The following is a 41,919-nucleotide window of genomic DNA, read 5'->3' as shown; positions in this document are numbered from 1 at the left end:
CGCGGGTGCTACAGGGGTGTTGTCCGGGGCGCTCTCGCTGTGGACGGCGCGGCGCAGGGCCTCCTCCAGGTCGCGGGCGGTGGGGCCCACGGTGGTGAGCATCTGGTTGGCGGCGCGGGCGTGGCGGTTCTCCGACTCCGCGGCGAGCTTGAGCTGGGCCAGGCCCTCGGACACGAGGCGGCGGGCGTCCTCCAGCTTCTGGCGCGCCTGGTAGAAGGCCACGTCGGTGAGCATGGACTGGAGGCTGCGGCGCTGCTCCTCGGTGATGCCGGAGAGCTTCTCCGCGCGGCGCAGATAATAGAGGCCGCGCTCCACCTTGGCGGGCTCGCCGGACGCGATGCGCGGGCGGGCCAGGGTCTCCAGGAGGGGGAAGAGGGCGCGGTCCAGGTCGTCGCGGTCGGTGAACTTCTGCTGCGTCAGCAGGGTGACGTCCTGGCCCTCCAGGGGGAGGGGGGCGTAGGCGTCCGCGAGGCGCGGGTCCCCGGGGCGGTAGGCGGCGGCGCCGGTGGGCAGGGCGCGGCCCTTCATCACCACCAGCTCGCCGTTCTCCTGCAGGACGGTGAAGGTGCGGGCGTTGAGCTGGCCCAGGAGGAAGACGACGCCGCCACCCAGGCCCAGGATGACGAGGAAGACGACGAGCCGGGTGAAGGTGCGGCGGGCCCGGTAGCCGAATCCCTGCGGTGAATGGGTGGTCATGTCGCCTGCTCTCCGGTCGGACGGGCTTGGGCCCGTGGGGGTCGAAACCTGAAATTGGGTCTTCTGGGACTCCAACGCTACGATTACCGCCCTGTCGGGATCATCATTTGCAATCCACCTTTCGTCGCATGGGGCCCAGCGAGCTGCTGCCCCGCTACATCTTCGCGGAGAGCCTGTTCGCGCGCCGGCGCGTGCTCGAGGTCGACGCCGTGGCGTCCACGGGCGGCGAGAGCGCGCGCTTCCTGGTGGAGCGGGGCGCGCGCACCGTGGTGGCGTGCGACGCGGACGTGTCCGCGGTGGAGGCGGCGCAGAAGGCCCATGCGCACCCGCAGCTGCGCTTCCGCGCCAACGTCTATGACGACCTGGAGGCGGGAAGCTTCGACCTGGTGCTGGTGACGGACCTGGCGCCCTACGTGCGCGCGCCGGAGCTGTTGGCGGAGCTGGCGCGGCTGGTGGCCCGGCAGGGCTTCCTGGTGGGCGGCCTGCGCAACATCGCGGGGCTGGCGCTGCCTCAGTTGCTGGAGCCGGAAGAGACGGTGCCGCCCACGTACGGGCAGCTGCTGGACGCGCTGACGGCGCACTTCCCCCATGTAGAGGTGGCCACGCAGTCGCCGGTGCTGGGCTACCAGCTGGCGTTCGAGCGGGGCGACGGGTTGCAGGTGGACGGCTCGCTCGTGCGGCACAGCGAGGCGGCGTACTTCGTGGTGATGGCGGGCCTGGAGCCGACGCGGGTGGTGGACCCCACGTGGGTGCAGCTGCCGCCGGAGCCGCTGGCCTTCACGCGCGGCAAGCTGGACGAGGTCGCGGCCCGGGCGAAGACGTGGGAGGAGCGGGCAGGGCGGCTGAAGGAAGCGGTGTCGAAGCTTCGCGCGGAGATTGGAGACCGCGAGGCGGAGGTCGTGTCGCTCAAGCCGGCGCTGGAGGGCGCCCGGCAGGACATGGCGCGGCTGACCGCGCAGCTGGAGCAGGCTCGGGGCACGGTGGAGTCCGCGCGCGAGCGGGACGACCTGAGCAGCCGGCTGCGGCGCCGTGAGCTGGAGTTGCAGGTCGCGACGGAGCGGATCGCCGATGCGGACCGGCGGCTGACGGCGCAGCGCCTGGAGGTGGAGGCGGCGCAGCGTGCGCAGGCGGACGCGGGCGTGCAGGCGCTTGCCGCGCAGGAGACTCTGCGGCTGGAGCGGGCGCGGCGCGAGGAGACGGCGGCGACGCTGGATGAGTCTCGCGAGCGGCTGACGCAGGCGTACACGGAGCTGCGCGACCTGCAGGATGAGCTGGGCTCGCTGCGCATCGACCGGGAGCGGGACCGGCTGGCGGCGGAGCGCGCGCAGGACGGCGCGGAGGACAAGCGCCGGCAGGCGGAGGCGGCTCGCGAGCGGGAGCTGCGCATCGCGGAGCAGTATTCGACGGCGCTCGCGGCGGTGGAGCACCTGAAGGCGGAGCTGGCGCGCGCGCAGGAGTCGGCGCGGACGGCGGGCGACGCGGTTCCGGTGAAGGACGCGGAGCTGGCGCGAGCGCGCCGGGAGCTCGCCGAGGCCCAGCAGCGGATGCACTCCGCCGAAGGGGCGCGCAAGGACGCGGAGGCGCGGCTCTCCGAGCGCGAGGCGTTGCAGCGCGGTCTGGAGACGGAGCTCACCAGCGCGCGTGAGGCGGAAGGCCGGCTGCGGCAGGAGCTGGAGGGCCGCGCTCAGTCGGAGTCAGCGGCTCGGGCGCTGGCGGCGCGGTTGGAGGAGGAGCTTCACGCGGCCGGGCTGCGCCTGGAGTCTCTGGAGGCGGAGCAGAAGCGGGTCGAGTCCGCGCAGCACGTCGCGGGGCAGCGGCTGGTGGCGGCGGAGACGGAGCGCGTCCGTGTGGAAGCCGCGCTCGTCCAGGCCATCGACGCGGAGCGGGCCCAGGCGCAGGCAAGGCTGGAGGAGGCGCTGGCCCAGGCCCGTGCCGAGGCCGACGAGCGGGTGACGAACGCGCTGGCCGCCGCGCATTCCGACGCGGATTCGCGGCAGGAGCGCGCGCTGGCGGAGGCCCGCGAGCAGGAGGAGGCTCGGCTCGCGCAGGCGTTGGAGGAGGAACGGGCTTTCGCGGAGCTCGCGCTGGAGGAGGCCCGTGAGCAGGCGGAGGCCCGGCTCGAGAAGGCGTTGGCGGAGGCCCGGTCCGACGCGGAGGCCCGGCTCGCTCGGGAGTTGGAGGAGGCCCGGTCCGACGCGGATGCCCGTGTCGAGCGTGCGGCGGCGGATGCTCGCGAGGCGGCTCAGGCGCTGGAGGCGAACCGGTCTGATGCGGATACCCGTGTCGAGCGTGCGCTGGCGGATGCTCGCGAGGCGGCTCAGGCGCTGGAGGCAGCTCGGGCCGATGCGGATGCCCGTGTCGAACGCGCGGTGGCGGAGGCGGCTCAGGCGCTGGATGCGGCTCGGGCGGATGCGGAGGCCCGTGTCGAGCGGGCTCTGGCCGACGCGGACGCTCGGGTGGCGAAGGTGCTCGCGGACGCCGCCGTTGAACGGGCCGCGGCCCTGGCGGAAGCGGAGAGCCGCCGCGAGCAGGCGCTCACCGAAGTCCGTGCCACGGCCTCGGCTCAGCGGAGCCGGCAACTGGCGGATGTCGAGGCACGGACAGCGCAGGCCCTCGCGGAAGCGCGTGCCGAGGCGGAGGCCGAACGGGCCCAGGCGCTGGCCGAAGCCCGCGCCGAGTCCGAGGCCGAACGGGTCCGGCAGTTGGAAGAAGCTGAAGTCCGCGCGGCGCGGATGCTCGTGGAGGTGCGTGCCGAAGCCGAGGCGCTCCTGGCCCGTCGGCTGGAAGAGGCCGAAGCCCGCTCGGCCACCGCGCTCACCGACGCCCGCGCCGTGTCGAGCGGCCAGACGGAGCAGGTGCTCGCCGACGTGCGCGCCGAGGCGGAGGCCCGGCTCACGGCGGCGGAGGCGCGTGCCGCGGAGGCACTCGATGCCGCGGTCGAACAGGCCCGTTCCGAAGCCCGGGACACCCTGGCCCGTGAAGTGTGGGACCACGGGGTCCGGCTCGCGGAGTCGAACCAGGCGCGCGAGACCGCCGAGGCGAAGAACACGGAGCTGGAGGCAACGCTCCGCTCGTTGCGGCAGGAGTTGACCGACTCGGAAGCCCTGGCCGCGCTCATCCAGGAGGACCTGGCTCGGGAGCAGAAGGCCCGGGCCTCGGTGCAGGCGGAGCTTGATGCGGCTCGCGAGTCCCTGACCCACGAGCAGGAGCGGGGGGCTCGCTGGGAGGCGTTGCTCGCCGATACCCAGGCGCAGCTGCTGTCGGAGCGCGAGCAGCAGGCCCGCGCGCAGGTGGCACTCGCGAACCTTCAGGAGTCGCTCGACGCGGAGCGGGCCCTTCGCTCCCGACTGGAGGGTTCCGAGTCCTCGTGGAACGAGGCGCAGAGCGCACTGGAATCGGACCGGCTGCGGCTGGATGCCGCGCTGGGCGTGGCGCGCACGGTTTTGGAGGAGGAGCGCGCGCAGCGGGCCCGGTTGGAGGCGTCGTTCGCCCAGCTCCAGCAGAGCTCCGCTTCGGCGCTGGACGAGGAGCGCGCCCGGGCTGAAGCCTCGCGGATTTCGGCACAGGAGGCTCGGGGCCAGCTCGAAACGGACCTGTCGGCGGCGCGTGCCGCGCGGCTGTCCACCGAGGCTGCCTTCGAGCAGACGCGCCAGACCCTTTCAGAGGTCCAGGCCTCCTTCGCCGAAGCGCAGCGCACGAACGAAGATCTGCGGCAGTCGCACGCGGCGTCGGCGGACGAGGCGCGTGGATACGCCCGGGAGCTGGAAGAGGCCCGTGCCGCGCTGACGGAGGCGAAGCAATCGCAGGCGGCCCTGGATGCGACGGTGCGTGAGCTGCGCGCGGAGCTCACCGAGGCGCGGCGGTCCGAGGTGGAGGCGCTGTCCTCGCTCGATGATGCGCGTACGCAGGAGGTTCGCGACCGCGAGTCGCGCGCGACGGATGAGGCTGCGCTGCGCTCGGAGCTGGAGACCCTGCGCGCGGAGGCCTCGGCTCAGCGCGAGCGCCTGGCCGAAGCGGAGCAGGCGCGGGCATCCGTCCAGACCCGGCTCGCGGAAGTCGAAGCCCGCCGCGCCGAACTGGAAGCGTCGCTGTCGGACACCGAGTCCCGTTTCGCTGAAGAGGCCGCCCGTCTCCCCGCGATGCAGCAGGCCCTCACGGAGGCCGAGGCCCGCCTCGCGACCGAGACCGCGCAAGGGGCCGTGCTGGAGCAGTCGCTCGCGGAGGCCGAAGCCCGCCATTCCGCCGCGTCTTCGCAAGGGGCCGCGCTGGAGCAGTCGCTCGCGGAGGCAGAGGCCCGCCATGCCGCGGATGCCGCGCGTCTGACTGCGCTGGAGCAGGCCCTGGCTGAGGCGGAGTCCCGGCAGACCACGGAGACCGAGCGCCATGCATCGTTGGCGCGGAGGCTCGCGGAGGCCGAGGCCCGGCTTGCCACGGAGTCCACGCGGCGCTCCGAGCTGGAAGCGGCGCTTTCAGAGGCGGAGGCCCGACAGGCCGCGGAGTCCACGCGGCGTGCTGAGCTGGAAGCGGCGCTCGCGGAGACGGAGGCCCGGCAGGCTGCTGAATCCACGCGGCGCTCCGAGCTGGAAGCGGCGCTCGCGGAGGCGGAGTCCCGGCAGGCCACGGAGTCCACGCGGCGTGCTGAACTCGAAGCATCGCTCTTGGAGGTCGACGTCCGGCAGGCCGCGGAGTCCACCCGCCGTTCCGAACTGGAAGCATCCATCGCCACGGCGGAGTCCACGATTGCCGCCGAGACCGCTCGCCGCTCCGAGCTGGAAGCCTCGTTGAAGGACGCGGAGGCCCGCCTCGCCACCCTGGAGCAGTCCCTGGCGGACGCGGAGAATCGCGCCTCTTCCGAGACGTCGCGCCGCGTCGGACTGGAAGCCTCTCTGACGGAGGTGGAGTTCCGGCTCGCCGCGGAGACCTCGAACCTCAGCGCGTTGGAGGATTCACTCGCGCAGGCGGAGACCCGTCTCGCGGAGGGCTCGCAGTCGCAGGACGCGGCACGCGAGTCCGAAGCCCGGGCCGCACGTCTCACGGAGTCCCTGACCGCTCGCGAACAGGAACTGCGCGAAGCCAGCGCCTTGCGGGTCTCCATGGAGGCGCAGCTGGAAGGCGCGCTCTCGCGGACCGAGCGGCAGCAGCAGGACCTGGACGAACTGCGCGAGCAGCTGGGGCTGAAGGAGCAGGAGCTGACGGCCCTGCGCGCGGAGACGGCCCGCTTGGGCGCCGCGCACCAGGAGTTGATGCGCCTGGGCTCCGAACTGCAACGGGCGCACGCCGCGCTGCATGAGCGGAGCCAGCAAGTCGGCCGGCTGGAAGCGGAGTTGGTGGACGCCAGCGACCGGCTCGCCGCCACGCGCGAGCACGCGGAAGTGCTCGTGGTGCAGCTCGAAACCGCGCGCCGCTTCGCGGGCAAGGCCACGAACCTGGAGTCCTCGCTGGAAGGTCTGCGCGAGGAACTGGCAACCGCTCGCGCGGACGCGGCCCGGCTCACGGAGACCGTCCAGACCGGGAACGAGCGCACCGCCACCCTGGAAGCACAGCTCGCGGACCTCACCACTCGCGCGGAGCAGGAGCGGACCGACCTGGAAGCCCGTCTCGCGGAAGCCACCTCTCAGGCCGGCACGGAGCAGGCTGAGCTGGAGCTTCGCCTGACCGAAGCGCTCACCAGCGCGGGCACGGACAAGGCCACGCTGGAGCTGCGCCTCAACGAAGCGCTCGCGCGAGCCGGCCTGGAGAAGGCCGAACTGGAGACGCGGCTCAACGAACTCCTCGCGAACGCCGGGACCGAGAAGGCCGAACTGGAGACGCGGCTCAACGAACTCCTCGCGACATCCGGGACGGAGAAGGCCGAACTCGAAACACGCCTCGCCGAAACGCTCGCCCAGGCCGCCACGGAGAAGGCCGAACTGGAAGTGCGGCTCGCGGAAGCCACCGCCCAGGCCGGCACGGAGCGGTCGGAGCTCGAAGTCCGTCTCGCCGAACTCACGGAGCAGGCCCGCGAAGAGAAGGCCTCCATCGAGGCACAGCTCGCGGACGCCACCGCCCGGACCGCCGCGGAACGGGCCGAACTCGAAGCCCGCATCGCGGACCTCACCGCTCAATCCGACTCCGCGAACGCGGAGCGCGACGCCCGTCTCTCGGAAGCCCAGGCTCGCGCCTCGACGGAACAGGCCGAACTCGAAGCCCGCCTCGCCCAATCCGCCGAACAGACCCGCGAATCGCTCGCCGCCATGGAGTCCCGGCTCGCCACGGCGCTCGAGGACGCGCGGACCGAACAGGCCGCGCTGGAGTCCCGCGTCGCCGCCCTGACCCAGGCCGCCGCCGATGCTGAAGCCCATGCCCGCCGCGCGGACACCGAGCGCACCGCCATGGCCTCCGAACGCGAGCGCCTCCAGTCGGACCTGACGGTCGCCCGCGCCGCCCGCGTCCGCCTGGAGGGCCGGACCAACTCCCTGGAGACCACCGCCGCGGATGCCGCGCGCCTCCTGGACACCGAGCGCGCTGAACGCGACCAGCTCTCCACCCGGATCCGCGAACAGCAGGCCCGGCTGGACGCGCTGGAGACCGAACGACAGACCCTGCTCCAGGCCCTGGAGGAATCGAAGTCCGCCGCCGCACCGCCTCCGGAGGACGTGCTGGAGATGGCCGCGGAGATGGAGGTCCTCCAGGCCCACGTGGAGAAGATGCAGGACCAGCTCGCCGCCCGGGAGGCCGAACTGGCCGAGCTGCGCCGCGCCAGTGCCCCCGCCGCTCCCGGAGCCTCGCGCCGGGCCATGCCTGCCCTGGACGTTCCCACCGCGCCCAAGAAGGTCGGCGAGCGCGAATAAACGCGGGCGTCTACACTTCCCCCCGTGGACGCAAGCGAACGCATCTTCAAGTACCACGGCCTGGGCAACGACTTCGTCGTCCTGGACCGGCGCCGCACGGGCCTGGACATCGACGCGGAGCAGTCCCGCTGGCTGTGCGACCGGCGCCGGGGCATTGGCGCGGACGGGGTGCTCGCCATCCTCCCGTCGTCCCGCGGCCTTGCCCGCATGGTCGTCCACAACGCCGACGGCAGCATCGCGGAGATGTGCGGCAACGGCCTGCGCTGTGCGGTGAAGTATCTGGTGGACCACTCCGGCAAGCACCCCGCGCTCATCGACGTGGAGACCGGGGCCGGCGTGCTCACCTGCGAGCCCGGCTACGGCGATGGCGGCGTCGTCGGCGTGGACATCTCCATGGGCCCGGCCCGGCTGGTGGCCGCGAACCTGCCCTCCGGGACGACCGGCCAGCCTTTCGTGAGCGCCCCCGTGCCCGGGCATGAAGGCCTGCTCGGCACCGCGGTGAACATGGGCAACCCGCACCTGGTGCTCCTGGACCAGCCCCTGGAAGCCGCCGAGCGCCTGGGCCCCGGCCTGGAGCGGCACCCCGCCTTCCCGGACCGCACCAACGTGGAGTTCGTCCGCGTGGACGAGGACGGCCTCACCGTCGTCGTCTGGGAGCGCGGCTGCGGCCTCACCCAGGCCTGTGGGACGGGGGCGTGTGCGTCCGCCGTGGCGGCCGTGCTGGCGAAGCGCCTGCCCTCGAATGCCTGGCTGCGCGTCACCCTGCCGGGCGGAGACCTGAGAATCCGCGTTCCGGACGACCTGTCCGACATCCGGCTCCGAGGCCCCGTGGCCTTCGTCTTCGAAGGCGTTGTCGTGCTTCCAAGGGCCCGATAGCCTTCGGTTTTCCTCCCTTCGCCCCCCGAGCGCCGTGGCCGGTCCCATCCTCGTCGTCGACGACGACCTGTTCTTCCGACAACTCGCCGCGGACCTGCTGTCGCGCCGGGGGCACCGCGTGGTGGCGGTGGAGAACGCCACCCTGGCCCTGGCAGAGGTGGCCCGGGCGACGTTTGACCTGGTGCTCACCGACGTGGTGATGCCCGGCGTGGACGGCTTCTCGCTCACCGCGCGCCTGCGCGAACGCGACCCCGAGCAGGAGGTCATCCTCGTCAGCACGCGCGATGACGTGCAGGGCTCGGAGGTCGCGCTGCGCCTGGGCGTGGCGGACTGCCTGGTCAAGCCCGTGGAGGAGTCGGACCTGCTGCTCGCGGTGGACCGCGCCATGGAGCGCGCCCAGCTGCGCCACGAGCGCGCCCGGCTCCAGGACGAGAACCTGGAGTTCGCCCGCTTCCACAACCTCCAGCAGCGCTGCCTGGAGCTGCTCTCCCATCCGGACCTGGAATGGCTCCAGGAGCGCGTCATCGCGGACCTGGGCGCGGTGTGCGACGCGCAGAGCGCCGCGCTGTGGGTGGTGGACGACCGGGGAGACCTGGCGCTGCGCTCCTACCGGGGCCTGCTCGACAAGCAGTTCCTGCCGGAGAAGATGAGCCCGGAGGGGCCGCTGTCCCTGCGCCTGCGCGAAGCCGCTCCGTGGCTCGCGCGCGATGAGCGCTCTCCGGTGCTGTACGTGCCGCTGGTGGCCGCCGGGGAGGTGATGGGACTGGCGCAGCTGTCCGACCCGCTCACCGGCGACTTCCGCGTGGAGCACACGCGCGACGCGAAGGTGCTGGCGGACTTCGCCGCGGTGGGCGTGAAGAACGGCCGCAAGCTGATGGCGCTCCAGCGCCTGGGCCTGCGCGACCGCGACACCGCCGCGTACAACCTCAGCTACTTCACCGACTACGCGTCCAAGGAGATCTACAAGGCGCGCAGGTACGGGCGCACGTTCTCGCTGCTGACCTTCAGCATCGACAACCTGCCGCTGGTGCGCGTGCGGTTGGGCGCGCAGGACGCGAAGAAGGCCGTGCGCGGCATCATCAAGGCGCTCAGTAAAATCATCCGCGACTCGGACGTCATCGCGAAGGCGAGCGACCAGGAGTTCTACCTCCTCCTTCCGGAGACGGACTTCTTCGGCGCGATGATGTTCGTGCGCCGCGCCGTCGCCGCCGTGCGCGACGAGCCGGACGTGCAGGATGTGGAGCAGCGCCTGCCGCTGGCGCTCGTGGGTGGCGCCAGCACCTTCCCCAAGGACGGCGAGGACTTCGACGAGCTGGTGCACCGCTGCCGCCGCCGCATGGACGAGCGCCGCGCGTCGCTCCAGCGCCGGCTGATGCTGGACGGGCTGCCGTTCTGGGACGAGGTGGACCTGCTGCTGGGCACGCCCAACAGCCCGCGCCTGCCCACGGATGACCGCGCGGAGCCCAGCCGCCGGGGCAAGGTGGCGGACGTGCTCTTCGACGAGCTCCAGGTGGAGATCGCCCGGGAGCTGGTGCGCGACCCGGGCTCGCGCGGGTTGCTCTACGTGGGCGGCCCGGAGATCCGCGCGGATCTGCCGCTGGCGGTGGGACTGGAGCAGGCGCCGCCGGACCTGTCGTCTCGCATCTACCTGTTGGGCCGCCGCGTGGACCTGGAGTCGCACGCGGCGCTCACGCCGGTGTTCCTGGAAGGGGACGAACGGGTGGCGCGCCACGAGTTCATCCTCTGGCTGTCGGAGAGTGCGTCGTACGCGCTCATCCAGCGGCGCGGGCGGGGCGCGACGTGGGGGTTCCACACCTCGGACACCGCGGTGGTGGACGGGCTCATCTCCAAGCTGCAGGCCGAATACGACCTGCAGCCCTACTGACGTCACGAAGCGGAGCAAGCGACCTTGGCCACGGTGCGGAAGATCCTCATCGCCGACCCCGACCTCGACTCGGTGCGCGCCCTGTCGCGGGCGCTGCGCACGAAGGGCTATCAGGTGCACTACGCGCCGGATGGCTCGCGGGCGCTGGAGGTCGCGGTGCTCCGGCACCCGGACCTGACGCTCTTCGACGAGGCGTGCCGGCTCCTGGACGCGCGCACGTTCGTTCAAATCCTGCGCACCAACCCGCGCACGGAAGACATCCCGGTGGTGCTCACCACGTCCAGCCTGGACTCGGACCGGGCGCGGGGCATGCGGGACGGCACGCTGCGCAAGCCCTTCAACCTGGACGAAGTGCTCAGCCGCATCGAGCACATCTTCCGGCGCAACGAAGCGGCCAAGGACCTCAAGAGCGAGCAGCAGGAAATCGAAGGCTCGCTCAGCCAGCTCAGCATCCCGGACCTCATGCAGATCCTGGGCATGAACAAGCGCAACGGGAAGCTGTCGCTGGAGCGCGGCGCGGAGCGCGGGGAGATCACCGTCTCCGACGGCCGCACGGTGAACGCGCGGCTCGGGAGGGTGGAAGGGGAGAAGGCGCTGTTCCGGCTCCTGTCGTGGACGGAGGGCAACTTCACCTTCACGCCCGGCACCAGCGCCGCGCGCCCGCGCATCAACCGCGCGATGGACGACGCGCTGCTGGAAGGCATGCGTCAGTCGGACGAGGTGAACCGCCTGTTGCCGGGCCTGCCGCCGCGCCACACGCGGCTGATGCTGGCACCGGAGGTGGACCTGTCCGAGGAGCAGCACCCGGTGACGGCGCAGGTGATGGAACTGCTCCGTCAGCCGCGAGCGCTGGGCGAGGTGCTGGACCTGGCGCCCGCCACGGACATGGAGGTCCTGGGCGTGCTGTCCACGCTGCTCCAGAAGGGCATGGCGCGCCCCACGGAGAGCGAAGGCCAGAACCTGGGCGCGAGCGACCTCATCGGCGCGGCGGAGGTGCACGCGCTGCGTGGGCGCCTGCTGCGCACGAGGACGCTGGCGAAGGTGGCGACGGCGAAGGTCTTCGTCTGTGGCAGCGGTTCATCCGCGGCACGCCGCATCCTGGCGCGGGTGCCGGGGCTGGAGGCGATGTCGGCGGACCCCACCGCTGTGAAGAGCGGCTTCGGGACGCTGGGGCGTCTGGAGCTGAGCGACGTGCTGAACGTGGACTTCTGCGTGCTGCCGCCCGCGGAGGCCGCGCGCCCGCTGTGGCGTCCGTTCAGCGCGGGGTCCATTGGCGCGCTGTTGATGGACAACTCGGAGCCGGCGGTGCGGCTGGCGCACTACCTTGCTTGGGAGGTCCGCATCCCCATCGTGGTGGTGGGCACGGAGGTGCCGGCGCCGTTGCAGGGCGCTCCGGCCGGAGTGATTGCTCCCGGTGAAGACCTCACGGAGGCCCTGCGCGCCATGCTGGTCCAGGCGCTCAACCCCGCGCCCACGCTGCCCGGTGTCACGCAGGTGCAGCGCGCTTCCGTGACGCCTCAGTGAGCGCTCAGGTCCGGCGCTCCAGGTACATGGGGAGCGCGCCCTTCGGCCGCAACGTCAGGTGTGAATCCGGCTCCAACGTGAAGCCGGGCGCTGCGCGCAGGCGGTAGCGCTGGGCCACGGTGGCCAGCACGAGCTGCGCCTCCATCATCGCGAAGCTGTTGCCGATGCACTGCCTGGGCCCGCCGCTGAAGGGGAAGTACGCGAAGCGGTGGCGCTTCGCCGCGGCCTCGGGGGCGAAGCGCTCTGGACGGAACGCGTCTGGCTCCTCCCAGAAGTCCGGATGGCGCTGCGTGACGTAGGGGCTCACGTCCACCGACGTCCCCTTCGGGATGCGGAAGCCGCCAATGACGTCGTCCTCCTCCACGCTGCGGCTGAAGATGACCGCCGCCGGGTACAGCCGCATCGTCTCCTCCACCACCTGCTTCGTGTACCCGAGCCTCGGCACGTCCTCCACCGTGGGCGCGCGTCCTCCCAGCACCGCGTCCAGCTCCGCGTGCAGCCGGGCCTCCACCTCCGGGTGCTTCGACAGCAGTCCCCACACCCAGCTCAGCGACGTGGCCGTTGTCTCGTGTCCGGCGAGGAGCATCGTCATCACCTCGCTCCCCAACTGCTCGTCCGTCATGCCCTCGCCCGTGTCCTCGTCGCGCGCGAGCATCAGCATGGAGAGCAGGTCGCCCGTGTCGTCGCCGCGCTGACGCCGCGTGGCGATGATGCCCCGCACGGTCCCCAGCAGCGTGGCGCGCGCGTCGCGGAAGGCGCGGTCGTAGCGGGTGGGCAGCACGGGCGGCAGCATGCGGAAGGTGCGGAAGCGCTCGGCGATCTGCTGGCTCAGCTCGGTGAAGGCCTCGCCCACCCGTTCGGTCTGGTCCTCCACGGACGTGCCGAAGAGGGCCTCCCCGACGATGGCCAGCGTCAGCCGCATCATCTCCTCGTTGATGCCCACGGGTGTCCCGTTCGCGGCGGCTGTCTCCCAGCGCTGGAGCAGTCCCTGTGTCTGCTTCACCATTCCGGCGGCCATGCCCGCGATGCGCTGTCGATGAAAGGCGGGCTGCGCGAGCCGCCGCTGCCGGAGCCAGAAGTCCCCCGTGCTCGTGAGCAGGCCGTTGCCGGTGATCCACCGGCCCATGCGGTACGTGAGGTGGTCCTTCGTGTAGTTCTTCACGTGGTCCTGCAACACGTGCTTCACGGCGTCCGGATGCGCGACCAGGTGCGAGCGCATGGGGCCCAGCCGGTAGCGCACCACGTCACCGTATTGGCGATGGAGCGTGCCCAGGCAGCCCAGGATGTCGCGGCGCACGTCGGGCAGGATGCCCATGATCAGGTGGCCCCGGGGACCCGGGGGCTGGCGGGTGACGGCGGCGGTGGCGGTGGTCATCGGACGCTTCCTCCTGAAGGGAGGTATCGCGCTCCCATGCCCCGCGTGCATGGTCCCGGGGCGCCAACGCATTGTCCGCGGGCGCCACCGCGCATTGCGAGGCGAGGGGACGTCAGGCCATGCTGGCCCGCCATGCGTCCCCAGACGCTCCAGTCCTCGCTGTTCCGCCCCCTGTTCCAGGTGGGCATGTCGCTGGGCATCGCCCGGGAGCGGCTGCTCGAAGCGGTGGGCGTGGACGAAGCCCTGCTCGCGAGGCCGGACGTGCGGCTTCCCTACGTGGCGCTCCAGCGCGTGTGGACCCTGCTCGTCGAGGTAGGCGGCTCCGAGCCGCTGGCCGTGCGGCTCGCGCAGGCGCTGGAGCCTACCCACGTAGGGCTCGTGGGCTACGTACTCGTCAACAGCCCCGACCTGCGCACGTCCCTCCAGCGCTATTGCCGCATCCACGCGCTGCTGGACCCGCGCACGACGTGGCGCGTCCTCCAACTGCCTGGGATGATGCGCGTGGAGCTGGAGTTGGACCCACAGGATGAATGGGCCTCGCGCATGAAGCACCCGGTGGAGGGGCTGCTCGTGGCGATGGTGGCCAGCGGCCGCGCGCTCAGCGGCGAGGACTGGCGCCCCACGCGCGTGTGCGTCACGCATCCGCGCCATGCGGCTTCGCCGGCCGTGGAGGAGTTTCTCGGCGTCGGCATCGAATACGGCGCGAGCGCCAATCTCGTGCAGGGCGACGAGGCCGCCGCGAACCTCCCCATCCGCCACGCGGACATCGAGCTGGGCAACCTGCTCCACGCCCGCGCGGAGGCGGAGCTGGCGCGGGTGGAGGCCCACGAGGTCCGCTCCTGGCGCGAGCGCGTGGAGGAGGTGCTCGCGGCCCAGCCTCGCACGGGGGACCTTGTCCCCGCGGACGTGGCGACGCGGCTCGCGGTGAGTGAGCGCACGCTCCAGCGCCGCCTGCGGGAAGAGGGCGTCACGTTCGCGGGCCTGGAGGACGCCGTGCGCCGCGACCGCGCCTTCCAGCTCCTGCGCGACGGACAGTTGCCCCACTTCGAGATCGCCTTCCTCCTGGGCTTCAGCGACCCCAGCGCCTTCACCCGCGCCTTCCGCCGCTGGAGCGGAACGACGCCGGGACAGTGGCAGGTGTCCCAGGCCGCGAAGCCGTGAAGGAGGCGGACGCCGGAATCCGCTCCCGGCGCGGAATGTTTTCCCCACAGGAGGGGAACACGGATGATCAAGACGCTGAGGGACGCGGAAGAGCTGGTGCGCACGCGCCACGTCATCACCGAGGTGCCCACCCACGGGCCCACGTCCCTCGTCGAACAGGTCATGGGCGGCAGGCCCACCGGCAGCTGGCGCGACCACGCGAAGGGGCGCCTCGCGTACCGGCTGGGGCGCATGTTGCGCGCGTCGAAGGACGTGCTCGCGGTGCGGCTGGTGGAGGGCAAGGTCGCCTTCGTGGACCCCACGCTCTGGCCCGCCGTCTACCGCGTCGCCATGGAGCCCGCGCGCCGCCGCCCGTCACTCCAGGGCCTGTCCCCGGACGCCCGCGCGCTGCTCTCCACCGTGGAGCGGGACAAGCGCGTCCCGTTGGACAAGGACGGCCCCTGGACCAAGGCGCGCGAGGCGCTGGAGGAACGGCTGCTGGTCCACTTCTCCGAAGCGCAGGATGAAGACGGCCGCCATGTCGCGGTGCTGCGCTCGTGGCGGGCCTGGGCTTCTCCCAACCTCAAGGCGGATGCGGCCCGGCTCTCCTACGAAGACGCCCAGGCGCGGCTGCGGGCGGCGTGCGACGGGGCACCCACGGGACTGGGGCCCTGGGTTTTCTAGACGTGCCGGGGCTTCAGGCCGCCTCGTCCAGGATCTCCAACGCGTCCCGGACACCCGGCAGCCGGGCGAGCAGCTCATACTCCGCGGGCTGGAGCATGGACACGCGGCGGCCCGCGACGCGCTCCATCCACAGCTCGATGCGGTGGTCTCCGTCCGGGTTGAGCTGGCGGGAGATGCGGGCGCGGCGGCCCTCCTTGTGACAGGCCAGGATGTCCTGCTGGAGGCTGCGGAGACGGCGGAACACCTTCAGCGCCATTCGACCCTCGGGGGTGTCGAACGTGTGGAAATGCCGGTTCCGCGACAGCGGCCGGCTGGGATCATGAAGCCTCTCCACGAGGCGGCGCACGAAAGGGTCCATCGACGGGGAAGGATAACATCCGGTACCCTGTCCCTCAGCGATGCCCCATCGATTTTTCCCCCGTCCCTGGACGCTCGTCCTGCTCCTGCCGCTTGCTTGCAAGGACCCAGAGACAGCGGCCGCGCAGAAACAGGCCGTACAGGTCCAGAACTCCCTGTCCCAGGGGCGTGAGGCGCTCACGAAGGGCCAGTACGCTCGCGCCATCTCCGAGCTGCAGAAGGCCGCCAACGCCGCGCCAGAGAGCGTGGAGCCGCTCCTCCTCCTGGCCAAGGCCCACCAGGGCGCCGGCAACCCGGGCGCGGCCATCCTCACGCTCAAGCAGGCGGAGGGCCTCATCCCGGGCACCGACCCCGTCATCCAGAAGCAGCTCTCGGACATGTACATGGGGGAGGGGCAGATTCCCCAGGCCATCTCCACGCTCGTGTCGCTGAGGGAGGAGGGCAAGCTGTCCAACGAGGACATCCTGTCCCTGGCCCGCCTCCAGGCGCGGCAGGGGAACCCGGACGCGGCCTTCACCACGCTGGAGCGCATCCTCCGGGAGAACCCGGACGACGCCCCGACGAAGACGGTGGAGGCCGAAATCCTGCTCATGAAGGGCGAGGAGCTGCTCGCGGCCAACCTGATGGACCGCGTGCTCCAGGGCTCGCCCAGCTTCACGCCCGCGCGGCTCTTGCGCGCGCGCTTCTTCCTGATGAGCGGCGTCAACGACATGGCGGAGGCGGACCTCCAGTCCGTGCCGCCCGAGGACGCGGACTCCACGGACGTGGTGGCGATGAAGGCCCGCGTGCTCATGGCGCTCGGGCGCCCGGCCGAGGCGGAAGGCGCGCTGCGCAAGCTGCTGGAGGACGACGCGGACAACGCGGAGGCCACCGCGTGGCTGGCGGAGATTGTCTGCGCCCAGGGCCGCGCGTCGGAGGCCCAGCAGCTGGTGGACCGCGCGCTGCACCTGCGCCCGCGCTTCGCCCGCGCGCTGTACGTGCGCGGCCGCGTGCTGGAGGAGCAGAGCGACGCGCGCGGGGCGGAGGACAGCTACCGCTTCGCCCTCAAGGCGGAGCCCGCCTTCCCGCCCGCGCTGTCGCGCATGTGGCGGCTGCACCTGAAGGCCGGCCGCAAGCCGGAGGCGCAGGAAGTGCTTGAGCGGCTGACGAGCCTGAACGAGGCGACCGTGGAGGAGAAGGCCGCGCTCGCGAACCTCTACGCCCAGTTCGAGACGCAGCTGCCGCGCGGCAAGAAGCTCATCGACGAGGCCCTGAAGCGCGAGCCGCACAACCCCGACTACCTGCGCATCCAGAAGGCCATCGACAAGGCGACGCCCAAGAAGAAGAAGGCGGGCCCGACGGGGCCCGTCATCATCCGCGGGCGGCGCTGACGGCGGGCGCGGAGGAGGGCAGCCCCTCCGCGTCCAAGACGACCTTCTCCAGCGCCTTGAGCCCCTTGCGCTGGCCCACCGCCACCACGAGCAGGTTCTCGCGGGTGAAGTAGCGCCGGGCCACCTCCCGCACCCGCGCGGCCGTCTGGCGGTCCACCTGATCCGCGCGGTGGCCGAACGTCTCCGGACGGCGGAACAGCTCCACGCCGCCGAACCACCCGGCCAGCTCTCCCGGCGAGTCCTGGGAGAACTCCAGCAGCATCCGGTGGCGGCGCTTGGCGCGGTTCAGCTCCTCCTCGCCCGCCTCCTTCTCGCAGAGCTCGGAGAGCACGCGCAGCGACTCCGCCACCACGAGCGACGCCTTCTCCGGCGCGCTGGCCGCCTCAATCTCGAAGAGGCTGAGGTCGTGGTACGTGTCCAGCCCCGCCTGCACCGAGTACGCGAGGCCGCGCTTCTCCACGATTTCGAAGGGCAGCCGCGACGACAGCCCGTCGTCCAAGAGGCGCCGCAGAATCTGGAGCGCGGGGAAGTCCTCGTGCTGCTCCGGGACGGCGCGGAAGGTGAGCTTGAACTCCGTCTGCGACTCGTCGTGGGAGACGAAGTGGAAGTGCGGACCGGGGCCCAGCGGCGGCGGCGCGCTCTCCGTGGTGGCGCTGCCCGTGGGCAGGTGGGCGAAGGCGCGCTCGGCCAGGGCCAGCACCTCCGAGTGCTTCACGCTGCCCGCGGCGGACACCACCAGGTTGCCGGCCACGTAGTGCCGGGCGAAGTGCTCCAGCACCTGGGCGTGGGTGAGGGCCTTCACGGACTCGGGGGTGCCGGCGATTTTCAGGGACAGCGGGTGGCCGGGGAACAGCAGGCGCTTGGACAGGTTGTCCAGATCGATGTCGCGCCCCTTGTCGTCCACCTCGTCGAGCATCTCCTCCAGGATGATCTGCCGCTCCACTTCCATGTCGGTGAGGCGGGGGCGGGTGAGCATGTCGCCGATGACGTCCAGGCCCACGCTCAGGTGCGACGGGTGCAGCGGGGTGTAGTAGTAGCCGTGGTCGCGGGTGGTGGCGCCGTTGAGGTTGCCGCCCACCTCCTCCACGGCCGCGTTCATCTTCACCGTGTCCGGCCAGGCCTCGCTTCCCCGGAAGAAGAGGTGCTCCAGGAAGTGGCTGACGCCGTTGTTCTCCACCGACTCATGCCGGCTGCCGGTCCTCACGTAGACGGCCAGCAGGGCGGTGTGCAGGTGGGGCGTCTCGACGGTGACGACGCGCAGCCCCGAGGGCAGCACGTCCCGGTACGGTGTAAAGCTCATGCGCGAGGAAGCCTTAACACGAAGGTCGTCCCCTGGCCGGGAATACTCTGGCAGGAGAGCGAGCCCCCGTGGGCCTGGAGGATCTGTTGGCTCACCGCGAGCCCCAGGCCCGTGCCGCCCTCCTTGGTGGTGAAGAAGGGCTCGAAGAGGTGGCGGCGGACCTCCTCCGTCATGCCGTTGCCGGTGTCGCGCACGGTGACCTCCACGTCCCCCTCCTTCGGGATGGTCGCCACGGTGAGCCGTCCCCCGGAGGGCATGGCCTCGCGGCTGTTGCGGAGCAGGTTGAGGAACACCTGCCGCAGCTGGCCCTGGTCCGCGAGCACGCGGGGGGTGCCGGGCGCGAAGTCCCGCACCACCTCCACGCCCGCGCGCACCAGTTCCTCGCGGGTGAAGTCGAGCACGCCGTCCAGCACCGCGATGATGTCCTCCGGCTCCAGGTCCGGCCGGGCGGGGCGGGCCATGCGCAGGTACTGCTCGGTGACGTCGGTGAGGCGGTCCACCTCATGGGTGACGGCGGAGAGCAGCTCGCGCGCCTCCGTGGCGGTGTCCTGCGAGTCGAATTGCGCGCTGTCCACCGCGTCCTGGAGCAGCTCCACGTTGAGGCCAATGGAGGACAGAGGGTTGCGCACCTCGTGCACGATTTGAGCGGAGATGCGGCCGACCGCGGCCAGCTGCTCCGCGCGCATCAGCGCCTCCGCCTGGGACTTGAGCTGCGCTTCGCGGGCCTGGAGCGAGCGGGCCATCTGGTCGAACTCGCGTGCGAGCAGCGCGACCTCGTCCGCGCCGCGCACACCCAGCTGGGCGGAATAGTCGCCCCGGCCGATGCGGGACACGCCTTCAATCAGGGTGCGCACCGGGCGCAGTGTGCGGGCGGACCACGCGGTGACGCCCACGCCCACGCCAATGGCCATGATGGACAGCGCGATGATGGTGAGGCCCGTCCTGCGCTCGCGCTCCTCCGCGCCGTCCACGCGCTCGCGGATGCGGTTGGTCAGCGTCGCGCGCAGCACGCGCAGCTCACGGCCGATGGCGCTCTCCAACTGGCGCAGCTCGGCGGTGGCGCGCGCCACCTCCTGGCTTTCAGGGGACTCGGACGCGAGCGAGGTAAATACGGCCTCCACCGCGTGGCCGTAGGCCTTGGAGTTGCGTGACAGCTCCGCGAAGCGCGAGTCCAGCTCCATCACGAAGGGCACCTCGCCTTCCGGGGCGAAGGTGAGCACCTCGCGGGCCTTGGCGCGGGCGGCCTCCAGGCGCTGGGCCATCTGGGGCGCGTAGTACAGGCTCGCCAGCCGGATGAGCGCGCGGCGCGTCTCCACGCTGTTCTGCTCCAGCACGCGCTCGGTGTCCTTCTCCTGGCTGGTCTGGAAGGTCTCCAGCGCGGCGGCGTCCTGGGACAGCTGGAGGTAGCCCTGGCTGACGAGCCGGATCTCCAACCGGTTGCGGTGCAGCTCCGCCACGCTGAACAGGGACACCGCCCCGAACGTCAGCAGCACCAGCGCGTAGCCCAGGAAGATGCGGGTGGCGAGCGAGAGCTTCATGGAGGAGGGGACAGGACATACGTCCTGGAGCGGTCGCATTACAGCGCAATCCCCACCGCGCCGCCTGCTTCCGGCCGCCTGGACTCCACCTCTCCGGGGAGGGGGGCTGGTAGCGTCCGCCGCATGGCTCCGCGCTTCGTCCGCTCCACGCTCCTCGCCGCCGCCCTGGCGTCCCTCACCCCCGCCTGCGGGGACAAGGAGGTCCGACCCTCCCTGGACCTGCTCACCGCCTCCTGCGCTGGTACCCAGCCGCTGGCCGGGGTGACGCACCTGCGCTTCCGCGTGACGGGCCCTGGCCTGGACACGCCCCGAGAGCGGGTGTCGACGGTGAACTGGACCTGGATGGAGGACGTGCCCACCCTTCCGCCTGGCCTCGAACGGGTGCTTGAGGTGCGGGCCTACGTGGGGGTACCGGATCAGGGCGGCCAGCTGGTCTCGCTGGGCCGCTCCGTGCCGTTCACCGTGTTGGACGGGGAGGATGAGCCGAATCCGCGGGTGCGTGTGGTCCTGCGGCGGCTGGGGGAGTTCGTGCCGGTGAACCTGGCGTCGGACCCGAGGACATGCTCGTTGCCGGCCGAAGCGCGCGCGGCGCACACGGCCACGACCCTGCCGGATGGACGGGTGTTGATCGCTGGAGGCTACAGGCCCGAGGCGAACGGGACGCGGCCCGTGTCGGCGACCACGGAGCTGTTCAACCCGGCGGAGGGCACGTTCATCCCCGGACCGGACGTGGGCGCGCGGGCCTTCCACACGGCGTCGCTGCTGCCGGACGGCCGCGTGTTCCTGGCGGGCGGCGTGGAGTCCTTCGCCCCGGTGGCGTTGCAGTCCACGGCACGCCTCCTTGACCCGACGACGGGCGCAAGGAGTGAGTTCACGCACAAGGTGGCGCGCTACCAGCACGCGGCGGCGGTGGATGCGGAAGGACACGTGGCGCTGGTGAGCGGACGCGCGGCGGACGGCAGCACGGCGAGCGAAATGGAAGGCTTCGACGCGACCACGGGGCTCTTCGTGTCTCCCGGCATGCAGGTCCACCGCACGGACGTCGCGCTGGCGGTAAGGCCGGACGGGATGAACATCCAGATCGTGGGAGGCGTTGATTCCCTGAAGAAGGCCGATACCGACGTGTCGGCCTTCAGGTTCAGCACCGACTCCTTCATGTTCCTGGCGGCAGGGACGGATCTCCGCGTCGGCAGGCAGGGCGCCGCCGTGGCGATGTTGGGCCGCGCGGACGAGTCTCCAGAGCTCCTGGTCATGGGCGGCTTCGACGGCGCGGATCCGGCGGAGGACGCGCGGCCCGTGGGCTCCTCCGAGTTCCTGGATGGGGTGATCTCCGTGCGTGAAGGCCCCGCGCTGATGCCCCGGAGCAACCCGTGCGCGGTGACGCTGCCGGACGGCCGCATCGTGGTGCTGGGCGGGCGGGGGACCTCCATCGGCACGACGTACGCCGTGCCGTGGGTGGAGTTGATCACCCCGCACGCGGGCGCGCAGCCCACCGTGCTGGGGCTGTCGCTGATGCCGCAGCCGCGCGTGTGGCACACGTGCTCCGCGCTGCCGGACGGCTCCGTGCTCGTGGTGGGTGGCGTGGACGACAGCACCGGGGAGATCCGCGCCAACACCGAAGCCCTGGTGGTGATGCCGCCGCCGCGCGACTGAAGCTGCTACGGTCCAGGTCCCATGAGGGACTGTCTACCTGTCCGGTTTGTTCTGGCCCTGGCGTTGCTCCTGACGACCGCGGAGGCCATCGCGCGTGAGCAGGAGGAACTCGCGATCCGCACGGTGCTGCTGTCGGAGCACCCGTCGGACTCCGCGCCCACCGTCTACGTGAAGGGGAAGGTGGCCACCGTCCTCCGCTTCGAGACGTCCGTGGACCCCGCGCGGACCCGCATGCTGGCATGGGAGGGCCGGTTCGAGCCGCTGCTGGTGGGCGGCCGCAAGGTGATTGTCGAACCCCTCCAGGACTTGCAGGAGGACGACGGGCTCCCTCTGCTGGTGACGCTCGCGAATGGCAAGGAGGTGCCGTTCCTCCTCAAGCCCGCGGGGGATGGGAGGCGGAGCAGGGTGGATCAACAGGTGAACGTGTTCGAGGACCCACGCGGCTACGACGCCATGTACTCGACGCTGATGGACTCACTCAAACAGCGGCGCGTCCTGGAGGAGGAGAACCAGCGCCTGCGGGCGGAGGAGCAGTCCGCGGATCATGCGCTCGCGACGCTCCTGGCCCAGGGGAAGCTCAAGCACACGCCTTTCACCCGTCGCCAGGGCTGGCGTCTCAAGGAGGAAGGGGCGGACATCCTGGTGGAGGTGCTCTCCAGCAAGACGCTTCCGAAGATGGCCGTGTTGTTCACGCTGACGAACCGTGATGCGAAGAAGTCCTGGCGGATGATGGAGGCCCGTCTGTCCACGGTTTCCGGCGGGAACTCACGTGCGTTCGCGCTGCGCATGCAGCAGGAGGAGATTCCGCCGGGCGCCATGGGCCGCATCGCGGTTGTCGCTGACGACAGCGCCTTCCAGTCACAGCAGGGCCTGGAGCAACTGGCGCTGGAGTTGCTCCGTGCGGATGGTCTGTCCCAGGCCTACCTCGTCCTGGAACAGCGTTTCATCCGGGAGTAGATCGACGCGACATGAACGCACCGCGCAAGTGGTCCCCGGTTGCCATCGTGCTGGTCTTGTCGCTGGGCTGCACCACGACCCGAGGGGGCGTGGGGCTTCGTTCGGACGGGACACCCAAACCCGAGGATTGTCCCGAGGACGCGCTGAACACGATGCGGATTCTGCGCCTGCGTGTAGGCGATGGGGCGAATGTAGCGCTCGACATCAACCAGGACGACGTCAGCCCCATCACGCTCTACGACGGTCCTGTGGAGAGCCTGTTGATCTCCAGTCTCGGGCCCCTTGAAACGACCACCCGTCTCTATGGACGGGTGTGGACCGGCGGCCCGCAGGTGGTCGTCCGGTACTACGAGGCGCATCCGCCCGACGGCGACAAGGTTCCCATCTGTGCCGTGGCGCGGCTCTCCAAGGGGCAATTGCGAAAGCGGCCCGACTCCAAGCCAGGAACGGCCATCCTGGAGTTCTCCTCGGCGGGCGTCGACATCGTCGAGTCCTATCGCTGAAACACGAAGGCCCCGCGTCCCGGTGAAGGGACAGCGGGGCCTTCTTGCTTCACGCCAGCGTACGGCTCAGGCGTTGGTCGGCGGGGCCTCGGAAGGCTTCGCCTCGCCCTCGGTGGTCGTCGGCTCGGTGGCGGCCGGGGCTTCCGTGGGCGTGGCTGCTGCCGCGGTGGCGCGGGCCTCCGCCTCGGCGCGGGAGCGGGCCTGCTCGTCGCTGCGCTGGTCGCTGGCGGCGACTTCGTCCGGCGTCAGCTCCGTGCGGTCCGCGAGCATGCCCGTCTTCTTCTCCAGGTCCTTGATGGCCCGGCGAAGCAGGTCGCGCTCCAGGAGCGTGCGGTTGAGGCGCTTCTCCAGCGCCTTGTACTTGTCCTTGCCCAGGTCGGCCTCGGACTTCGTCACCGACAGGATGCGCGCGTGCGTGTCGGCGCGGCCCTTGAGCCGGCGCACTTCCTTCTCCAGCTCCGCGGCGCGCGAACGGTCCTTGTTCGCCGCCTGCTCCAGCCGGTTCATCTTCTCGCGGTCCGCGTCGTTCAGCTCGCGGTAGCGGCGCACGGGCTCCGCCGGGGCCACGGGCGCGGGCGTCACGGACACCGCCGCGATCACCACGGGCTCGCTCGCGGGGGCGGCGATCTGATCCGCCGGAGCCGGCGCCTCGACGGAGGCAGGGACCGCGGCGGGCGCGGTCGTCTGCGCGGGGGCGGCGGCCGGGGCCTCACGGCGGCGGGGGCCATTGCGCGACTCGGTCTCCGCGCGCAGCCGGGAGTTCTCCGTCAGGGCCTGCGCCAGCTCCGCGCGGGTCTGCTCCAGCTGCATGCTGGCGTTGCGCTCCACCTCGGCCCGGGCCTTCACCAGGTCGTTCGAGCCCTTCTCGCCTTCCTTCTGCTCGAAGAGCTTCCGCTTGGTCTGCTTGAGCTGCTCCTTGACCTCCTGGAGCTGCGCGCGCTGCTCGTCCAGCTCCTTCTGCTTGCGCTGGACCTCCGATTCCGCCTTCGCGCGCGCCTTGCTCTCGGACTCCAGCTCGCCCCGGAACGACGGCGCGGAAGAGGAAGAGGAGAGCGAGGGACGGCCCGCGTTGGCACCAGCGCCGCTCTTGTCTCGGAAAAGCAGCAGACCGAGCGTCACTGCGAACCCGATCGATACGAGAATGAGTGCAAACAGCAAGGGAACGACCTCCACAGAAGGATGCAAAAAGCGGGGCAGCCTACCGCTGGGACATGGCGCGTCAAGGCTTCACTGGCAGGCAACCCGGCGGGCCCCACCCGACGCGCCGGCCGAGCCGTGGCGCCCGCCTGCATTCCGGCTCCCCCGTCAGCGCCATCCTGGGGCACGCTCGGGCCCCATGGCGCACCTGGAGCTGAAGCCGAAGCGGGACGTGTCGAGCTTCCGCAAGCTCGCCATCGGTAGCTGGGCGACCGCGTATGACCCCACGGTCTACGGCACGTTGACCGTGCGCATGGACGCGGCGCTCGCCTGGATGGATGCCTTCCACCAGCGCACCGGCGTGCGGCTCACCGCGACCCACCTGGTCCTCAAGGCCATGGGTGAAGCGCTGCGCCGCTGCCCGGACGCCAACGCGCTCCTGCGCTACCAGCGCATCTACCTGCGTCAGCGGATCACCGTATGCGCGGTGCTGCCAGGTGCGGATCAACGCGGCCTCACGCCCGTGCGCATCGAGGGCGTGGACCAGAAGTCCGTGCATGAGCTGGCGCTGGAGGTGGCGTCCACCGCGGCGCGCGTGCGCGAGGGCCGGGACGCGCAGGTGGAGCAGGGCCGGAGTCTGCTCAAGCGCGTGCCGCACCTGTTGCTGCACCGCTTCACCGGGCTCGTGTCGTTCCTCACGTACACGTTGAACCTGGATCCATCGTGGCTCGGCCTGCCCAGGGATCCGTTCGGTGCCGCGGTGGTGGTGGACGTGGGCGAGCTGGGGCTGGACACGGCGTATCTGCCGCTCGCGCCCTTCACCCGCGTGCCCATCTTCCTCGCGCCCGGCGCGGTGCGCGAGGTGGCGGTGGTGGAGGAGGGGAGGGTGGTGCCCGGACACGTGATGAACATCAACGCGTCCTTCGACCACCGCTTCCTCGACGGCTACCACGCGGGCGTCATCGCCAACACGCTGCGCGAGATGCTGGAGCATCCGGTGGAGTCCTTCGGTCCGCTCCCGGATCCATCGGTGGAATAGCCCGCCGTCAACGGTGTCCGCTCGCGCGAGCGAAGCGTCCGGGAGGCTGGCCCACGCGCTTGCTGAACGCCGCGGTGAAGGTGCTCGCCGAGCTGTAGCCAACGCGCTCGGCCACCTCCGTGATGGAGAGCTCCTGGCCGCGAAGCAGTCCCCTGGCGACGGCCATCCGCCAGTCCAGCAGGTACTCCATCGGGGGCAAACCCACGGTGCGCGTGAAGCGCTCGAAGAACACCGTGCGCGAGAGCGCCGCGCTCTTCGCGAGCTGCGCCACGGTCCATGGACGCGTGAGGTGGCGGTGCATCTGCCGGATCGCGGGTGCCAGCCGCGCATCCGCCAGTCCACGGAGGAGCCCCGGAGGTGTGTCGCCGCTCGGCGTGGACCGCAGCGCTTCGATGAGCAGCAACTCCACGAGCCGCGTCAGCACGAGCTCGCGCCCCGAGCGCTGTTCGCTCGTTTCGTCGCGGACGAGCTGGACCAGCGTGGACAGCCGCTCCACGCCGCGCACGTGCACCAGGATTGGGAGCAGCGACACCATCAGGGCCGCGTCAGGTGAGTCGAAGACGAAATAGCCCCCAAGCAGTCGCACATCCGGGCGGCCACCACGCCGACCGTGACGCACCTCCCCGGTAGGGGAAGGGGCCACCTTGGGGTCGACACGTTCGGCAGTCACCGGCTCGAAGCCGGAGATGGTGAAGCCCGGCGTCGCCGGCAGCAGCACGAAGTCGCCCCCCTCGAGCGTGACGGCCGGATGCCCGTCGATGGCCAGTCGGCAGCTCCCTTCGAGCACGGCACAGAAGCTGGGCTGACCGAAGTCCGAGTAACGAACTCCCCATGCGCCCGCTCCGCTGATGCCCTTCGAGAAGATGGCCCTGGGCTGAAGCAGCGCGATGACTTCCGAAAGGGGGTCGGTCATGCCCGGACGCTAGCAAAAGAAATGCGGACTCCGCGTAGTGGAGCGTCCTGATTGTCGCCGGTACCTTCAGAACATCAACGCCGCGCGAATCGCGGCCAAAGGAGACGGCATGAAGACGGTGCTCATCACGGGGTGTTCTTCCGGTTATGGACTCGAGACGGCTCGCCACTTCCACGCCCAGGGCTGGAACGTGGTCGCCACCATGCGAACGCCGCGTGAGGATGTGCTCCCTGCCTCGGACCGGCTGCGAGTGGTGCCGCTCGACGTGACGAAGCCCGAGAGCATCGCCGCCGCGCTGGAGGCGAGCGGGCCCATCGACGTGCTCGTCAACAACGCGGGCATCGGGCTCATGGGCGCCTTCGAGGCCACGCCGATGGCCACGGTGCGCGAGGTGTTCGAGACCAACGTCTTCGGCGTCATGGCGATGACGCAGGCGGTGTTGCCACGGCTTCGCGCACGCAGGTCGGGAGTCATCGTGAACGTGACCTCCAGCGCGACCCTGGCTCCCATGCCGCTGGTGGCCGTCTACACCGCGAGCAAGGTGGCCATCGAAGGGTTCACGGAGTCGCTCGCCTTCGAACTCGCGGACTTCAACCTGCGCGTGAAGCTCGTCGAGCCGGGCTATTGCCCGGGCACCCGCTTCACGAGCAACGGCACCCCTCGGATGGAGGGGCTGTTCCCCGAAGCGTACGCGCCCTTCGCCCAGCGCATCTTCGCCTCGCTGGGACAGCCCTCCGCGGTGACGCGCGAGTCCGACGTGGCCGAGGCCATCTGGCGTGCCGCGAACGACACGTCCGGGACGCTCCGCTTCCCCGCCGGGCCAGACGCGGTGGCGCTGGCCCGGTCGGCATGAAGAACGGCCGGGAGCCTGTCAGTACGCGTACTCCCAGCCGCCACGGCCGCGAGTGCCCTGGCCCATCCGCGCGCTCATCTCGCGCAGCCGGCGCACGCGCTCCGGGATGGGCGGGTGCGTGGAGAACAGCGACATCACCCCGCCGTGGTGCAGCGGGTTGACGATGAACAGGTGCGACGTCGCGGGGGCCCGGTCATACGGCATGGCCTCCGCGCCGCGCTCCATCTTCAAGAGCGCGCTCGCCAGCGCATCCGGGTCGCCGCACAGCTCCGCGCCCGTGGCGTCCGCGCCGTACTCGCGCGAGCGGCTCACCGCCAGTTGCAGCAGCGTGGCCGCGATGGGCGCCACCAGCAGCAGGCCCAGGTTGGACAGCGCCCCGGCCACGCCACCGTCCCTGTCGTCGTCGCCGCGGCTGAGCATGCTGCCGCCGAACCAGAAGAGCATCTGCGCCGCGTAGCTGATGATGCCCGCGAGCGTCGCCGCCACCGTGCCGATGAGCGTGTCCCGGTTGCGCACGTGGCCAATCTCGTGCGCCAGCACACCCTCCAGCTCGCGCCGGTCCAGGATGTCCATGATGCCCGCCGTCACCGCGACGGCCGCGTGGCTCGGGTTGCGGCCCGTGGCGAACGCGTTCGGCTGCGCGGTGGGGAGCAGGTAGACCTTCGGCTTCGGCATGCCCGCGCGCGCGGCCAGCCGCTCCACCATCTCATGCAGCCACGGGGCCTGCTCGTAGGACAGCGGCTGCGCGCCGTGGATGGCCAGCGCGATGCGGTCGCTGAACCAGTACGAGCCGAAGTTCATCACCACCGCGAAGAGGCCCGCCATCATCAGCCCCTGCGCGCCGCCCAGCCGCTGGCCGATGACGAGCACCAGGGCCGTCAAGCCCGCCAGCAGGACGGTCGTCTTCAATGCGTTGCCCAGCCGGTGCCACCCGCTGCCCTTGAGCGCCGGTGCGGCCGGTCCTCGGGTTGTCATGTGGGGGTCACGCTGCGCCATGTTCCTCGTTCCGTGCCTTTCGCCCCGCCATGGGGGCCACACGAAACGTAAGCAGGAGCAGGGAGGCGTCAACGTAACGGGTCCAGGCTACCCCGGAGGCCCATGGCCCCGGCTGCCGCCCGTCCCAAAGGTAGAGCCGTCTTCAAAGATAGAAACGATCCGTCACGCCGGCCGTACGCTGGAGGATGGCGCTCCACCCGAGCCAGACGTCAATGCCACTGTCGCCCGCCTTCGACTCGCTCCCCAGGGCACCGAGCGAGCCCGTGCAGCCCGCCACCATGCCCAACCCGGACTCGCGCACGTGCTCCAGGAGCGTGCGCACGGTGGGCATGCCGCGCGCCTCGAAGCGGTCCGCCACGTCCTCGCGTCCGGCGAAGTCCGGTTCGTCCAACCTGTCCAACAGGAAGCGCTCCAGGGCCCACCAGAACAGGTACACCTCGACCCGCCGCCCGGCCGCCGTCGCCGCCGCCGCGATGGCGAGACCCTGGTGCACACGGTCATATTCGCCACTGTGCAGGAAGACGATGACCCTGTTGTCCGGCGTGCTCACGCGGTGGCTCATACCGTCCAGAAGACAGCGCGTCCATTCACACCCGGAGCGCGACCGGCGGGGCCCTTTGGCTTGCACCTCGGCCCTGGCGCTTGGTAGGAACCTAACGACCTTCCAGGCTTACAGGTTTTTTGCAGCGACAGCGCGGGTGGCTTTCAGCGACATGGGCGACGAGACGACAGCCAAGCGGAAGGATGCCCACCTCGACCTGTGCGCGACCGGCGATGTGGAACCGGCACAGAACTCCACGCTGCTGGAGTGCGTGCACCTCATCCACTGCGCCATGCCGGAGATGGCGGTGGAGGATGTGGACCTGTCCACGCCGTTCCTGGGCAAGCGCCTCCAGGCCCCGCTCCTCGTCACCGGAATGACGGGTGGCACGGACCGCGCGGGCGCGGTGAACCGGGACCTGGCGCTGCTCGCGGAGCGGCACGGCCTGGCCTTCGGCGTGGGCAGCCAGCGCGCCATGGCGGAGGACAGCGCGCGCGCGGCGTCGTACGCGGTGCGCGACGTGGCGCCCACGGTGGCGCTCCTGGGCAACATCGGGCTGTACCAGGCCATCGGGTTGGGCGTGGATGGCGTGCGGCGGTTGATGGACGCCATTGGCGCGGACGGCATGGCGCTGCACCTCAACGCGGGCCAGGAGCTGACGCAGCCGGAAGGCGACCGCGACTTCCGCGGCGGCTACCGCGTGGTGGAGGAGCTGGCGCGCGCGATGGGCGACCGGCTGATGGTGAAGGAGACCGGGTGCGGCATCGGCCCGGACGTGGCGCGGCGCCTGGTGGAGCTGGGCGTGCGCAACGTGGACGTCTCCGGGCTGGGCGGCACGTCGTGGGTGCGCGTGGAGCAGCTTCGCGCGGTGGGCTCGCAGGCGCAGGTGGGTGCGGAGTTCAGCGGCTGGGGCATCCCCACCGCGGCGGCCATCGCCAGCGTGCGCAAGGCGGTGGGGCCTGAGGTCCGGCTCGTGGCCAGCGGCGGTGTGCGCGGCGGGCTGGAGTCCGCGAAGGTGCTCGCGTTGGGCGCGGACCTGGCGGGCATGGCGCTGCCGCTGTTCCGGGCGCAGCAGCAGGGCGGGCTGCCGGCCGCGGAGGAGGCGCTGAAGGTCATCCTCACGAGCCTGCGGCAGGCACTGGTGCTGACGGGGAGCCGCTCCGTCGCTCAGCTGCGGCAGCGGCCTCGCGTGGTGACCGGCGCGTTGAAGGATTGGTTGGCGGCATTGTGATGCCGGGTGGATCCCAGGTTGGGAAGGAAGAACATGTCTGACACCGTGACGTCCCGGCTCGCCGGATTCCACAAGCTGCCCCTGGAGGAGCGCCTGGCGCGCATTGGCCAGATGTTCCGGCTGACCGAGGCGGAGCTGGACCAGCTGCGCGGTGAGAACGGCCTGGACCTGTCCATCGCCAACCAGATGATCGAAAACGCGGTGGGCACGTTCTCCCTGCCGCTGGGCCTGGGCCTCAACCTCAACGTCAACGGGCGCGACTACCTGGTGCCCATGGCCGTGGAGGAGCCGTCCGTCGTGGCGGCGGTGTCGTTCGCGTCGAAGATCGTCCGCGAGTCGGGCGGCTTCATCGCGGAGGCCGACGCGTCGATGATGATCGGCCAGGTGCAGGTCTCCAACTACGGCGACCCTGGCATCGCGTCCGAGAAGATCCTGGATGCGAAGGATGAAATCCTCGCCCTGGCGAACAGCTTCCACCCGGCCATGGTGGCCCGCGGCGGTGGCGCGAAGGACGTGGAGGTGCGCCTGCTGCCCGCGCCGGAAGGACCGCGCGGCGAGCCGCTGCTCATCGTCCACCTGCTCATCGACGCGCAGGAGGCGATGGGGGCGAACCTCATCAACACCATGGCGGAGGGCGTGGCGCCGCTGATCGAGCAGCTGACCGGCGGCCGGGTGTACCTGCGCATCCTGTCGAACCTGGCGGACAAGCGGCTCGCGCGCGCCACGTGCCGCATCCCGCTGCCTCTGCTGGCGGACTTCGGCCTGCCGGGAGAGGTCATCGCCGAGGGCATCGCGCAGGCGAGCCGCTTCGCGGAAGCCGACCCGTACCGCGCCGCCACGCACAACAAGGGCGTGATGAACGGCATCGACGCGGTGGCCATCGCCACGGGGCAGGACTGGCGCTCCATCGAGGCCGGTGCCCACGCGTTCGCGTGCCGCAAGGGGCAGTACCGCCCGCTGTCCACCTGGTACCTGGAAGAGGGGCACCTGGTGGGCCGCATCGAGCTGCCGCTGGCGCTGGGCCTGGTGGGCGGCCCCATCAAGATCCACCCGGGCGCGCAGGTGGCGCTCAAGCTGATGCGCGCCACCAGCGTGCGTGAGCTGTCCATGGTGTTCGCGGCGGTGGGCCTGGCGCAGAACTTCGCGGCGCTGCGGGCCCTGGGCTCCGTGGGCATCCAGAAGGGCCACATGGCCATGCACGCGCGCAGCGTCGCCGTCACGGCGGGCGCGCGCGGTGGGGACGTGGAGAAGGTGGCCAACCTGCTGGTGAAGGCCGGGCACGTGAAGGTGGAGAAGGCGCGGGAGATCCTCGCGAGCCTGCCGCCGGAGACGCCCGTCGTCGCCACCCTCACCAACGGCTGACGTCCGCCCCCGGGCGCTCCCTATATGCGGGAGCGCTTGACGGGGCAGGGCGGTGCGCGGAATGAAGGCGCCCGCCCCCTTCGCGAGCCTGGTGCCATGACTTCCGCAATGAATCCCCTGGTCGCCTTCGGTGCTGGCAAGGTCATCCTGCTGGGCGAGCACAGCGTGGTGTACGGCTACCCCGCCATCGCCGGTCCGCTGACCATTGGCGTGGTGGCGCGCGGTGGGCCGTCGCGCTCGTGCGTGCTGGACGTGCCGGTGACGGCGGACGCGGCGCAGAAGCGGATGATGCGCAAGGCCTTCGCACGCGCGGCGAAGCTCGTGGGCGAGCCGAAGGTGAAGGTCACGCTGGAGCCGCAGCTGCCGCTGTCCGCGGGGCTGGGCAGCTCCGCGGCGCTGGCGGTGGCCACGTCGCGTGTGTTGCTACAGGCGGCGGGGCAGGCGCCCACGGCGAAGGCGACGGCGCGGCTGGCGTGGGAGATGGAGCAGGAGTTCCACGGCACGCCGTCGGGCGTGGACCACACCACGAGCGCGGAGGAGAAGCTCATCCTCTACCGGCGGGTGCAGTCGCCGGCGGGTGTCACGGGCCGCGCGCGCGAGTTGAAGAGTCCGCGGCCAGTGTCGGTGGTGGTGGCGCTGGCGGGCGCGCGCAGTCCCACGAAGCTGACGGTGGGGGCGCTGCGCGAGCGGCAGGCGCGGTGGCCGGAGCGCTACAAGCGGCTCTTCGGTCAGGTGGGGAGGCTCGTCACCGAGGCGGCGAAGACGGTGGAGGCGGGCGACCTGGAGGGGCTGGGGGACGCGATGAACGTCAACCAGGGCCTCCTGAACGCGCTGGGGCTGTCGTCACCAGCGTTGGAGGACATGGTGTTCCGGCTGCGCTCGCTGGGCGCGCTGGGGGCCAAATTCACCGGGGCGGGAGGTGACGGTGGCGCGGTCATCGGCCTCTTCCCCGAACCGGAGCCCGTGGTCGCGCAACTGACGCGTGACGGCGTGCGCTGCTTCGCGAGCCAGCTCGCGGGGCCGCGGGTCCAGGGAGACATTCCATGAAGGCAACGGTCCGGGCGCATCCCAACATCGCGCTCGTGAAGTACTGGGGAAAGCGCGACGAGGCGCTCATCCTCCCGCACCAGTCCAGCCTGTCGTTGACGCTGGCCCCCATCCACGTGACGACGACGGTGGAGTTCGGCGCGCCGTCGGACACGGTGGAGCTGCACGGCCACGTGGCCAAGGGCAGCGAGCGCGACCGCGTGCTGCGCCTGTTGGACGAGGTGCGCGTGCAGGCAGGGCGCGACCTGGGCCCCGCGAAGGTGGTGTCGCGCGGGGACTTCCCCATGGCGGCGGGCCTGGCCAGCAGCGCGGCGGGCTTCGCGGCGCTGGCGGTGGCGGGGCGCGCGGCGGCGGGGCTGCCCCAGGACACGCGGGCGTCCAGCATCCTGGCGAGGCGGGGCAGCGGCTCCGCGTGCCGCAGCGTGCAGGGCGGCTTCTGCGAGTGGATGCGCGGTGAGCGCGAGGACGGCGAGGACAGCTACGCCGTGCAGCGCTTCGACGCGGGCCACTGGTCGGACCTGCGCATGGTGGTGGCCATCCTCGACCGCGGCGAGAAAGAGGTGAAGTCGCGGGACGGGATGAAGAACACGGTGGAGACGAGCCCCTACTATCCGGCGTGGGTGAAGGACGCGGAAGCCGAAGTGCCCCGCGCCCGGGAGCTCATCGCGAAGAAGGACCTGGAGGCGCTGGGCGAGCTGTGCGAGCGCAACGCGTGGCGCATGCACTGCACGACGCTCTCCGCGGATCCGCCGCTGTCCTACCTGAGCCCGGCGACGCTGGGGCTCATCCAGCACCTGCGCGAGCAGCGCAAGAAGGGCGTGCCGGTGTGGTTCACGCTCGACGCGGGGCCGAACCCGGTGCTGCTGACGACCGCGGCCCACGAGGTCGCGGCGGAGGCCCTGGCCCGCGCCTGCGGAGCCGTGGACGTGGTGCGCTGCGTGCCCGGTGGTGACGCGACGCTGCTCACCGAGCACCTGTTCTGATGGACCGAGCGCTCTCCGCCCCGGGCAAGCTGTTCATCTCTGGCGAGTACGCTGTTCTGTGGGGCGGCGTGTCGCGCCTCGCGGCCGTGGCGCCGCGCACGGCCGCATATGTGCGCAGGCGTCAGGACTCGCGCGTGCACATCTGCCTGGAGGAGGGGACGCTCCAGGGCCTCACCACGCCTCGCGGCGTGAAGTGGGACCGCGAAGTGCCCGCGGGTTTCTCCTTCGTCGCCCGCACGCTGGATGAGGCCCTGCGCGCGCACGGCCGCGCGAGCGTGGGCTTCGACGTGGCGGTCGCTCCGGGCGCGCTCGGCCCGGGCGGCCACAAGCTGGGCATCGGTGGTAGCGCGTCCGCGACGGTGCTCGCCGCGGAGGCCGCGCGCTTCGTGCTGGAGGAGAAGTTCGACGTCCTGAAGCTCGCCCTCACCGCGCACACGCTGGGGCAGGGAGGCAAGGGCAGCGGCGGCGACGTAGCCACGAGCTTCGCGGGCGGTGCCGTGCGCTACCGTCGCTATGACATCACCGCGCTCGCGGACGCGGCCAACACCGGCCGCTTCAACGCCGCGCTCGCGGAGTCCCCTCCAGTGGACCTCTGGCGCATGCCCGTGCCGCGCGTGTCCATGCTCTACGCCTTCACCGGCGAGAGCGCGTCCACGAAGCTCCTCATCGGCCAGGTGGAAGCCCGCCTCGCGGACGCCGGGCGCAGGGCCTTCGTGGAGCGCTCGGACGCGTTGGGCCACACGATTGAAGACGGCCTGGGCGGCGGCGACTTCCGTGCCTTCTCCGAAGCCGTGAAGGCCCAGCACGCGCTGCTGCTGGAACTGGGCCCGCTGGAGACCGAAGGCATGCGCCGCGTGCTCGCCATCGCCGCGTCCTACCACTGCGCGGGCAAGCTCTCCGGCGCGGGCGGCGGTGACGGCTGCATCCTCTTCGCCCCGGACGCACAGTCGCGCGAAGCGCTGCGCGAGGGCCTGGAGTCGCGCGGCTTCCTCACTCTGACGCTCGACGTGGAACAGGGCGTGCGCGGCGAAGCGCAGACGGATGCGCGGCTTCGCGGCTGGGTGGACGCGCTCACGTGAAATCTGCGCGGCGCGCGCCCGGGTGCGCCGTTAGAACATGTGACCGAACGTGATGTAGAAGCGCTGACGGCCCGTCTCGGTGGAGCGCGCGTAGTCCATGCGCACCACGGCCGCGCGGCGCGAGAAGCGCAGGCCGCCGCCGATGCCCGGGTGCCACTCATGCCACTTGCCGTCCGTCACACCCGGATGCCACACGCGGCCCAGGTCCAGGAACACCACCGCGCCCAGCGCCAGCGGCTGCCCGAAGAAGGCCATCCGCGCCGCCTGGAAGCGCAGCTCGGAGTTGCTGAACGCCTTCACGTTGCCGGCGAAGCGGTTGCGCTCGATGCCGCGCACGCTGCTCATGCCGCCAATGCCCTCGGACACGTTGACGCCGCCCGTGGTCATCCACTCGAAGAACGGCACCTCCCCGAAGAGCATGTCCAGCGTGAGCCGCTGCGCGAAGACGAGCCGCGGGGTGATGCGGATGTAGCGGCGCTCGCTCAGCGTCACGCCCGCGTACTGGTAGCGGCTGAAGGTGGCCAGGCCCGACACGCGCAGCGCCACCTCCTCCACGCCGCCTGACGTCGGGTCGGCCTCGTCATCGCGCGTGTCCCAGAGCGCGCCCGCGAGCAGCTGCCCGCTGGGCCCGCCCTCGATGCCGATGGGCCGCTCCTGCGCCAGGATGGACGTCTCGTAGGGCGACACACGCGTGTAGCGCCAGCCGTAGCCCACGTACGACTGGAACGGGTGATTCTCACCGAACGGCCGCCCGCGCAGACGCACCCAGAGGCCCGGCGAGCCCTTGTCGTAGTTGTACCGCTGGTCGTCCACGTCACCCCGGAAGTCCGGGGCGGACAGGTTGCCCGCGCCGAAGAAGGGGCTGCTCTTCTCCTGCCGGTATTCCAGCCGGCCCTCCAAACGCAGGGGCCCCAGCAACTGCGGCCCGTCGTAACGGAGGTAATGATTCATGGCGCCGCGCGCGGTGAAGAACACCTGCGCGGACAGGGCATGCGCGTAGGGCGCCTTGCTGCCGTCGCCATAGAGGTACATGCCGCCGACAGCGCCGTAGCCGAAGCCCTGATCCGAGCTGAAGGACAGGAGCGGTAGCGCGATGCCGTCCATCGTAGGCGTTCGCTTCACGGGCGAGAGCCCGGGCGCCGTGCGGCTGGCCGCCACGGCACTCAGTGACAGCAGCATGAAGAACAGGAAGACGACTGGAGCCAGCATCGAAACCCCGTGAAGCCCCGAGGGGGCGCATCGATTCCAGCCCGGGACAGAGACCCTTTCCGCCCGCCTGCTCTCCAAGAGAGCAGCGCGGCCTCGGAAGCTCCTGTCCCCCTGAATGCCCATTTTGCCTTGGGGGATGGGGGAGCCGTCAACGTGCGCGAAAGTCTCAACGAGCTCGTCAGCGAGAATTCACGAAATTGGGCGAATACCCTCGTCCGGAGGATTGGATCGAAAGTTCCGCCCGTGGCGGCGCGTCGGCCTCGGAACGCTCTTCTCGTCCATCTGGACGGTGTGCCCAAGGCGCTCCTCGACGAGGCCATTGTCACGGGGCGCATGCCCTTTGTTTCACAGCTGGTCCGCTCTGGCGCGTATCACCTGGAGAACGCGTTCTGGGGAGCGCCCACGTCCACGCCGTTCTTCCAGGCGGGGCTGCTCTACGGGCTGCGGCATCCGAACCTGCCGGGCTACAGCTGGTACGACCGGGCGCTCGGCCGCAAGGTGCAGATGAACACCCCGGGCGACGCGATGGCCATTGACGCGCGCCTGCGCGGACACGGCCGCACGAGCCTGTTGGACCACGGCGGCCACACGTACTTCTCGCTCTTCCACGCGGGCGCCACGAACCGCATGTGCATGAGCACGCTGTCGAGCTTCAAGCTGATGGCGCGCTCGTTCGCGTACGAGATGCAGGGCCTGGGTTCGGCGCGCACGAGGGGTGCGTGGGACTTCCTGCGTTCCTTCGGCATGGAGTCCTGGCACGCCGTGCGCGAGGTGCGCCAATGGGCGCGCCAGCTCAACGACTGGCGCCACGAGCAGGGTTTCCTCCTGAGCCGCATCCTCCTCCAGCGGTTGGGCTGGAGCTTCGCGTACACCAAGTCCCTGGTGGACATGGTGCGCGGCGTGCCGCTCATCTATCTGGTGTACGGCAACTACGATGAAGTGGCGCACCGCCGCGGTCCGCGCTCGGAGCTGGCGATGCAGGAGCTCCACCGTGTCGACGCGTCACTGGCGGAGCTGTTCGCCGTGGCCCGCGCCGCGCCGGAGCCCTACGACGTCATCCTCTTGTCGGATCACGGCCACGTGGACAGCCTGCCCCTGGAGCAGCGCCAGGGCCGGCGCCTGGAGGCCGTCCTCTTCGAAGGCGAGGTGCCCGAGCTGCGCGCGGACGTGCGCCGCGGCCTGCTGGATGGGCGCCAGCCTCCAGCCCCGGACACCGCCGCGCGCGAGCCCTTCATCCCGGTGGTGGTGGAGGCCGGTAACTTCGCGCACATCTACCTGAGCGGCCGTCCCGCGCCGCTGGAGGCGCGCGAGCTGCTGGCGCTGCATCCGGAGGTGCTGGCCCGGGCTACGAACAACCCGGACATCGGCATGGTGGCGATGCGCCGGGGCACCGAGGCGGTGGTGGTGATGGGCGGAGGCGTCTACGGCCTGGAGGACCTGGACCGTGCGCCGCTCACCACCGAGTACAGCAAGCGCGCCGTGGCGGACTTCCTCCAGGGACTGCCGCGCATGGACACCGCGGGGGACCTGGTCCTCTTCGGTGAAGCCGTGCAGAAGGGCGGCACGGTGGGCTTCGCGTGGGAGTTCGGCTCGCACGGAGGCTTGACGCGCGTGGAGTCCGACAGCCTGGTGATGTGGCCCGCGAACGGCCCGGTGGACCTGTCTGGCCTGAGCCACTGCGCGCGGTTGCACGAGCGCCTGGCGGAGGCCTACCTGGACACCGGCTCACCGCGGATTCTCCATTGAGACCGAGGAAGGGGAGGACCATGCGGCTTCCCAACGCCAGTGGACGCACGTGGCTCAAGGTGCTGGGCGGAGTGGTGGGACTCGTCCTGTCCCTGCTCCTGCTCTCCACCGCGTTCTTCAAGTGGAACCTGAGCGGATCCGGGGACCTGCTGACGCCGCGCTTCCCGCTGGACAAGTTCGTCCGCGACCTGCCGGGACACCTGGTGTGGCTGGTGCCGTTCATGCTCCTGCAGGCGTCGCTGGTTCCGCTGCGGGCGGTGCAGTGGCAGGCCACGCTGCGCAAGCACATCCCGTTCAAGGACCGCTTCCAGATGGTGGGCATTGGCGTGTTCGTGCACAACGCGCTGCCGGGAAAGTTGGGGGAGGTGACGCGCTCCTTCCTCCTGTCGCGCACGCACAACATCGCCTTCATCCGGAGTCTGGGCTCCGTGGGCGTGTGCAAGCTGATGGAGTTCGCCTGTCTGATGCTGCTGGTGGCCCTGTCCTTCCTGGGCCCCTTCGGCGAGACCATGGCCCACTTCCGGACGGAGTTGCACGTGGCGCTGTCGCTGTGCATCGGCCTGGTGGCGCTGGTGGTGCTGCTGGCCCACTGGGCGGCGCCCCTGGGCCGCTGGCTGCACCAGCGTCACACCATGCCCCGCGTGGACAGCTTCCTGAATCACGTGGGCGAGGGGCTGGGCACCGCGCGCTCCTTCAAGGGCATGACGAAGGTGTTCTTCTTCTCCATCTTCCCGGTGTTCGCCTCCGCGCTGGCGTACGGCCTGGCGCTGCACGGCGTGCACATCCCCGGGGGCCTCTTCGCGGGCGCCGTCGTGCTGGGCGCCATCTCCCTGGGGCAGTCGCTGCCGGGCGTCCCGGCGGGCATGGGCATCTACTACTTCGTCACCAGCTGGGCGGCGCGCGCGCTGGGCTCCAACCCGGAGGACGCGGCGGCCTTCGCCACGCTCACCCACCTGGGCACCGTCATCAGCCAGGTGGCCGTGGGCGCCTGGTGCGTGCACCGCTCCAAGCTGCGGATCCGCGACTTGCGCAAGGGCGGCCGGCTGGCCAACGCCGCCGCGCACCACGTGGCGCATGAAGCGGTGGAACCCGCGCCGCCCTGAGCCGCGTGAAGAGGGCAGGGCCGGAAAACAAAAAGGGCCCCGACTTGTGGTCGGGGCCCTTCGATTACTTCATGCCCAGGAGAGGACTCGAACCTCCATGCCCTTGCAGGCGCTAGACCCTGAATCTAGTGTGTCTACCAATTCCACCACCTGGGCAGGTGGCTCGCGGTGCCTTGCGGCGCCGCGATGGGCGAGACGTATAAAGAACCTCCCCCGCCCGGTCAAGCATCCTTTTTCAGGCTACTTCTTCAGCGGCCAGCGGCCTTCGGACTCGAGCTTCCGGCGGATGGCCGGGTTCTCGTCCATGAAGGCGACCAGCGATTCCTCGGTGATCTCCACCGTGACGTCCTCGCCGCCGACCTCCGTCTGACACGACAGGCGGGAGTACGGCCGGACGTCGAAGCCCATGTCCAGGCGGTCCATCTCGTCGTCCCGCTGCTCGCTCAGCGAGTCCAACCCCTTGCGGACCCAGACATGGCAGGTGGAGCACCCGCACACGCCGCCGCAGCTGTGGCCCACCTGGGCCTCGCCCTTCTCCGCGGCGTCCAGCAGGGTGGTGCCTTGGGGCACGTCCACGGCGACCTCGGCCAGGGGGCTCTTGAAGGTGACCTTGGGCACGGCTCAGTACTCCTCCACGGAATGGCCGGACACCACCTGGGTGATGGCGCGGTTCATGACCCGTTCGATGAAGGCCCGGGACGCCTCGTCCAGCGCGTGCAGGGCCTCCTTCACGGCCATGTAGTCCTTGCCCTGCGCGGCTTCGCGCACGCGGGCCATGGCGGCCTGGATGGCCTCCGGCTCGCCGGCCTGGAGCAGCGCCGCGTTCTCGCGCAGCTGGCGGTCGGCCTCGGAGAGGACGCGCTCGGCCTCCACCTGCTGCTCGCGCAGCTGGCGGGCCTGGATGTCGTCCTCCGCGAAGTCGATGGAGTCGAGGAGCATCTTCTCGATCTCCTCCTCCGTCAGGCCGTGGCTGGGCTTCACGGTGATGGCCTGCGCCACGCCGGTGCTCTGCTCCTTGGCGGTGACGGACAGGATACCGTCAGCGTCCACCTGGAAGCGCACCTCCACGCGGGCCATGCCGGCCGCCATGGTGGGGATGCCGGAGAGCGTGAAGCGCGCGAGGCTGCGGTTGTCCTGCACCAGCTCGCGCTCGCCCTGCACCACGTGCACGTCCAGGCCCGTCTGGCCGTCCTTGAACGTGGTGAACACCTGCGCCGCCGCCGTGGGAATGGTGGAGTTGCGGGGGATCAGCTTCTCCGTGATGCCGCCCATCGTCTCCAGGCCCAGCGACAGGGGGATGACGTCCAGCAGCAGCACCTCGTCCTGACGGTCGCCGTCGGTGAGGAGGCTCGCCTGGACCGCCGCGCCCAGCGCCACGACCTGATCCGGATCGATGTCACCCAGGGGCTCGCGGCCGAACATCTCCGCCACGAAGCGGCGCACCGCGGGCACTCGGGTGGAGCCACCCACCAGGATGACGCCGTCCAGCTCGCCCGCCGCCACGCCCGCGTCCTTCAGGGCCCGCCGGCACACCGTGCCCGTCTTCGCCACGAGCGGTTGGATCCACGCCTCGAAGTCCGCGCGGGACAGCGGCTGGGAGTGGCCCTCCACGCTGAGCGTGACCTCCGCCGCGTCGGTGAGCGCCTCCTTCGCCTTTCGAGCGGCGACCATCAGCTCCGCCACCTGCGCGGGAGTGGGAGACGCCACGCCCCTCTTCTGGAGCACGTGCTGCGCGATGGCGCGGTCGAAGTCGTCGCCGCCCAGCGCGGAGTCACCGCCGGTGGACTTCACCTCGAAGACGCCGTCCTCCAGCTTGAGGATGGAGATGTCGAACGTGCCGCCGCCCAAGTCGTAGACGGCGAACATCCCCTGGCTGCCCTTGTCCAGGCCGTACGCCAGCGCGGCGGCGGTGGGCTCGTTGAGCAGGCGCAGCACTTCCAGGCCCGCGAGCTTCCCCGCGTCGCGGGTGGCCTGGCGCTGGGCGTCGTCAAAGTAGGCGGGCACGGTGATGACGGCCTGCTCCACCTTGCCGGAGAAGTGCGCCTCCGCGCGGCGCTTCAGGGCGCGGAGAATCTCGCCCGACACTTCAATGGGCGTCACCGGCTGGCCACCGGCCACGTTGAAGCGCACCACGTTGGCGCCGGGCGCGAAGTCGTAGTGGCCCAGCTTGCGCGTCTCCGGGTCGTCCGGGCTGCGGCCCATGAAGCGCTTCACCGACACGATGGTGTCCGTGGGGGCCTCGGCCGCGAGCTTCCGCGCGCGGGCGCCCACCACCACGCCGCCGTCCCTCCCGTAGTGCACGACAGAGGGCAGCAGGAGCGAGTCGCCGTCATCCACCGGAACGCACCGGGGCTTGCCCTGGGACACGGACGCCACCAGCGAGTGGGTGGTCCCCAGGTCGATGCCCACCACGTGGCCCTTCGGCTTGAGCGGGTCGTGGATCTGCAGATAGCCGTTGTTGCTCACGCGAGCACCTCCTCCTCGAACGCGTCCACCTGCTCGAGGAAGCGCGTGAAGTAGCGCACCCGCCCCAGCGCGTGCGATGCCTTTCTCACCCCGTCCGGAGAATCCCCCGCGCCTTCCAGCGTGCCGAGCGCCGCCACGGCCTCCTGGAGCGCCGCCGCCTTGCGGCCCGCCACGTCCTTCGCCATGGCCTGGGCCTTCGGTAGGTCCTTCGCCGCGATGGCTTCATCCAAGGCCTCGCGCAGCTCCATGACCTCCTCCAGGAACTCCAGGGGCATGTCCTTCTGGGCGCCCGCGTCCTCGCGGTCCAGGTCCACGCCGTGGAGCTTGAGCAGGTAGAAGGCGCGGCGCACCGGGTCCTTCAGCGTCTTGAAGGCCCCGTTGAGGGCGGTGGTGCCCTCCACGGCGGCCAGGCGCGCCTTCGCGTCACCGGGGCCGACGCGGTCCGGGTGCAGTTGGAGCGACAGCTCCCGGTACTGCTTCTCCAGGGCCGGCACGTCCACGGCGTGGGAGCGGGGCAGCCCGAACACGTCGAAGTGGGTCCTCACGGTGCGCACATCCTCACGGGGGAAACGAAAAAGGGGCCCGGCACCGGGCCGGACCCCTGCTGCCCGCTCCCTGACCGACGGGGCGGGCGGGAAGGCCGCTTCAGGCTTTAGACGGAGAAGCTCTCTCCGCAGCCGCAGGCGGCCTTGATGTTGGGGTTGTTCAGCTTGAAGCCGGACGCCATCAGCGTCTGCTCGAACACCAGCTCCGTGCCGATGAGGTACAGGTAGCTCTTCGGGTCCACGAAGACGCGCACGCCGTCGCGCTCGAACACCTTGTCGCGCTCGCGGGACTTCTCCGACCACTCCATGGAGTACTGGAGGCCGGAGCACCCGCCGCCCTTCACCGCGATGCGCAGGCCGGCGTCCGGAGTCTGGCGCTCTTCCAGTAGCTGCTTGAGGCGCGCCACCGCGCTGTCCGCCAGGCCAATGCCCTTGGGGGCCGGCTTGGGAGGCGTCTGAGGGGCCTGGGTCGTCTGGGCCTGCTCGTTCATGGGGTCGTCCTCGATCCTGGAAGAGGTACCGCGAGGGGCATCAGGCCTGCCGCGACGCGCGCTTCTTCTTGAAGTCTTCGATGGCCGCCTTGATGGCGTCCTCGGCCAGCACGGAGCAGTGGATCTTCACCGGGGGCAGCGCCAGCTCCCGGGCCACGTCCTTGTTGGAGATGGTCATGGCCTGATCCACCGTCTTGCCCTTCACCCACTCGGTGACGAGCGAGCTGGACGCGATGGCGGAGCCGCAGCCGAAGGTCTTGAACCGCGCATCCTCGATCACGCCCGAGTCGCTGATCTTCAGCTGGAGGCGCATCACGTCGCCGCAAGCGGGGGCGCCCACGAGGCCGGTGCCGACGTTCGGGTCGTTCTTGTCGAGCGTCCCCACGTTGCGGGGGTTCTCGTAGTGCTCGATGACCTTCTCGCTGTAAGCCATGCGTCTAACGCTCCTTCATCATCCAACGCTTGAACTGATGCGCCATCCGGGCAACCG

The 41,919-nt window shown here is 70.9% G+C and carries 34 protein-coding genes and 1 tRNA gene; 19 read left to right on the top strand and 16 right to left on the bottom strand.

What is annotated here, in order from left to right; genetic code table 11:
* Window positions 1-696, bottom strand: a 696-nt coding sequence (locus tag D7Y11_RS17545; protein ID WP_126934252.1) for an IF-2 protein, incomplete at its 3' end; no start/stop codon positions are given.
* Window positions 697-824: 128 nt separating this feature from the next.
* On the opposite strand from D7Y11_RS17545, the gene D7Y11_RS17540 reads away from it, so the two are divergent.
* From D7Y11_RS17540 to D7Y11_RS17525, 4 genes are read left to right on the top strand one after another with little or no spacing between them, the layout of a single operon-like run.
* A complete protein-coding gene (locus D7Y11_RS17540; RefSeq protein ID WP_126934251.1) occupies window positions 825-7,526 on the top strand; it encodes a methyltransferase domain-containing protein in 6,702 nt (2,233 codons plus the stop codon).
* A gap of 24 nt (window positions 7,527-7,550) precedes the next feature.
* Complete coding sequence (gene dapF / locus D7Y11_RS17535; protein WP_126934250.1) at window positions 7,551-8,402, top strand: diaminopimelate epimerase; 852 nt, start codon at window positions 7,551-7,553, stop codon at window positions 8,400-8,402.
* Between the two features lie 34 nt (window positions 8,403-8,436).
* Entirely contained in the window at window positions 8,437-10,287 is a 1,851-nt protein-coding gene (locus D7Y11_RS17530) for a response regulator (RefSeq protein WP_126934249.1), read from the top strand.
* A 24-nt stretch (window positions 10,288-10,311) separates the two neighbouring features.
* The gene (locus tag D7Y11_RS17525; RefSeq protein ID WP_120575997.1) at window positions 10,312-11,811 is read left to right on the top strand and encodes a DUF4388 domain-containing protein; all 1,500 of its coding nucleotides are present in this window, start codon (window positions 10,312-10,314) and stop codon (window positions 11,809-11,811) included.
* Between the two features lie 4 nt (window positions 11,812-11,815).
* Here D7Y11_RS17525 and D7Y11_RS17520 read toward each other — a convergent pair whose 3' ends face one another.
* Complete coding sequence (locus tag D7Y11_RS17520) at window positions 11,816-13,186, bottom strand: cytochrome P450 (protein WP_126934248.1); 1,371 nt, start codon at window positions 13,184-13,186, stop codon at window positions 11,816-11,818.
* A 132-nt stretch (window positions 13,187-13,318) separates the two neighbouring features.
* Here D7Y11_RS17520 and D7Y11_RS17515 point away from each other — a divergent pair, with 132 nt between their 5' ends.
* On the top strand, window positions 13,319-14,347 hold the full coding sequence (locus D7Y11_RS17515) for an AraC family transcriptional regulator (protein ID WP_158627582.1): 1,029 nt from the start codon (window positions 13,319-13,321) through the stop codon (window positions 14,345-14,347).
* Between the two features lie 63 nt (window positions 14,348-14,410).
* Window positions 14,411-15,010, top strand: a complete 600-nt coding sequence (locus D7Y11_RS17510) for an RNA methyltransferase (protein ID WP_126934246.1) — start codon at window positions 14,411-14,413, stop codon at window positions 15,008-15,010.
* Between the two features lie 13 nt (window positions 15,011-15,023).
* On the opposite strand, the gene D7Y11_RS17505 is transcribed toward D7Y11_RS17510, so the two are convergent.
* Window positions 15,024-15,266, bottom strand: coding sequence for a hypothetical protein (locus D7Y11_RS17505; protein WP_233591618.1), 243 nt, complete (start codon window positions 15,264-15,266; stop codon window positions 15,024-15,026).
* 142 nt (window positions 15,267-15,408) lie between these two features.
* Between D7Y11_RS17505 and D7Y11_RS17500 the strand changes: the two genes are divergently transcribed.
* Window positions 15,409-16,737 carry a tetratricopeptide repeat protein gene (locus D7Y11_RS17500; protein WP_121755018.1) on the top strand — a complete coding sequence of 443 codons (1,329 nt, stop codon included), beginning with the start codon at window positions 15,409-15,411 and terminating at the stop codon, window positions 16,735-16,737.
* Here D7Y11_RS17500 and D7Y11_RS17495 read toward each other — a convergent pair.
* Window positions 16,718-18,037, bottom strand: a complete 1,320-nt coding sequence (locus D7Y11_RS17495) for a pitrilysin family protein (protein WP_120594864.1) — start codon at window positions 18,035-18,037, stop codon at window positions 16,718-16,720. The genes D7Y11_RS17500 and D7Y11_RS17495 overlap by 20 nt on opposite strands.
* Window positions 18,034-19,575: a HAMP domain-containing sensor histidine kinase gene (locus D7Y11_RS17490; protein ID WP_120594863.1), complete on the bottom strand. Its 1,542-nt coding sequence runs from the start codon at window positions 19,573-19,575 to the stop codon at window positions 18,034-18,036. Before D7Y11_RS17490 ends, D7Y11_RS17495 begins: the two co-directional genes overlap by 4 nt.
* 123 nt (window positions 19,576-19,698) lie before the next feature.
* Here D7Y11_RS17490 and D7Y11_RS17485 point away from each other — a divergent pair, with 123 nt between their 5' ends.
* The 3 genes from D7Y11_RS17485 (at window position 19,699) to D7Y11_RS17475 (ending at window position 22,688) form a co-directional block, all read left to right on the top strand.
* The gene (locus D7Y11_RS17485) at window positions 19,699-21,228 is read left to right on the top strand and encodes a hypothetical protein (RefSeq protein WP_126934245.1); all 1,530 of its coding nucleotides are present in this window, start codon (window positions 19,699-19,701) and stop codon (window positions 21,226-21,228) included.
* A 63-nt stretch (window positions 21,229-21,291) separates the two neighbouring features.
* On the top strand, window positions 21,292-22,185 hold the full coding sequence (locus D7Y11_RS17480) for a DUF2381 family protein (RefSeq protein ID WP_233605175.1): 894 nt from the start codon (window positions 21,292-21,294) through the stop codon (window positions 22,183-22,185).
* Window positions 22,186-22,196: 11 nt separating this feature from the next.
* Complete coding sequence (locus D7Y11_RS17475; RefSeq protein WP_121755022.1) at window positions 22,197-22,688, top strand: serine/threonine protein kinase; 492 nt, start codon at window positions 22,197-22,199, stop codon at window positions 22,686-22,688.
* A gap of 66 nt (window positions 22,689-22,754) precedes the next feature.
* On the opposite strand, the gene D7Y11_RS17470 is transcribed toward D7Y11_RS17475, so the two are convergent.
* On the bottom strand, window positions 22,755-23,846 hold the full coding sequence (locus tag D7Y11_RS17470) for a cell envelope biogenesis protein TolA (protein ID WP_120575989.1): 1,092 nt from the start codon (window positions 23,844-23,846) through the stop codon (window positions 22,755-22,757).
* A 178-nt stretch (window positions 23,847-24,024) separates the two neighbouring features.
* On the opposite strand from D7Y11_RS17470, the gene D7Y11_RS17465 reads away from it, so the two are divergent.
* On the top strand, window positions 24,025-24,864 hold the full coding sequence (locus tag D7Y11_RS17465; RefSeq protein WP_120575988.1) for a 2-oxo acid dehydrogenase subunit E2: 840 nt from the start codon (window positions 24,025-24,027) through the stop codon (window positions 24,862-24,864).
* A 7-nt stretch (window positions 24,865-24,871) separates the two neighbouring features.
* Here the strand turns inward: D7Y11_RS17465 and D7Y11_RS17460 are convergent, their stop codons facing one another.
* Complete coding sequence (locus D7Y11_RS17460) at window positions 24,872-25,777, bottom strand: AraC family transcriptional regulator (protein WP_120575987.1); 906 nt, start codon at window positions 25,775-25,777, stop codon at window positions 24,872-24,874.
* Window positions 25,778-25,886: 109 nt separating this feature from the next.
* Between D7Y11_RS17460 and D7Y11_RS17455 the strand changes: the two genes are divergently transcribed.
* Window positions 25,887-26,630, top strand: coding sequence for an SDR family oxidoreductase (locus tag D7Y11_RS17455; protein ID WP_120575986.1), 744 nt, complete (start codon window positions 25,887-25,889; stop codon window positions 26,628-26,630).
* Between the two features lie 18 nt (window positions 26,631-26,648).
* Here D7Y11_RS17455 and D7Y11_RS17450 read toward each other — a convergent pair whose 3' ends face one another.
* Window positions 26,649-27,605 (bottom strand): zinc metalloprotease HtpX, encoded by a 957-nt coding sequence (locus D7Y11_RS17450; protein ID WP_199733759.1) that lies wholly within the window; start codon window positions 27,603-27,605, stop codon window positions 26,649-26,651.
* A 163-nt stretch (window positions 27,606-27,768) separates the two neighbouring features.
* Entirely contained in the window at window positions 27,769-28,176 is a 408-nt protein-coding gene (locus D7Y11_RS17445) for a hypothetical protein (protein WP_233596781.1), read from the bottom strand.
* Window positions 28,177-28,339: 163 nt separating this feature from the next.
* Between D7Y11_RS17445 and fni the strand changes: the two genes are divergently transcribed.
* The 5 genes from fni (at window position 28,340) to D7Y11_RS17420 (ending at window position 33,869) form a co-directional block, all read left to right on the top strand.
* The gene (fni, locus tag D7Y11_RS17440; RefSeq protein ID WP_120575983.1) at window positions 28,340-29,398 is read left to right on the top strand and encodes a type 2 isopentenyl-diphosphate Delta-isomerase; all 1,059 of its coding nucleotides are present in this window, start codon (window positions 28,340-28,342) and stop codon (window positions 29,396-29,398) included.
* A gap of 33 nt (window positions 29,399-29,431) precedes the next feature.
* Window positions 29,432-30,760 (top strand): hydroxymethylglutaryl-CoA reductase, degradative, encoded by a 1,329-nt coding sequence (locus D7Y11_RS17435; RefSeq protein ID WP_120575982.1) that lies wholly within the window; start codon window positions 29,432-29,434, stop codon window positions 30,758-30,760.
* Between the two features lie 108 nt (window positions 30,761-30,868).
* Window positions 30,869-31,807 carry a mevalonate kinase gene (gene mvk, locus D7Y11_RS17430; RefSeq protein WP_120575981.1) on the top strand — a complete coding sequence of 313 codons (939 nt, stop codon included), beginning with the start codon at window positions 30,869-30,871 and terminating at the stop codon, window positions 31,805-31,807.
* Window positions 31,804-32,790, top strand: coding sequence for a diphosphomevalonate decarboxylase (gene mvaD, locus D7Y11_RS17425; protein ID WP_121780328.1), 987 nt, complete (start codon window positions 31,804-31,806; stop codon window positions 32,788-32,790). The genes mvk and mvaD overlap by 4 nt, the downstream gene beginning before the upstream one ends.
* Window positions 32,790-33,869, top strand: a complete 1,080-nt coding sequence (locus D7Y11_RS17420) for a mevalonate kinase (protein WP_126934244.1) — start codon at window positions 32,790-32,792, stop codon at window positions 33,867-33,869. The genes mvaD and D7Y11_RS17420 overlap by 1 nt, the downstream gene beginning before the upstream one ends.
* Window positions 33,870-33,899: 30 nt before the next feature.
* Here the strand turns inward: D7Y11_RS17420 and D7Y11_RS17415 are convergent, their stop codons facing one another.
* The gene (locus tag D7Y11_RS17415) at window positions 33,900-35,078 is read right to left on the bottom strand and encodes a BamA/TamA family outer membrane protein (RefSeq protein ID WP_126934243.1); all 1,179 of its coding nucleotides are present in this window, start codon (window positions 35,076-35,078) and stop codon (window positions 33,900-33,902) included.
* Window positions 35,079-35,231: 153 nt separating this feature from the next.
* Here D7Y11_RS17415 and D7Y11_RS17410 point away from each other — a divergent pair, with 153 nt between their 5' ends.
* Window positions 35,232-36,824, top strand: a complete 1,593-nt coding sequence (locus tag D7Y11_RS17410; protein WP_121755368.1) for an alkaline phosphatase family protein — start codon at window positions 35,232-35,234, stop codon at window positions 36,822-36,824.
* A 20-nt stretch (window positions 36,825-36,844) separates the two neighbouring features.
* Window positions 36,845-37,927 (top strand): lysylphosphatidylglycerol synthase transmembrane domain-containing protein, encoded by a 1,083-nt coding sequence (locus D7Y11_RS17405; RefSeq protein ID WP_120575977.1) that lies wholly within the window; start codon window positions 36,845-36,847, stop codon window positions 37,925-37,927.
* A gap of 72 nt (window positions 37,928-37,999) precedes the next feature.
* Here the strand turns inward: D7Y11_RS17405 and D7Y11_RS17400 are convergent.
* The 6 genes from D7Y11_RS17400 to iscU all read right to left on the bottom strand — a co-directional run bounded on the left by D7Y11_RS17400 (window position 38,000) and on the right by iscU (window position 41,862).
* A tRNA-Leu gene (locus D7Y11_RS17400) sits at window positions 38,000-38,083 on the bottom strand.
* 84 nt (window positions 38,084-38,167) lie between these two features.
* On the bottom strand, window positions 38,168-38,545 hold the full coding sequence (locus D7Y11_RS17395; protein WP_120575976.1) for a 2Fe-2S iron-sulfur cluster-binding protein: 378 nt from the start codon (window positions 38,543-38,545) through the stop codon (window positions 38,168-38,170).
* A gap of 3 nt (window positions 38,546-38,548) precedes the next feature.
* Entirely contained in the window at window positions 38,549-40,393 is a 1,845-nt protein-coding gene (gene hscA, locus D7Y11_RS17390; RefSeq protein ID WP_126934242.1) for a Fe-S protein assembly chaperone HscA, read from the bottom strand.
* The gene (gene hscB, locus D7Y11_RS17385; RefSeq protein WP_126934241.1) at window positions 40,390-40,938 is read right to left on the bottom strand and encodes a Fe-S protein assembly co-chaperone HscB; all 549 of its coding nucleotides are present in this window, start codon (window positions 40,936-40,938) and stop codon (window positions 40,390-40,392) included. The genes hscA and hscB overlap by 4 nt, the downstream gene beginning before the upstream one ends.
* Before the next feature lie 107 nt (window positions 40,939-41,045).
* A complete protein-coding gene (locus tag D7Y11_RS17380) occupies window positions 41,046-41,429 on the bottom strand; it encodes an iron-sulfur cluster assembly accessory protein (protein ID WP_120575974.1) in 384 nt (127 codons plus the stop codon).
* Between the two features lie 40 nt (window positions 41,430-41,469).
* Window positions 41,470-41,862, bottom strand: a complete 393-nt coding sequence (iscU, locus tag D7Y11_RS17375) for a Fe-S cluster assembly scaffold IscU (protein ID WP_120553652.1) — start codon at window positions 41,860-41,862, stop codon at window positions 41,470-41,472.
* Window positions 41,863-41,919: the final 57 nt, after the last annotated feature.

This window comes from Corallococcus sp. AB018 (genome assembly GCF_003986945.1).
GTDB lineage: Bacteria > Myxococcota > Myxococcia > Myxococcales > Myxococcaceae > Corallococcus > Corallococcus exiguus.
The sequence above is the reverse complement of the archived record's forward strand: the minus strand, read 5'-3'. Positions and strand labels throughout refer to the sequence as shown.

Excerpts from the sequence above, each read along its gene's own strand:
- D7Y11_RS17540 (WP_126934251.1), top strand. The coding sequence starts at position 825 with ATGGGGCCCAGCGAGCTGCTGCCCCGCTACATCTTCGCGGAGAGCCTG.
- D7Y11_RS17520 (WP_126934248.1), bottom strand. The coding sequence starts at position 13,186 with ATGACCACCGCCACCGCCGCCGTCACCCGCCAGCCCCCGGGTCCCCGG.
- D7Y11_RS17515 (WP_158627582.1), top strand. The coding sequence starts at position 13,319 with ATGCGTCCCCAGACGCTCCAGTCCTCGCTGTTCCGCCCCCTGTTCCAG.
- D7Y11_RS17510 (WP_126934246.1), top strand. The coding sequence starts at position 14,411 with ATGATCAAGACGCTGAGGGACGCGGAAGAGCTGGTGCGCACGCGCCAC.
- D7Y11_RS17505 (WP_233591618.1), bottom strand. The coding sequence starts at position 15,266 with ATGGCGCTGAAGGTGTTCCGCCGTCTCCGCAGCCTCCAGCAGGACATC.
- D7Y11_RS17500 (WP_121755018.1), top strand. The coding sequence starts at position 15,409 with ATGCCCCATCGATTTTTCCCCCGTCCCTGGACGCTCGTCCTGCTCCTG.
- D7Y11_RS17495 (WP_120594864.1), bottom strand. The coding sequence starts at position 18,037 with ATGAGCTTTACACCGTACCGGGACGTGCTGCCCTCGGGGCTGCGCGTC.
- D7Y11_RS17490 (WP_120594863.1), bottom strand. The coding sequence starts at position 19,575 with ATGAAGCTCTCGCTCGCCACCCGCATCTTCCTGGGCTACGCGCTGGTG.
- D7Y11_RS17485 (WP_126934245.1), top strand. The coding sequence starts at position 19,699 with ATGGCTCCGCGCTTCGTCCGCTCCACGCTCCTCGCCGCCGCCCTGGCG.
- D7Y11_RS17475 (WP_121755022.1), top strand. The coding sequence starts at position 22,197 with ATGAACGCACCGCGCAAGTGGTCCCCGGTTGCCATCGTGCTGGTCTTG.
- D7Y11_RS17465 (WP_120575988.1), top strand. The coding sequence starts at position 24,025 with ATGGCGCACCTGGAGCTGAAGCCGAAGCGGGACGTGTCGAGCTTCCGC.
- D7Y11_RS17460 (WP_120575987.1), bottom strand. The coding sequence starts at position 25,777 with ATGACCGACCCCCTTTCGGAAGTCATCGCGCTGCTTCAGCCCAGGGCC.
- D7Y11_RS17455 (WP_120575986.1), top strand. The coding sequence starts at position 25,887 with ATGAAGACGGTGCTCATCACGGGGTGTTCTTCCGGTTATGGACTCGAG.
- D7Y11_RS17450 (WP_199733759.1), bottom strand. The coding sequence starts at position 27,605 with ATGACAACCCGAGGACCGGCCGCACCGGCGCTCAAGGGCAGCGGGTGG.
- fni (WP_120575983.1), top strand. The coding sequence starts at position 28,340 with ATGGGCGACGAGACGACAGCCAAGCGGAAGGATGCCCACCTCGACCTG.
- D7Y11_RS17435 (WP_120575982.1), top strand. The coding sequence starts at position 29,432 with ATGTCTGACACCGTGACGTCCCGGCTCGCCGGATTCCACAAGCTGCCC.
- mvk (WP_120575981.1), top strand. The coding sequence starts at position 30,869 with ATGAATCCCCTGGTCGCCTTCGGTGCTGGCAAGGTCATCCTGCTGGGC.
- mvaD (WP_121780328.1), top strand. The coding sequence starts at position 31,804 with ATGAAGGCAACGGTCCGGGCGCATCCCAACATCGCGCTCGTGAAGTAC.
- D7Y11_RS17420 (WP_126934244.1), top strand. The coding sequence starts at position 32,790 with ATGGACCGAGCGCTCTCCGCCCCGGGCAAGCTGTTCATCTCTGGCGAG.
- D7Y11_RS17415 (WP_126934243.1), bottom strand. The coding sequence starts at position 35,078 with ATGCTGGCTCCAGTCGTCTTCCTGTTCTTCATGCTGCTGTCACTGAGT.
- D7Y11_RS17405 (WP_120575977.1), top strand. The coding sequence starts at position 36,845 with ATGCGGCTTCCCAACGCCAGTGGACGCACGTGGCTCAAGGTGCTGGGC.
- D7Y11_RS17380 (WP_120575974.1), bottom strand. The coding sequence starts at position 41,429 with ATGAACGAGCAGGCCCAGACGACCCAGGCCCCTCAGACGCCTCCCAAG.
- iscU (WP_120553652.1), bottom strand. The coding sequence starts at position 41,862 with ATGGCTTACAGCGAGAAGGTCATCGAGCACTACGAGAACCCCCGCAAC.